Genomic DNA, 56357 nt, shown 5'->3' on the forward strand with positions numbered 1-56357 from the left:
GCCCAGCACCACGACGTGCGCGGCCGGCACGCCGGGCACGCCGGCCATCAGCACGCCGCGCCCGCCGCGCGGGCTTTCCAGATGCGTTGCCGCAACCTGGATCGACATGCGTCCGGCCACCTCGCTCATCGGCGCGAGCAGCGGCAGGCCGCCGCCGGGCCCCGTCACGGTTTCGTATGCGATGCAGACCGCGCCGGATTTCACGAGCGCGGCTGCCTGCTCCGGATCGGGGGCGAGGTGCAGGTACGTATAGAGGATCTGCCCGCGCCGCAGCATCGCGCATTCGGCCGGCTGCGGCTCCTTGACCTTGATGATCATGTCGGCGCGCGCGAATATTTCGCTCGCATCGTCGCACAGGGCCGCACCGGCGGCGGTGTAGTCGTCGTCGAGCAGGCCGATCGCGGTGCCCGCGCCGCGCTGCACCAGCACATGGTGGCCATGTCGCGTGAGCTCGCGTGCGCTGGCCGGGGTGAGGCCGACGCGATATTCGTGATTCTTGATCTCCTTCGGCACGCCGATCAGCATGAGTCGCCTCCATGAGTATTCGTCATCGTTGCCGTGCATGCGCATTGCCATCGGTCGACCGTGCATGTCGGCACGATGGCGGCGCTGGCGCATGCACGGATCGATTGCCGTGCTGGAATAAAAGGGTAGCGTTGCGCGGAGCGAAGTCAAGCGACGGCCCGACGCGATGGTCGCGCGCATTGCGTCGCACCCCACGTGGCATGGCGTATTGCGACCGGACGTCGCAATGCATGTCGCGTGGGGTTTGGGTATCGTCTTGTGTCGTGCGGAACGGGGCCGCACGCCGGCATTCGTCGACCACACCTCGGCCACACCTCGGCCACACCACGACCCGGCGACACAATGAGACAACGGACCTTACCGACATGATGGGCGCGTATTTCAGCGTGCCGACGCTTTGCGCGATCGCACTCGTTCACGTCTACTGGGCGTTCGGTGGGCGGCTCGGCAAGCGTGCGGCCGTTCCGGAGCAGGACGGCGTGCCGCTGCTGCGGCCGAGCATGGCCGGCACGCTCGCCGTCGCGGCGGCATTGCTGGCCGGCGCATGTGCGGTGGCGTCGCGCGCCGGCTGGCTGTGGCCGAACCTGTATCCCGGCGCGATCGCGTTCGCGGTCGTTGTGCTCGCACTGATCTTCGCGGTGCGCGCGGTCGGCGATTTTCGCTACGTCGGCTTCTTCAAGCGGATTCGCGGCTCGCGTTTCGCGCGGATGGACAGCCTCTGTTACTCGCCGCTGTGCGCGGCGCTCGCGTTGTCGATCGCCTCGATGCTGTGGCCGTGGTGAGCGGCCCGCGGATCGCGGTCGGCGTGTAACGCAACGGGGCGGCTCGGGAACGGGCATCGCGGTGCCGTGACGTGAAGCCGCGCGCGTCCGCGAAATAGCGCGGGGCCGCGAAACGGGCGCTCAATCGCCCGGCGTGCCCAATGCACCGTTCTTGTGCATTCCACAAATCACCTTTCCGATTGTTGCGATTTTCGATGTAATGAATTGCATCCAGCCCTTTGGAGCTGGAACCGGTTCCATTTATAATTCGCGGCACTCGTCGCCGGGCCCGAAATGAGGGTCGTGCACGTTGCGCTTGCCGTCGGCCCGCGCGGCGTCTAAGTTGAATCAGGGTCAGGCGGGCGGGCACGGGCCGACAGGCCGTATTTGTCCGCTCAGACCCGCGAAGAGGTCGATCCGCGCGGCGCTCCGAAACCGGCGCAGCGCGGTTGCATGACGGCTAGGCCGCGCAGCGCGCGGCCGGCGCCCGTATCGAGGTTGTTCGCAGCACAGCAAGAACAAGGACGGCCGGCCGCGTGCGGCATGGCTATCGTGGCGGGCACGCCGCATCCGGAATGCGCGGGCTCGAACGCTCCCCAACGATCAACATCCGACATGTCCACGCCACCAGACAAACCCAATTCGCGTCGCCGCTTCCTGCGCACGTCGGTCGCGCTCGTGCCGATCGCTTCGGTCGCCGGTTGCGACCTGCGCCCGTCGTCATCGTCCGCCACCACGGCGGACAACGCATCGGCTGCGGCGGCCGGCGCCGAGCGCGCTCCGTACAAGCCGACTTTCTTCGATGCGAAGGAGTGGGCGTTCGTCCAGGCCGCCGTCGACCGGCTGATCCCGGCCGATGCCGAAGGCCCCGGCGCACTCGAATCCGGCGTGCCCGAATTCATCGACCGCCAGATGGAAACCCCGTACGCGAACGGCGCGACCTGGTACATGCAGGGGCCGTTCCAGCAGGGCGTGCCCGAGCTCGGCTATCAGCTGAAGCTCGTGCCGCGCGACATCTATCGGCTCGGCATCGCGGCGGTCAACCGCTATAGCGAAAAGAACCACGGCAAGGCGTTCGCCGATCTCGACGCCGCGACCCGCGACACCGTGCTCGGCGAGCTGGAGAAGGGCAGCGCGCAGATCGACGACGTGCCGTCCGCCGTGTTCTTCGGCCAGTTGCTGCAGAACACGCGCGAAGGCTACTTCTGCGATCCGGTGCACGGCGGCAATCACGACATGGCCGCATGGAAGATGATCGGGTTCCCGGGCGCGCGCGCCGACTTCATGGATTTCGTCAACCAGAGTGGCAAGCCGTATCCGTACGGCCCGGTCTCGATCAACGGGGAGCGTACCTGATGGCCGCAGAAAAGAAGCCGCATGTCGATGCGGTGATCGTCGGCTTTGGCTGGACCGGCGCGATTCTCGCGAAGGAACTGACCGAAGCGGGCTTGAACGTCGTCGCGCTCGAGCGCGGCGAGTATCGCGACACCTATCCGGACGGCGCGTATCCGAACACGATCGACGAGCTGACCTACAACATCCGCAAGAAGCTGTTCCTCGACCTGTCGAAGACGACCGTGTCGATCCGCCACGGCGTGCAGGACACCGCGCTGCCGTACCGGCAGCTCGCGGCATTCCTGCCGGGCGAGGGCGTCGGCGGTGCCGGGCTGCACTGGTCGGGCGTGCACTTCCGGATCACGCCGGAGGAACTGCGCCTGCGCAGCCACTACGAAGAGCGCTACGGCAAGAAGTTCATCCCCGACGGGATGACGATCCAGGACACGGGCGTCAGCTACGACGAGCTCGAGCCGTATTTCGACTTTGCCGAGAAGGTGTTCGGCACGTCGGGCCAGGCATACAAGGTCGGCGGCAAGGTGGTCGGCGACGGCAACGTGTTCGAGGCGAACCGCAGCGACAACTTCCCGCTGCCCGCGCAGCTCAACACGTATTCGGCGCAGCGCTTCTTCGATGCCGCGCAATCGCTCGGGCTGCATCCGTACCGGCTGCCGTCGGCGAACACGTCGGGGCCGTACACGAACCCGTACGGCGTGCAGATGGGCCCGTGCAACTTCTGCGGCTACTGCAGCGGCTACGCGTGCTACATGTATTCGAAGGCATCGCCGAACCTGAACATCCTGCCCGCGCTGAAGCAGGTGCCGAACTTCGAATTGCGTTCGAAGTGCCACGTGCTGCGCGTCGATCTCGACGATACGAAGAAGCGCGCGACGGGCGTCACCTACGTCGACCCGGCCGGCCGTGAAGTGCATCAGCCGGCCGATCTCGTGATCGTCGCCGCGTTCCAGTATCACAACGTGCACCTGCTGCTGCTGTCGGGCATCGGCAAGCCGTACGACCCGATCTCGGGCGAAGGCGTGGTGGGCCGCAATTTCGCGTACCAGAACCTGTCGACGATCAAGGCGTTCTTCGACAAGGACACCTTCACGAACCCGTTCATCGGCGCGGGCGGCAACGGCGTCGCGGTGGACGACTTCAACGCCGACAACTTCGATCACGGCCCGCTCGGCTTCGTCGGCGGCTCGCCGCTGTGGGTGAACCAGGCCGGCGTGAAGCCGATCAGCGGCATCGCGACGCCGGCCGGCACGCCGCAGTGGGGTTCGGCGTGGAAGAAGGCCGTGAAGGACAACTACGCGCACACGATCTCGATGGACGCGCACGGCTCGAACATGTCGTACCGCGACGTGTACCTCGATCTCGATCCGACCTATCGCGACTCGTACGGCCAGCCGCTCTTGCGGATGACCTTCGACTGGAAGGACAACGACATCAAGATGGCGCAGTACGTGACGGGGCAGATGAAGAAGATCGCGGAGGCGATGGGGCCGAAGTCGATCGGCGTGTCGACGCGCGAGTTCGGCAAGCACTTCGATTCGCGCGCCTACCAGACGACTCACCTGGTCGGCGGCGCGATCATGGGCACCGATCCGAAGACGAGCGTGCTGAACCGCTACCTGCAATGCTGGGACGTGCACAACGTGTTCGTGATGGGCGCCTCGGCGCTGCCGCAGGGCATCGGCTACAACCCGACCGGGATCGTCGCGGCGCTGGCCTACTGGTCGGCCCGCGCGATTCGCGAGCAATACCTGAAAAATCCCGCCCCGCTGGTGACCGTATGAAGAGGACAGTGAACCACTATGCCGCGCGCCGCATTGCCCCGTTCGGGCGCGCGCTGGCGATCGGTGCGGCATGGGCCGCGTTCGGTTGCGCCGGTGGAGCGGCGTTCGCGCAACCGGCTTCGACGGCGGCGCCCGGCCCGGCGGCCGCACCGTCTGCGCCGGCCGCCCGGTCGGCCGACGCGGACCTCGTCAAGCGCGGCGAATATCTCGCCCGCGCGGGCGACTGCGTCGCGTGCCACACCGCGATCGGCGGCAAGCCGTTCGCGGGCGGACTGAAGTTCGATACGCCGATCGGCGCGATCTATTCGACCAACATCACGCCGGACCCGAAGACGGGCCTCGGCGGCTGGACGCTCGACGACTTCACCCGCGCGGTGCGCGAGGGCGTGCGCAAGAACGGCGACACGATGTACCCGGCAATGCCGTTCCCGTCCTATGCGCGCCTGTCCGACGACGACGTGAAGGCGCTGTACGCGTACTTCGTGCACGGCGTCGCGCCGGTCGAGCACGAGAACCGCAAGGTCGACATCGTGTGGCCGCTGTCGATGCGCTGGCCGCTCGCCTTCTGGCGCAAGCTATTCGCGCCGACGCCGACGCCGTTCGATGCGGCGCAGTACACCGACCCGGTGATCGCGCGCGGCGCGTATCTCGTGCAGGGTCTCGGCCATTGCGGCGCATGCCACACGCCGCGCGCGGTGACGATGCAGGAGCGCGCGCTGACGGACGCGGGCGGACTCGACTTCCTGGCGGGCGGCGCGGCGATCGACGGCTGGGTGCCGACGAGCCTGCGCGGCGAACAGCGCACGGGGCTCGGCACGTGGACGGAAACCGAGATCGTGCAGTTCCTGAAGACGGGCCGCACGTTGCGCACGGCCGCGTTCGGCGGGATGACCGACGTGGTCGGCCACAGCATGCAGCACATGAGCGACGAGGACCTGACCGCGATCGCGCGCTACCTGAAGACGCTGCCGCCGCGCGTGCAGGGCGAGCAGCCGCACGTGTACGACGCGGCCGCCGCGAAGGCGCTGCAAGGCGGCGACGCGAGCAAGCCGGGCGCGGCCGTCTATCGCGACAACTGCATGGCTTGCCACCGCAGCGACGGCCACGGCTACACGCGCGTGTTCCCGGCGCTCGCGGGCAATCCGGTCGTGCAGGGGGGCGATCCCACGTCGCTGATCCACGTCGTGCTGGAAGGCAGCGCGCTGGAGGGCACGCGAACGGCGCCGTCGACCTTCACGATGCCGCCGTTCGGCTGGCGCCTGTCGGACCAGGAAGTCGCCGACGTGTCGAACTTCGTGCGGACGAGCTGGGGCAACACGGGCGCGCCGGTCACGGCCGCGCAGGTCGCGAAGGTGCGCAAGAGCGTGCCGTCGACCCGGCCCGAGCCGCCGCCGGGTGCGCGGTTCCCGCAGGCGGCGCGCTAACGCCGCGCAGCGCTTCCCGTCCGGCCGGGGTTGCACCCCGCAATGGCGCGCCACCGCGTGAAATTTTCGCGGAGGCGCGCCATTTTTTCGTGTCATCCCTTATCCTTTGAGGCTTGAACCTTACTAAATAGTTACAAGAACCCGGGAGGGGGGATGCCTCATGACGTCAGCCTGATTGCACTGCTCGCGGCCGGTTTCGGTCTCGCGATGATTTTCGGTTACTTCGCTTCGCTGCTGAAGATGCCGCCGCTGGTCGGCTATCTGCTCGCCGGGATCGTGATCGGCCCCGGCACGCCCGGTTTCGTCGGCGATCTGTCGCTCGCGCAGCAGCTCGCGGAAGTCGGCGTGATGCTGCTGATGTTCGGCGTGGGCCTGCATTTCTCGCTCGGCGACCTGCTCGCCGTGCGCAAGATCGCGCTGCCCGGCGCCATCGTCCAGATTACCGTCGCGACGCTGCTCGGCGGCGGGCTGGCGCTCACCTGGGGCTGGAGCCTCGGTGCGGCGCTCGTGTTCGGGCTCGCGCTGTCGGTCGCGAGCACCGTCGTATTGTTGCGCGCGCTCGAAGGGCGCGGGCTCGTCGAGACGGTCAACGGCCGCATCGCGGTCGGCTGGCTCGTCGTCGAGGATCTCGTGATGGTGCTGGTGCTCGTGCTGCTGCCGCCCGTCGCGGGGCTGCTCGGCGGCACGCCGCCCGGCGACGTGCACGCGGCCGGCGGCAGCGTGTGGAGCACGCTCGGCATCACGATGCTGAAGGTCGCCGCGTTCATCGCGCTGATGCTCGTGGTCGGCAAGCGCGTGTTTCCTCGGATCCTGTGGCTCGTCGCGCGCACCGGCTCGCGCGAGCTGTTCACGCTGTGCATGATCGCGGCCGCGGTCGGCATCGCGTTCGGTGCGGCGAAATTGTTCGACGTGTCGTTCGCGCTCGGCGCGTTCTTCGCCGGGATGATGATGCGCGAGTCGGAGTTCAGCCGGCGCGCGGCCGACGAGACGCTGCCGCTGCGCGATGCGTTCTCGGTGCTGTTCTTCATTTCGGTCGGGATGCTGTTCGACCCGAAGGTGCTGCTCACCGAGCCGCTGCACGTGATCGAGGTCGCGGCGATCGTGCTGATCGGCAAGACGCTTGCGGCGGTCGCGCTCGTGATCGCGTTCCGTTACCCGCTGAACACCGCGCTGACGGTCGGCGCGGGCCTCGCGCAGATCGGCGAATTCTCGTTCATCCTCGCGGGGCTCGGCCGCGCGCTCGGGCTGCTGTCGGCCGAAGGGCAGAGCCTGATTCTCGCGGTCGCGCTGATTTCGATCGCGATGAACACGCTGCTGTTCGCGATGATCGACCCGGCGCTCGCCTGGATTCGCAAGCATTCGGCCTTTGCGCGCAAGCTCGAGGCGCGCGACGATCCGCTCGCCGCGCTGCCGATGTCCACGCCGCAGACCCACCTGACGGGGCAGGTCGTGATCGTCGGTTACGGGAAGGTCGGCACGCGGATCGCGCACGCGCTGGACGAGCGCGGGATCGCCTATGTCGTCGTCGAGCAGAATCGCGAACTCGTCGAGAAGCTGCGCGCGGACGGCGTCGCGGCCGTGTCGGGCGATGCGATCGAGCCGATCGTGCTGGTCCAGGCGCATATCGCGCGCGCCGGGATGCTGGTCGTCACGCTGCCGGATGTATTCGACGTGCGGCAGATCGTCGAGATCTCGCGCACGCTGAATCCGGCGCTCGAGGTCGTGCTGTGCACGAACAGCGGCGACGAGGCCGCGTTGCTGTCGAGCGAGGGCGTCGGTACCGTGTTCACGGGCGAGAGCGAACTCGCGCGCGGGATGACCGAGCACGTGCTCGGCAGGATGGCGAAACCGGTGGCGGCTGCGCACTGACAGGCGGGGCGGCCTTCCGGCCGTTGCCGCTGCCGACGGGCTGGCGACGGCACGCCCGGGACGGGCATGCGTCACTGAGGAAGGGCGGCGGCGCGGCGAACGCAGCATGCTTTCGCCGCGCACATGACGCGCATGGCGCAGCGCCGCCCGGTGGCGTCAGCTTGCCGCCGCCTTGGCCTGCACGGCCGCGCCGGATTGCGCGGCCGTCTTCATCGAAGCCGGCGCGTTCTGCGCGGCTGCCGTTTTCGGTTGCACGGCGGCCTTCGGCGCCGCGACCGTCTTGTGCGGCGCGGTTGCCTTGGCCTGTGCGTTCGGCTCGGGGTCGACCGGCGCATCGGGCGGCACGCCGAGCAACTGCAGCGAGCCGCTCGTGACCGACGAGAACACCGGGCCGGCCACCGTGCCGCCGTAGTAGCCCTTGCCGCGCGGCTCGTCGATCATCACCGCGACGATCAGGCGCGGATTGCTCATCGGCGCCATCCCCGCGAACAGCGCGCGGTACTTGCCCTTCGCATACGACGCGCCGACCTGCTTGCGCGCCGTCCCCGTCTTGCCGCCGATCCGGTAGCCGTCGACGCGCGCCCGGCGCCCGGTGCCGCCTTCGCCGACTGCCGACTCCAGCATCGTGCGGATCGCCGCCGCCGTTTGCGGCGAGGTTACGCGGTGGCCGCGATGCGCGTCGATCGACTGCTGATCGGTGCCGTTCTTCAGCAGCGACACGGGGTGCAGCGTGCCGTCGCCGGCGTACGCGGTGTAGGTCTGCGCGATCTGCAGCAGCGACATCGACAGGCCGTAGCCGTACGCCATCGTCGCCTGTTCGATCGGCCGCCAGCGCTTGTAGCCGCGCAGGCGGCCCGACGCGACGCCCGGGAACGTCAGCTCCGGCGCGCGGCCGATCCCGTATTCCTGATACTTGTTCCAGATGGTTTCGGCGGGCAGGTTCAGCGCGAGCTTCGCGAGCGCGACGTTGCTCGACTTCTGCAACGCCTGCGAGACGGTCAGCGCGCCGTGGTTCGACGTGTCGTGAATCACGGCCGGGCCGATCTTGTAGGTGCCCGGCGACGTGTTGATGATCGTGTTCGGCGTGACCTTGCGTTCGTCGATCGACAGCGCGACGACGAGCGGCTTGATCGTCGAGCCGGGCTCGAACGTGTCGATCACCGCGCGGTTGCGCAGTTGCTGGCCGGTGAGCCGGGCGCGGTCGTTCGGGTCGAAGGTCGGGTAGTTCGCGAGCGCGAGGATTTCGCCGTTCTGCGCGTCGAGCACCACGACGCTGCCGGCCACCGCGTTGTTCTCGATCACCGCGGCCTTCAACTGGCTGAACGCGAGCTGCTGGATGCGCCGGTCGATCGTCAGTTCGATCGTCGCGCCGTGCTGCGCGGGCACGAGCGGGCGCGTGTCCGACACGATGCGGCCGAGCCGGTCGCGGATCACCTCGCGCTGCCCGGCGGTGCCCAACAGCCGCGCATTCGCCGCGAGCTCGACGCCTTCCTGGCCCTTGTCCTCGACGTTCGTGAAGCCGACCACGTGCGCGGCCGATTCGCCTTCCGGATAAAAGCGCTTCGAATCGGCGATCTGCGTGATGCCGTCGATGTCGAGCTTGTCGAGCCGGCTCGCGGTCTCGGCGTCGATCTGCCGCTTGAGCAGCACGAACGTACGGTCGTTGCGCAGGCGGCGCTTCACTTCAGCGAGCGGCATGTCGAGCAGCTTCGAGATCTGCGGATAGTCGGTTTCGGCGACCTGTTTCGGGTTCGCCCAGATTTCATAGGTCGACAGGCTGACCGCGAGCATCGCGCCGTTGCGGTCGACGATGCGGCCGCGCATCGCGTCGAGCTCGATCGTGCGCTGGTAGCGCTTCTGGCCTTGCCCGACATAGAAATCCTGGTTCGCGACCTGCACCCAGAAGGCGCGTCCGATGAGCGCGGCGAAACCGAGCGACACCAGGATCACGACCAGCTTCGAGCGCCACATCGGCAGGCGCGACGCGAGCATCGGGTGTTTGGTCGCGGCTGCGTACGGATCGGCGGGGTGGGTCTTCTTTTTTACGCTCATGCAAGGGCCGGGTCGGGCCGCCAGGCGGCGGCTGGGTCAATCGGAATAATGCGATTGTAATAAATGAGTAAACATCATGTGGGGAAAGTGTGGGTCGGCGCGGGAAAAGACGGCGGTTTCACCGGGCGATGAGGGCAAACCGGGGGAAGGAGCGGGGCAAGTCGGCACAGCGCCGTTCGTGACGCGGGCCCGGGATCATGACGGACGGCGGATGCGGATACCGGCGGCGCGGGTGAATTAACCCGGCCCCGATTGTTTTTTTGAAGTCCGCAATAAAAAAGCGCCACGAATCGAGGCGCTGTTATTGTTGAATATCGAAATGAATATCGTTGAAACTGGAATAAACCCGAAAACCGCAGAGGATTGCCGTCGCGAATACCTATCGTGCGACGGAAATAAATTCGTGGTATTCGGGTTCGACCTTGCAATGATCGACCGCCTGCAGTCGCCATGCACCGTCCGGGTGCTCGCCGGCGAGTACGGCGGGGCCCTGTTCGCGCTGTGTCGCATCGAACGACAGGCCCTTCAACTGGCACACGGCGCTGCCGCCGTCGGCCGCGCAGAGCGCCATTGCGCCTTCGACGTCCCGGACTTTGCCCCAGGTCGGAAGGTCGATGCCCTGATGTGCTTCGCGCGACCACAGCCCCTCGTCGGTATCGACCCACAGCACCGCGAATGCATGTCGGGTTGCCGATTCACTGCCATTAATCCGAATGGTGAGGCGCATTGGATCGTCTCCTGAGAAAATGACACATTCGACCGTTTTGGTTTGAACAGTCTAGATAGACTGTCACGAAACGCAAGCGATAATCCGCAATAAATCCGAATGAAGTCTATTGTCGTTTCGTATGAAACGACGTCTGACGATTCCGGTCGATTCCGTCGCCGCGCGCAAACGCAGACGGCACCGTGCCGGGCGTGCGACAAGCCGCCGCTGAAGCAACCACGACATGCGATGACCGGCCGAAGGGCGCGTCGATCTGTCGCGCCGCGATGGCGGCCGACGTGATGGTGTGGCGGCGGGTCCGGCGGCGCCGCAAACCCGGCCCGGCGGCCGCCGGATCGGACGTTTCGTCGATGTGACGGCATGGCCCGCGCGACACACTCAGACATTCGCGCACAAATCCACACACTTTCACGAAACTTTCGGGACAGACTTGCATGCGTTCGGGCCCCACACTGGGACTTTCCCGATCTGCGCCATGGACGCCCGTCCGTGGCGGGCTGTCGCCGCCTCGTGCCAGAGGCGCGATCGATGCGGTCGCGGGCCACACGCCCGATCGGGACGGCCGGGGCGGGCATCGGCCCTGGCCCGGCCCACGGCAGTGCGCGGCCCCGAGCGGGGCAGCTTGCCGTCCGGCCGACCCTTCGAAGGAGACTATCGTGCTGATCTGGAAAACCGCGTTGTCGCTCAACTGGCGGACCAGCCTCGTGTCGCCGGCCAGCGCACCGGTCGCGGCGGCCAACGTCAGCCGGCTGGTGCTGACCGGCGCCACCGGCTTCATCGGCAGTACCGTGCTGACGGCGCTCGTCAACGCGGGGTTGCTCGACCGTATCGTGTGCGTCGTGCGCGCGGAGAACCGCGGCCATGCGGTCGCGCGGCTGCGTGAAGCGGCGCTGCGCGCGGGGCTCGCGCCGTACTGGGCATCGCGCCTGGGCGATGCGAACGTGATCGTCGGCGCGCTCGGCGACGTGTGGCAGGGCGCGGATGCGTCGCGTCTTGCCGGCACGACGCACGTGATTCACTGCGCGGGCCATGCATCGCCGGCCGACGGCGCGCACCTGCAGGCGGACATCGCCGATTCGCTGTCCTTCGCCGCCCGTTTCGCGCGCGCGCCGCGGCTGCGGCGTTTCGTGTACGTTGGCACGGCCTATGCGCATGCGGGCCGTGGCGGGATCGTGCAGGAGGACGTCGCGACCGACGCGGCGCCCGACGACGAAGCGCTGCCCGGCGCGGTATTGGCGGCCGACTACCTGCATGCGAAGGCGCAAACCGAGCAACGCCTGCGCGAGCTCGGGCTGCCGCTCGTCGTCGTGCGTCCGTCGCACGTCGTCGGACACACGGTGCTCGGCACGCGGCCCGCGCCGAATTCGTTCTGGATGTTCCGCGTCGCGCATGCGGCGCGCCGCTTCACGGCCCGCCCGATGACGCGCATCGACATCGTGTCGGTCGACGACGTCGCGCGCGCGACGATGCTGCTCGCCGTGAAGCCGACGCTGATGCACGACGTGTATCACGTGTCGGCGGGCGACGAGGCGCCGCAGGTCGCGCAGATCGTTCGCGCGATGGACGACGCGGCGGGCATGACGGGCGCGCCGCGCTACGCGGCCTGTGCGCCGGCCGAGTTGCCGCTCGTGGTGCGTGACGTGCTGGGGCGGCCCGATCCGGCGCTCGAGCGCGTGATCGGCCGGGCGCTGCAGCGTTGCGCGGAATTCGCGACGGTCGATCGCGTGTTCGACAACCGTCGCGTGCGCGACGAAATCGATTTCGAACCGTTGCCGTTCATCGATTACGTCGAGGAGTGCATGCGGACGTCACGCGGCGTCGCGGTGACCGAGCTGATGCGCGGCGCGCTGCAATGAGCCGGGGCGAGTCAGGTCACGCGCACGGCCGGCATGCGCCCCGAACCGGCGCCGCCGGTTCCGGTTCGCCGCCGTCCGGCGCCGCCTAGGGCGCGTTGCCGAGCTCGATCAGCCGGTCGAGCGCGCGATAGATGTCGTCGAGGCCGTCCGCGCCGAAGCGCGCTTCGAGCTGCCGATACTGCTCGTCGATGCGCGGACCGATTTCGGTCACCAGATTCCTGCTTTGCGGCGTCAGGCTCACCAGCAGCCGGCGCTGATCTTCCTGCGCGCGCGTGCGGGTAATCAGCCCGTCCCGTTCCATGCGTTCCAGCACGCCGGTGAGGCTCGGGCTGAGGATGCAGCAGCGGCGCGCGATCTGGCCGGCTTCGAGCGCGTGCGCCGGTTCGCCGTCGAGCACGCGGATGATCCGCCATTGCTGTTCGGTCAGCGCAAATTCCTTGAGAATGGGGCGGAACAGGCCCATCAGCGTTTCGCGGGCCTCGAGCAGCAGCATGGCCAGATTACGATGGTCGAGCGTACGGTTCATCGGGTCGGAAGTAGGCGGGGGACGCATCAATCTTAACAGCCGGCGGTGATGAATTTCATGTCTCAGGGTAATCGAGGTTGCTGGCGTGCGATTGTTTACTTCATATATTAACCACAGGCGACCGCCGCGAACGGGTTATGACCGGCTTTCGCCATTCCCGGCTTCGCCTCTCGCAGGCGCCAGATATTTCCCCGGCGTGGTGCCCATCGCGCGCCGGAACATGTCGATGAACGCACTGACGTTGTCGTAGCCGAGATCGAGGGCGATCGTCGTGACCGGCACGCCGTCCGCGATTCTCTCGAGCGCGCGCAGCAGCCTCGCCTGCTGACGCCACTGCGCGAACGTCAGCCCCGTCTCGGCGACGAAGCGGCGGCTCATCGTCCGTGCGCCGATGCCCGCCCATTCGGCCCATTCTTCCAGCCGCCGGTTGTCCGCGAGGTTCGTGGCCAGCGCGTCGGCAATACGCATGAGCCGCGGGTCCCGCGGCCGCACCAGCCCCAGCGACTCGACTTCCGCGACGGCGATTTCATCGAGGATCACCTCGGCGATCCGCGTTCGAGCCGCATCGAGTTCCGAACCGCCCCAGCTTGCCGCGCGCTGTACGGCCGCGTGCAGCAGCGGCGTCGTGCGGATCGCTCGCGGCGTGTCCGGCAGCGTCGCGCAGCGTGCCTCGGCGACGAACGCCGACCAGCCTGAAATCGGCCCGAACGAGCGCAGCGAATGCCGGCAATGCGGTGGAATCCAGATTGCGTGGATCGCCGGCACGACCCAGTCCTGATCGTCGAGACCGATCGTGAGCAACCCGCTCAAGGCGCCGACCAACTGGCCGCGCGCATGCGCGTGCGGCGCGGTCACGCGCGGGTCGCGTTGCGACAGGACGGCCGCGACGACGAACGGGCCGTCGTCGGATGCGACGAAGCGGGCGGGCAGGAGGGGATCTGACATGGCCGGATATCGGTATCGAATGGCTGTTATACCGGAGATCGGCCGGTGATGCGCGCCTACACTGCGTCCATCGATGACAACCGGAGTGCGACACCATGCGAGCCGAACAGATGCTTCCCGACCATGCCGACCGGATCGAAGTCGGTGGAACGACGATCCGCAAAGGTACCGTCGGTGCGTTCCTGGTCAACGCGCGCGTGCTGACCGATCCGAACGCGGCGCCCGCCGAACGGGCGCGCGCCGAGGCCGATGCGGCCGCTGCGCTGCCCGCGCTGCGGGCGCTCGGCCTGTTCGACGTGCTGGAAGTACGCGATCCCGCGCTGCGCGCGTGGCTCGATGCCCGCTAAAGGCCGACCGTCCGAGTCGAAGGAGCCACCATGAAAGCTGCAGTCGTGAAGGGGGCCGGCGAGCGTCCCGTCCATATGGAATTCGAACCGCCGCGCGCGATGCCGGATCATTGCCTGATCGACGTGACGGCATCCGCGCTGAGCCGGCTCGCACAGGCGCGTGCGTCGGGCACCCATTATTCGTCGGGCGGGCGTTATCCGTTCGTCGTGGGTGTCGACGGTGTCGGCCGCCGCGACGACGGCCAACGCGTCTATTTTTTCGGCCCGCCCGCGCCGTTCGGCGCGATGGCCGAGCGTACGATCGCACCCGACGCGCATTGCGTGCCGCTGCCGGACGCGCTCGACGACGTCACGGCCGCGGCGATCGCGATTCCCGCGATGTCATCGTGGGCGGCGCTGACCGAGCGTGCGCGCCTGGCTCCCGGCGAGACGGTGCTGGTCAACGGCGCGACGGGCGCGTCGGGACGGCTCGCCGTGCGGATCGCGAAGCACCTCGGCGCCGCGAAGGTCGTCGCGACAAGCCGCAATGCGGGCGCCCTGGAGGCATTGCAGCACGCGGGCGCGGATGCGGTCGTCTCGCTGCGGCAGGACGACGCGCATCTGGCGCGTGCGTTCGAACCGCATTTTCGTGCGGGCGTCGACGTCGTGCTCGACTATCTGTGGGGCGCCAGCGCACAGGCGTTGCTGATTGCCGCGGCAAAGGCGACGCCCGCCGGCCGCCGGTTGCGTTTCGTGCAGATCGGATCGATCGGCGGCGCGGACGTGCTGCTGCCGGGCGCCGTCCTGCGTGCGACGGCGATCGAACTGATGGGCAGCGGCCTCGGCAGCGTGTCGCTGCCGCGGTTGCTGGTCGCCGTGCGCGGCGTGTTCGGCGCGGCCGACGCGGCGGGCCTCGCGATCGACACGCGTGCGGTGCCGCTGTCGGCTGTCGACGAGCACTGGGCGGATGCAGACAGTCAGGTGCGGCCGGTGTTTACGATGCGCGGCGGGGGAGCGTGGTGAACATTCACCGGCGCGCAGAGCCGCACCGGCCCTCGACCGCGCCGCCCCGCCCGCCGGCGGAGGGCGGAAGGGCGGCAATCGCACGTCGCCGCCCGTTGCGTCAAACTCAGAACCGCTGCTGAATCCCGGCCGTCACGCCGACCTGCGTCGTCCCGTATCCGTCAAAGTCGCGCGACACGCCGACCTTCTCCCCATGCTGCGCGATCGCGAACGCGCCGGCCGCGTACAGCACCGTGCGCTTCGACAATGCATATTGCGCGCGCACCGACACCAGCGTCGGGTCCGCATCGCTGCCGCCCTTGATGTTCTGATGATAGACGGCCGCGATCAGCGAGAACGTCGGCGTGAACCGGTACGACCCGCCCAGCCAATACATGTCGCTCAACTGATTCGCCGCGCTCGTGTGATACGTGCGCCGATAGTTGCGATAGCCGGCCATCGTCTTCAGGTTGCCGAAGTCGTAGCTCAGGCCCGCATGGATGCCCTGGATAGTGTTGACGGTATCGGCCGGCGTGACGCTGTCGGCCGCGCCGTTCTGCCGGTCGAACGTGACGACCGCGGCGAACGGGCCCGTCTCGTAGCCGAGCGCGAAGTCGTACTTCGAGCTGGTCTTCACGCTGCCGGGCACGTTGCCGAAGCCGTACAGCGCGCCGAACTTGAAGCCGCCGAATTCGCCGTCGTAGCGCACGGCGTTCGACGAGCGCGTGAAGAGGCCGTCCTTGCGGCCGCCGGTCGCCATCGACGACGTCGCCCACGAGTAGTTCTGCGCATACCCCATCGGGTCGAACGGCAGCATGTAGTCGTAGGTGACGGTGAAGTTGCGGCCGAGCGAGAGTTCGCCCCATTTGCCTTTCAGGCCGACCGTCGCGCGGCGCGCGAAGATCGAATCGGCGCCGTCGTCGAACGTGCCGTTCGCGAGGTCGATCCCGCTTTCGAGGCGGAACACGGCCTTCAGCCCGCCGCCGAGATCCTCGACGCCGCGCAGGCCCCAGCGCGACGTGTTCTTGTTGCCGGATTTCAGCTTGAACGAATTGCCGCCGTCGGGCGCCGCGTGATTCGCGTATTCGATGCCGGCATCCATGATCCCGTACAGCGTGACCGACGACTGCGCATGCGCGGCGCTTGCCGCGAAGCCGGCGGCGACGGCCGAGCCGGTCAGGACGGCGGTGCGAAGGGAACGTTCTGCGCGTGACTTCATTGACGGTGTCTCCTTGGTTTCTTGTGGGTCGGGGTAAAACGGGTACGCGGCGCGCAGCCGTCCGCGGCGGACGCAGGGAAGCGTCCGCCGATCGCGTGTGTCGGGACGGGATGCGCGCTGGCATGCATGCGCGGCGGCGCGCGCGGGCCGCCGCGCCGGGGTCAGCCCGCTTTCGCGAACGCCCAGCAGTCGTTGGCCGGGAATTCGATCCAGTGCTTGCCGGCCGCGCGCGGCACGTGGCCGAATGCGCGCAGGCGCATCTCGCCGCAATGGAACAGGTATTCCCAGCGGTCGCCGAGATACATCGACGTGACGAGATCGGCCTGCAGCCGGTTCGCGCCCGGGCCGTCGGCGACCTGCACGCGCTCGAGGCGGATCACGGCCTGCGCGTCCTGGCCCGGCGCGAACGTGTCGCGGGCGAGCGCCTGCAGCTCCCAGCCGTCGCCGGCGAGGGTCACGCGCTCGCCGTCGACGGCCGCGACGCGCGCGTCGATCCGGTTGTTGCTGCCCATGAATTCGGCGGTGTACAGCGAGCGCGGCGCACCGTACAGCTCGGCCGGCGTGCCTTCCTGTTCGATGCGGCCGTTGCGCAGCAGCAGGATGCGATCGGACATCGCCATCGCTTCGGTCTGGTCGTGCGTCACGCAGAGCGCCGACAGCCCGAGCGACACGATCAGCTCGCGCAGCCACGCACGCGCTTCCTCGCGCAGCTTCGCATCGAGGTTCGACAGCGGCTCGTCGAGCAGGATCACCGGCGGGTTGTAGACGAGCGCGCGCGCGATCGCGACGCGCTGCTGCTGGCCGCCCGACAACTGGTGCGGAAAGCGTTCGGCGAGATGGCCGAGGCCGAGCTGGTCGAGCGCGGTCTGCACGCGGCGCTTCTGTTCGGCCGGCGCGACGCGGCGCAGCTTGAGTCCGTAACCGACGTTGTCGGCGACGGTGCGGTGCGGCCACAGCGCGTACGACTGGAACACGAGGCCGAGCGAGCGCTGTTCGACGGGCAGGTCGACACGCTGCGCGCCGTCGAAGAACACTCGCTCGTCGAGCTGGATGCGCCCGTCGGACGGCTGTTCGAGGCCGGCCACCGCGCGCAGCAGCGTGGTCTTGCCGCTGCCCGACGCGCCGAGCAGGCACACGACTTCGCCGGCCTTCAGTTCGAACGACACGCCCTTGAGGATCGGGTTGGCGCCGTAGCTGAGGTGCAGGTCGTCGACGATGAGCTTATCCATGAAGTTTCACTCCGAAACGCAGGGCCACGCCGAGACCGGCGCCGACCATCGCGATGTTGATGACAGAGAGCGCGGCGACCTGGTCGACGGCGCCGGTCGCCCACAGCGACACGAGCAGCGCGCCGATCACTTCGGTGCCGGGCGACAGCAGATAGACGGCGGTCGAGTATTCGCGCTCGAAGATCATGAAGATCAGCAGCCACGCGGCGAGCAGGCCGAACCGCACGAGCGGCAGCGTGACGTCGAGCGACACGCGGCTGCGCGTCGCGCCGACGCTGCGGCCGGCTTCCTCGAGCTCGGGGCCGACCTGCAGCAGCGCGCTCTGGATGAGCCGCATCCCGTATGCGAGCCACACGACCGTGTACGCGATCCAGATGCTCCACATCGAGTTCTTGAGCTCGCGCAGGCCGGGGACGAACAGGAAGATCCACAGGAACGCGAGACCGGCGAGCAGGCCCGGCACCGCGCGCGGCAGCAGCACGAGGTAGTCGAGCAGCTTGGTCGCCCAGTCGTGGCGGCGGTGGCCGGCGAACGCGACGAGCGAGTAGAAGCCGACCGCGAGCGCGCCGCCGATCACGCCGATGCCGAGCGTGTTGACGATCGCGCGCACCAGGTTGTCCTGCTCGAACAGCTCGGTGAAGTTCGACAGCGTCAGCACTTCGGCGAGCGCGACGCCTTCGCCCCAGTTGGTCACGAACGCGCGCAGCACGATGCCGGAGATCGGCACGATCACGGTCAGCATCAGCCACAGTGCGACGATCGCGAGCGCGACCCAGCGCCAGACGCCGAGCGGCAGCACCGTCGCGCGGCCGGCCTTGCCCTTGACGGTCACGAAGCGGTTGGCCGTCTTCAGCAGGCGGCGCTGCAGCAGCACGAGCGGGAACGTGATCGCGACGATGCACACCGCGACCGCGGCCATCAGGTGATACGACGGCACGCCGAGCTTGTTGGTCAGCTTGTACAGGTAGGTCGCGAGCACGAGGTGGCCTTCCGGATCGCCGAGCACGAGCGGCAGCCCGAACACCTCGAAGCCGAGGAAGAACACGAGCACGCCGGCGAACAGCAGCGCGGGCATCGTCATCGGCAGGCTCACGTCGAGCGCGACGCGGAACGGGCGGGCGCCCGTCACGCGCGCGGCTTCCTCGACGTCCGAGCCGAGGTTGCGCAGCGCGGCCGACGAATACAGATACACGTGCGGCACGTGCGTGAGGCCGACGATCACCGTGATCGCGAAAATCGAATACACGTTCCAGGGCACGTTCTGCACCCCGAACAGTTCCTTGAACCACACCGAGTAGAAGCCGACCGGGCCGGCCGCGACCACGTAGCCGAACGCGAGCACCATCGGCGACACGAACACGGGCGTGAGCAGCAGCGGTTCGAGCCAGCGGCGGCCGGGCAGGTCGGTGCGCACCATCAGGAACGCGAGAATGCCGCCGAGCGGGATCGAGATGAACAGCATCCCGCCGGCGATGATGAACGAGTTCTTCACGGCCGACCAGAAGTCGGGGTCGGTGAAGATGAAGCGGAAGCCTTCGATGCCGAGCGTCTTGTTCGCGTCGAAGAACGGCGCGGACAGGAAGCTCTGGAACAGGATGAAGCCGAGCGGCAGCGCGACCGCGATGGTGAGCACCGCGACGACGATCCAGCGCAGCATGCCGGCGAGCGGCTGCAGGCTGTTGGCCGGCAGCGCGGGGATCGCGCCGCCGTGGCCGGTGGAGGGCGGTGCGGCCGGCGCCGTTGCCCGTGTGCTGGTTGAAAGCATGAGTTCACCCCTGCGGCCATCCGGATGGCCGCCTCTAGGAAGTCGGTAAGGGGAAGGGGCCGCCGCGCGCGAAGTGCGGCGGCGGCGCGTGGCCGGCCGAAGCCGGTCAACCGGTCAGCGCTTGATCGCCTGCTGCCATTGCTTCAGGAACGCGAGGCGCTTCGACTGGTCGAGATAGACGAGCAGGCCGGTGCCGATCTGGATCGGCTTCAGCGAGTCGCCGAGTTCCTTCGTGAGGCTCGCGGCCGACGTTTCGCCGCTCACGTCCGTGCGGATCGCGTACAGGTTCGCCTGGTTCGCGATCAGCGTCTGGCCGCGCTTCGACAGCAGGTAGTCGACCCACAGCTTCGCGGCGTTCGGGTTCTTCGCCTTCTTCGAGATCGTCGCGAGGCGGCTCACGACCTGCGTGTAGTCCTTCGGAAACACGTAGCCGATCGACTTGTCCTTCTTCGCCTTCGCATAGGCATACGAGCCGATGATGTTGTAGCCGATCAGGTTCTCGCCCGACGAGATCCGCTCCATCATCGCGCCGGTGCTCGACTGCAGCTTCGGGCCGGTCGCGCCGATCGCCTTCACGAGCTCCCACGTGACCTTCTCGTTCACGTGCGCGTCCTGCGTCAGGTAGTTGAAGCCGACGCCCGATTTCTCGATGTCGTAGGTCGTGACCTTGCCCTTGAACTTGTCGGCCTGCGTGGCGAGCAGCTTGATGAGATCGGCGCGGGTCTTCGGCACTTCGTTCTCGGGGATCAGGCGCTTGTTGTAGACGATCGCGAGCGGCTCGAACGTCGTGCCGTACGCCTGCTTCTGGTACTGCGCCCATTGCGGCACGTTCGGGCTTTCGGGCGAATCGTACGACGCCATCAGCCCGTCGTTGACGAGCTTGACCTGCAGGTCCATCGCCGAGCTCCACAGCACGTCGGCGCTGGTGCTGCTCGCCGCGTTCTCGCTGATGTAGCGGTTGTACAGTTCGGTGCTGTTCATGTCGTTGTACTCGACCTTCACGCCGTACAGGCTTTCGAAGTCCTTGATCAGCGGGCGGACGAGGCCCGTGTCGGTCGTCGAGTAGACGATCAGCTTGCCTTCCTTCTTCGCGGCGTCGACCACACCCTGGTAGTTACCCGGATACCCGGCCGGAACCTGCGCGGCGGCGCCACCGGCGGCGGTGCCCAGGACGATCGCCAGCGCGGCGGCGAGGTGCTTCGGTGCAAACGGCATGTCTTCCTCCAGTTACCTGTGTGTTGTTCGAGTGCTGCGGATGTTAATTGCGACGCACTTTCAGCCCGCTTTCATTTCGGTTCACAATAGCGGCCTTTGAGTCATGGATTTCCCGAGGTCCCCATGCGTGTGCTGCTCGTCGAAGACAACCCGAACCTGGCGCAATCGCTGAACGACGCGCTGAGCGCCGCGCGTTTCGCGGTCGATCACATGGCGGACGGGGAGGCGGCGGATCACGTGCTGCGCACGCAGGATTACGCGCTGGTGATCCTCGATCTCGGGCTGCCGAAGCTCGACGGGCTCGAGGTGCTGCGGCGGCTGCGCGCGCGCCGCAATCCGGTGCCGGTGCTGATCCTCACCGCGCACGGCTCGGTCGAGGACCGCGTGAAGGGGCTCGACCTCGGGGCCGACGATTATCTCGCGAAGCCGTTCGAATTGACCGAACTGGAGGCGCGCGCCCGCGCGCTGATCCGGCGCAGCCTCGGCCACGAGCATTCGCAGGTCGAATGCGGGACGCTGTCGTACGACAGCGTCGATCGCAGTTTCCGCCTCGCCGGCGAACCCTTGTCGCTCACGCCGCGCGAGCGCTCGGTGCTGGAGGTGCTGATCCTGCGCAACGGCCGCGCGATCAACAAGGAAACGCTGTCGGAGAAGATCTTCGGGCTCGACGAGTCGGTCAACGCGGATGCGATCGAGATCTACGTGTACCGGCTGCGCAAGAAGCTCGAGAACACCGGCATCGCGATCGTCACGCTGCGCGGGCTCGGATATCTGCTCGAAGCGAAGGCGGCGGAATGAACCGCCTCCGCGCCCGCGCTCGGCCCGTCGCCGCTGCGGCCCGGCGGCACGCATGATGCGTCGTCCGAACCTGCGCACGCAGGTCGCGCTGTGGCTGCTGCTGCCGCTGCTCGGGCTGCTCGCGCTCGACTCGTGGCTCACGTACCAGCGCGCGATGAGCGCCGCGCACGTCGCGTTCGACCGCACGCTGTCGTCGTCGCTGAAGTCGATTCGCGAAGGCGTGCGGCTCAACGAGGGCGAGATCGAGGTCGACCTGCCGTATCTCGCGCTCGAGATGTTCGAGTCGGGCGACGGCGGCAAGATCTACTACCTGATCCGCGAAGACAACGGCCGCACGATCACCGGCTATCCGGATCTGCCGCTGCCGCAGGGCGACGGCGCGCTGTTCGCGACGCGCTACTACGACGTCGTCTATCGCGGCGAGCAGTTGCGCATGGCCGCGCTGCGCGTGCCGGTGCACGACGTGCCGACCGCGCAGACGCGCATCGTCTGGGTGATGGTCGGCGAGACGATCGAGGCGCGCCAGGCGCTCGCGCGCGAGATCCTGATGGGCTCGCTGCTGCAGGAGGGGCTGCTCGTCGTGCTCGCGCTCGGGATCGTGTGGCTCGGCGTCGGGCGCGGGTTGCGGCCGCTGAACCGGCTGTCGGCGACGGTCGCCGCGCGCAGCGACGCCGATCCGACGCCGCTCGACACCGGCGGCATGCCGAGCGAGCTCGCGCCGCTCGTCGAGTCGATCAACCAGTACATCGGCCGCACGCAGCGGATGCAGGTCGCGCGCCGGCGTTTCTTCGCCGATGCGGCCCATCAGCTGAAAACGCCGCTCGCGGCCGTGCAGGCCGGCGTCGAGCTGGCGTTGCGGCCCGACGAGCAGCCGCGCGTGAACGTGCATCTGCGGCGCGTGAACGGCGCGGTGCGGCAGGCCGCGAAGATCGTCCAGCAACTGCTGTCGCTGTCGCGGCTGGATTCGGACAGCGGCCAGGCCGTCGCGCACCAGCGGCTCGCGCTGCACCGGCTCGCGCGCAGCGTGACGCTCGACTGGTCGCCGGTTGCCCGCTCGCGCGACATCGACCTGGGGTTCGAGCACGAGGCCGATGTCGACGTGCTCGGGCAGCCGGACCTGCTCGGCGAAATGATCGGCAACCTGGTCGACAACGCGATCCGCTACGCGGGCGATCGCGCGGTGATCACGGTGCGCGTGTCGCGTGACGGCGAGCATGCGCGGCTCGACGTGATCGACAACGGGCCGGGTATTCCGGCCGGCGAGCGCGACGCGGTGTTCGAGCGCTTCCATCGCGGCAGCAAGACGCAGACGGTCGAAGGCACGGGGCTCGGGCTGTCGATCGTGCGGGAGATCGCGCGCGTGCATCAGGGCAGCGTGACGCTGGCGGATGCGGTGGGCGGCGGGTTGGTCGTGACGATCCTGCTGCCGCTGGCGCAAGCCGACGGGCGTGTGCCGCAAGGAGGGCGCGTGACGGACGGCCCGGCACGCGCGCCGATGCGCGCGTCGACCTCGGCGATCCGTTCAGCGGCTACGACGGGGCGAGCATTGCGGCCGCGCGTGCCGCAGCGAGCGGGCGGGGAACGGGACGTGATCGTCGGCGCGAGGTTCGACCGGTCTACCGGCTATTCGGGCGACGGCGATACGGTTCCATGAGCGCCGCTCAATCGCCGAAGCCGATCTCCGCCTCGACTGCCTGTCCGACCTCGAGCCATGCGCCCGCGCCTTCGACGACGATCGCGTTGATGCCGAACGTCAGCGCGTCTTCGTAGTTCGGGTTCGCGCGATAGGTCTGCATCGTGTCGGTCGGCTCGTGCGGCCACGCCGGGTTCGGTGCGCCGGTTGCCTGGTCGATCGTCGGCATCGGGCAGCGTGTGCACAGCTTCACGAGGCGCAGCCGCACGGGCGTCGCGCCGTCGGCGTCGAGATGTTCGACGAAATCCTCTTCGTATGCATCGAGATCCGACACGACGATGTTCGGACGGAAACGGTTCATCGGAATCGCCGGCGCGCCTTTCGCGGCGAGCTTCGCGTTCAGGTCGTCGAGCGACGACTGGCCGATCACGAGCAGCGGATAGCCGTCCGCGAACTGCGTGTGCGTATCGATGTCGCCGGTCCATTTGCGGTTGCAGCCGCGGCGTGCGTCGGCGCCGAAGCGCGCGAGCTTCAGCGGCACGCCGAGGAATTCGGTGAGCCACGCGGCCGTTTCGGCGCCGGTGTCGATCGCGTCGACGGTGTCGCGCCAGACGGTCGCGGCCATCTTCGGCGTCGCGGGCGTCGCATCGCCGTCGAGCGGCGTGCGGATCTCCGGCATGCCCGGCGCGTTCAGCACCAGCGCATCGCTTTCGAGCGCGGTGCGGATCAGCGCGAGGCGCGGGTGCGTGCGTTGCGTGATCATCATCCCGTCCGGGGTCGTGATCAGCCAGTGGCGATCGTATGCGAGGCCCGTTTCGAGCAGCTGCGAGCGCGACAGCGCGATGCCGGCACAGGATTTGATCGGGTAGACGAAGAGTTCGGAGATGGCTGGCATGACGCTGGCGGACAGGCGAGGTGGGTCGAATCGCGATTGTGCCAGATCGTGCGAAAGCCGTTCGGGCGGTTGCGCACCGCCGCGCCGCCGCTCACGCCAGCGGAAAGCCGAGGTCGAACGTCGTGCGCACGTCGAGCGGCTGGCGCAGCAGCCCGGCCTTCAGGTAGAAGTCGGCCGTGCGCTGCTGCTCGGCGATCACCGTCGCGTCGATCGCCTGCCAGCGTGTGTTGCGGCGCTCGAACTGCAGTTTCGCGGCGGCCGGCGGGATGCCGATGATGCGGGCAAGCGCCGCGGAATACGCGTCGACGTGGCGGTACGACCAGACCTGCGCGCGGACGACGCGTTGCACGAAATCGCGCAGCACGTCGCGCTTCGACGCGATCGCCGCGTCGGTGGCCGCGACGTAGCTGAGGCCCGACCACAGCCCGCGGCCGCTGACCAGCACGCGCGCGCGGCCGCTCGTTTCGGCCAGCGCGGTGTACGGCTCCCACGTCGCCCACGCGTCGATCGATCCGGTTGCGAGCGCAAGCATCGTGTCGGCCGGCGACAGGAAGCGGAACGACACGGCGTCGGGCGGCAGCCCGGCTGCGTCGAGCGCCTTCAGCGTGACGAAATGGCCGATCGAGCCGCGCGTGGTGCCGATGCGCTTGCCTTTGAGGTCGGCCGCGCCTTTGAGCGTTGCGTCCGGTCGCACGAGCACGGCGGTGCCGTACGGGTCGGAACGGTTCGCGCCGATCACCTTGATGCGCGCGCCGGACGCGAGCGCGAAGATCACCGGTGCATCGCCGATCGGCCCGCAGTCGACGGCCGCCGCGTTCAGCGCTTCGGCCAGCGGCGCGGCGGCCGGGAATTCGGTCCACGCGATGTCGTAGGCGAGACCGTTCAGTTCGCCGGCCGCTTCGAGCAGCGCGCGCAGCCCGCCTTTCTGGTCGCCGGCGCGTAGCAGCGGCCGGGCGCCCGATTGCGCGTGCAGTGCGGCCGGAGCCAGGGCGACGGTGGCGAGGGCGCTTGCCTGGGCGAGGAACTGGCGTCGGGTCGGATTCATCGTGAAGTTCGGTCGTGGAAATGATTCGGAAGCGGTTCAGGGATTCAATGCGGAAGGCCGGCCTGCACGTCGCGCACCGGTTCGGCATCCACGCGCAGCAGCAGTGCAGTCAGCGGATCGGCGTTCGTGGCGACGGTCGACGGCCGTGCGGTCGCATCCGAGCGGCACAGCAGGTCGTCGGCCGACCAGCCCGCGCTGCCCGGCAACGCACGCGCGCGCAGCCAGCCGCGCCGGTCGGCGAGCAACTGCGTGCCGCCTAGCGTATCGGGCGCCACGCCCGCGATCGTCGCGAACGCTTGCCATGCGCCGGGCGTCGACGCGACGCAGCTCGCACGCGAGCCGCCGGCCAATGGCGCGGGCGTCGCGCCGTCGGTGACGAGCAACGTCTGCCAGCGCGGGTCTTCCGCCGGCGGCGTGCCGCCCGGCGCGAGCGCGACGATGCGCACACGCTGGCCTTCGCGCCAGCGGTCGAGCGGTTGCGGCGCGGCGTTGCCGCAGCGCACGTCGAGCACCGGCAGCGGGACGGGCACGGGCCACGCACCTTCGGCCTGCGCGCCGCTGCCGGCCGACAGCGCTTTCAGGTAGTCGAGCACGGCCCAGGTGTCGGCGGGGTCGAGCGTCGCGGCAAAGCCGGGCATCGACGGCGCGCCGTGTCCGTCGTGCGTGCCATGCCGCACGCGCCAGTACAGTTCGCCGTCGAGCCGGCGCGCGAGCAGCGTGCCGGCGAAGGTCGGCGGCCAGTGCGCGAGCGTTGCCGCGAGCGGTCCTTCGCCGCGGCCGTCCGCGCCGTGGCAGGCCGCGCAGTGTTGCGCATACAGATGTGCGCCGTGCATCACGTGTTCCACGGAAAAGGGCGCGGGATTGCGCTGGAAGCTCGTGGGCACGGCGGGTGCGAGCCACAGCGACGACGGCGGCCACGGCGCGAACCACGCGACGGCCAGCGCGGCGATGGCCGACGCCACACGCCACCTGCGCGACGCGATCGCGACGCCCCCAAGCGCGACGGCGAGCGCGGTCGCCGCAACGGCGAACGCGAGCTGCCGCGTGAGCCCCGTGTCGATGCGCAGCGTTTCCAGCGCGATCCGGTGCGCCCACGGCCACGCGGCTTGCCCGTCGGCGTCGCCGGTCAGCCCGGCCGCATGCAGCGCCTGAGATAGCACGGTCTGCACGCGATACAGCAGTTGCAGGAAGACGAGCGCCCAGTCGGCGAATGGCGGCGCGCTCATCGGCGCGGCCCGTGCCGCCGCGAACCGGCCAGCCGGCGAACGACACCGCGCATCTACCAGCTCGCATCGAGTCCGAGATGCCGCAGCGCTTCGTGGCGCAGTTCGGCAAGGCGCGGGTCGCCGCGATGGCGCGGATAGGGCAGGTCGACGCGCAGTTCCGCGACGATCCGGGCGGGACGCGGCCCGAACACGATCACGCGTTGCGCGAGGAACAGCGCTTCCTCGACGTCGTGCGTGACGAGCAGCGCGGAAAATCCGTCGCGTTGCCACAGCGCGGTGAGTTCGGCCTGCATCGTGAGCCGCGTCAGCGAGTCGAGCTTGCCGAGCGGCTCGTCGAGAATCAGCAGCCGCGGATCGTTGACGAGCGCCCGCGCGAGCGCGACGCGCTGCGCCATCCCGCCCGACAGCTGATGCGGAAACACGTTCGAGAATTCCTGCAGCCCGACGCGCGCGAGCGCATCGTCGACGCGATGCTGCGCGGTGCGCGCCACGCCGCGCGCTTCGAGGCCGAGCGCGACGTTCGCGCGCACGCGGCGCCACGGGTACAGCGTCGGATCCTGGAACACGACGATGCGCGACGGATCGGGCTGCTCGATCGGCGCGCCGTCCTGCGCGATCGTGCCTTGCCGTGCGGCGTCGAGGCCCGCGACGAGCCGCAGCAGCGTCGATTTCCCGCAGCCGCTCGGGCCGAGCAGCGCGACGAATTCGCCGGCCGCGACCGACAACGTGACGTCGTCGAGCACCGGCAGCGGGCCGCCGGGGCCGTCGAACGCATGGCTCACGTGGCGGATGTCGATGCGCGCGCCGCGCGGCGCTGCCGCGGCGGGCGCCGCTGAAACGGACGATTCGAGAACGGCGGCGCTTACCATTTGACGGTTCCTTTCTGCCACGCGAGCACACGGTCGCGCACCGCGAACAGCAATGCGATCAGCCCGGAAAACAGCAGCGCCATCACGATCAGCGCCGCATACATGTTCACGTACGATGCCCAGCCCTGCGCCCAGCTCAGGTACCAGCCGAGCCCCGACTTGACGCCCATCATCTCGGCGACGACCAGCACCGTGAACGACGCGCTCAGCCCCATGAAGATGCCGACGAACACGTGCGGCAGCGCGGCCGGAATCGCGACGCGCAGCACCAGGAAGCGCGCGTTCGCCCCGAGCGTGCGCGCGACGTCGTAGTACTGCCGGTTCACGCTCGCGACGCCCGACCATGTCAGCACCGCGACCGGGAAGCCGGTCGCCAGCGCGATCAGGAACGCGGCGGCCGAATAGCTGGTCGGGAAGAAGTAGAACGTGAGCGGCAGCAGTGCGGTGGCCGGCACGGGGCCGAGCACGCGCAGCACCGGATGGACCCAGTAGCCGATGCGGCGCGACCAGCCGATCGACACGCCGACGGCGAACCCGACCGCGACGCCGTACGCAAAGCCGAGCGCGAGCAGCTTCAGCGTATTGCCGGCGCTGCCGGCGAGGCGCGGCCAGTCGTCGACGTACACCTCGATCAGCGCCTGCGGCGGCGCGAAGAACGGCGTCGGCAGCCAGCCGGTTTTCGCGGTGACGATTTCCCACGCGGCGAGCACGAGCGGCAGCGCGACGAGCCACGGGCCGGCCGCACGCACGCGGGCGAGCCGTGCGCGCGTGGCCGGCACGCGATGGCCGAGCGTCGCGGCGACGAGCAGCAGCGCGGCGATCACCCACGCGGCGGTGCCGAACGTGTCGGTGTACGCCCAGTCGGTGAAGCCGACGACGCGGTTCGGCCACAGCTGAGTGAGCGCGCCGAGCACGGCCCACGCGAGCGCCGCGACGATGCCGGTCGGCCAGGTGCGCGCCCGGCGGGCTTCGGCCGCGAGCGTCGCGTCGCAGGCCGTGCACGCGGCACGGGGCGGCGTAGCGGTGGCGGCGCCGGCCGGTGCCGACGCGGAGCGTGTGGTGGAGGCGTGTTCGATCGTCGACATCGCGTCACCCCAGCACGTTCGCATAGACCTGCTGCGCGAAGCGCTGCGGGTCCGTACTCTTCTTCAGCACGTTGATGCGGCGGAAATCGTCCGCATAGAACGCGATTTCCTGCTGCAGGTCGACGTTGGTCGGGTGGTGCGTATAGGTCAGCGTCGCGTACAGCTTGCGCAGGTCGTCCGGGTTGATCTTCGGCGAATACTTCGCGAACGCCTTCGCGGCTTCGTTCGGGTTGTCGTGCGTGTATTCGGTGGCCTGCACGATCGAGCGCGCGAGCGCGGCAGCGGTCGGCCGGTCGTTGCGCACGAGGTCGCCGCGCGCGCCGATCACGCAGCACACCTTGCGCGCGTATTCGCCGGACAGGTTCGTCGCGAGTTCCGCATACGCGCCGTTGCTGCGCTTCTCGAGCAGATAGAGGTTCGGGTCGCCGTCGGCGATCGCCTGGATCTCGCCCTTGTCGACCGCCACGCCGAGCAGGTCGGCCGGATACTGCCGCCACGTGATGTCGCGCTCGGGATCGATGCCGTTCTTCGCGAGCAGGATCGAGAAGAAGTGCTTGCCGGGCGCGGCGAGATCGCTGACGCCGACGGTCTTGCCCTTCAGCGCCTGCAGCGTCGTGACGCCGGCCGTCTTCGAACCGAGCAGCCGCACGCAGCCGCCGTGCGAGCTGCCGATGATCTTCACGTCGAAACCGGCTTCGAGCGGCTTGAGCCAGCGGTGGATCATCCCGACCGCCGCGTCGGCCTTGCCGGTCGCGATCGATTCGAGCAGCTGGTCGGTCGACCCGCTGTAGTTGATCAGCTCGACCTTCAGCCCGTTCTTCTCGAAGAAGCCGTTCTCTTGCGCGACGACGATCGGCGTCAGGCAGAACGCGTTCTGGTTCCACGCGAACGTGAGCTTCTTCAGCGGCGGCGCGGACCACGCCTTGCGGCCGAGCGTGATCGCCGGCGCGGCGAGCGCGGCCGCGCCAGCCGCGCGCAGCAGCCGGCGGCGTTTGTCGTCGTGCGCGCCGGGCGGCGCGGATGCGGGAGTATCGGTCATGGTGTGGTCTCCGGTTGCGGTTCCGGTTTCGTGCGAGGGTGGTCAGTCGAGCAGGTCGGGTTCGTCGGCGACGACGCGCGCGAACAGGCTGTCGAACGCATGCAGCGCGCCGTCGGGGCCGCCGATCTGGCCATGCGTGTGCTGCGCGGTGGCGTGGTCGATCGGTTGCGGCGTGCCGGCCGCTTCGGCGAGCAGCTGCGTATGTGCGGCGTTGTCGAGCGCGATGTACCACCACGCGGCGGCTTCCACGGTCGGGCCGGCCGTCAGGATCCCGTGGTTTTTCAGGATCGCGCCCTTGTGCGTCGTGCCGTCGGGTTTCGCGAGTGCGTCGGCGATCCGCGCGCCTTCGCTCGTATCGACCACCATCCCCGTGAAGTCGTCGAACAGCGCGTGGTCCTCGTAGAACACGCATGCGTCCTGCGTCAGCGGGTCGAGCGTGCGGCCGAGGGTCGACCACGCCTTGCCGTAGGTCGAATGCGTGTGCGCGGCCGCGACGATGTGCGGGTGCGCGTCGTGGATCGCCGCATGGATCGCGAACGCGGCCTTGTTCAGCGGCCGGTTGCCGATCGCGGTTTCGCCGCGCGCATTGACGAGCAGGAGGTCCGACACCTTGATCTGCGAGAAATGCACGCCGAGCGGATTCACCCAGAAGTGGTCGGGCAATTCCGGATCGCGCGCGGTGATGTGGCCGGCGAGCCCCGATGCGAAGCCGAAGCGTGCGAACAGGCGGAATGCGGCCGCGAGCCGCTCCTGCCGATGGCGGCGCTCGGCGGCGACGTCGACGCGCGGCGCGGACGGTTCGAACCAGAAATGCTGGCGCGGCGTGTCGGCGAGCACGAGGCCCGACGCGGTGCGCACGGGCGGGGAAGAGGACAGGACGGCGGACATGGCGGGCGTCTCCGGTTGCGTCAGGCGGCGCGACGCGCGGCGTCGCGTGCGGCAACGGCGCTGCGCACGCGCGGAATCAGCTCGCGGCCGAAGTCGATCGCATCGTCGAGCGGGTCGAAGCCGCGGATCAGGAACGTCGTCACGCCGAGGTCGTAGTAGTCGAGCAGCGCATCGGCGACCTGTTCGGGCGTGCCGACCAGCGCGGTCGAATTCGAGCGCGCGCCGGTGAGCTTCGCGATCTCGGTCCACAGCCGCTTGTCGACGCGCGCGCCGCGATCGGCCGCGGCGAGCAGGCGGCGCGCGCCTTCGCTCTGCTGCGGGCCGCCCGCGCCGAGCCCGGCCGCTTCGCGCAGCCGGCGCGTTTCGTCGAGGATGCGATGCGCGCGCGCCCACGCTTCGTCTTCGGTCGCCGCGAGAATCGGGCGGAACGACACGGAGAAGCGCACCTGTCGGCCGTGCTTCGCGGCTTCGGCGCGCACGCGGGTCGTCAGGTCGCGCACCTGGTCGAGCGATTCGCCCCACAGCGCATAGACGTCCGCGTGCTTGCCGGCCACGTCGAGCGCCGCTTCCGACGCGCCGCCGAAGTAGATCGGCACGTGCGGTTGCTGGAACGGCTTCACGTCCGAAAAGCCCTGCGTGAAGCGGTAATGCGCGCCGTCGTGATCGAACGGCTTCGTTTCGGTCCAGATGCGCCGCAGGATGCCGAGATATTCGTCGGTGCGCGCATAGCGCGCGTCGTGATCGAGGAAATCGCCGTCGCGCTGCTGTTCGCTGTCCGAGCCGCCGGAAATGAAGTGCACGGCGAGCCGGCCGCGGCTGAACTGGTCGAGCGTCGCGATCTGCCGCGCGGCGAGCGTCGGCGCGGTGAAGCCCGGGCGATGCGCGAGCATGAAATGGATGCGCTCGGTCGCGGCGGCCGCGAACGCGATCGTCAGCGTGGCCGACGGGCCGGTCGAGTGGTGCGGAACGAGGATCCGGTCGAAACCGGCCGTTTCGTGGGCGCGGGCGAACGCGCGGACATAGTCGGGGTCGACGACAGGGCCGGACGGCGGATGGATTTCCGACTGCTTCTGGCTCTGGATCATGCCGATGAATTCGACGCTCATCTGGGTCTCCGGTGCTGGGACGGCCCGGCACGGCCAGCGGCGGCTGTCCGGGGCGGGAATGGAGCGCAGATTACCGCCGCGATCATGCGAAATGGAAATAATCAATCCCGATTTGAATATCAGATTTGCATGGTTTGGGCGCTTGCGCGTTGCGCATACGCTGTGGGTTCGCGATCGAATCGGGAGGGTGGCGGCTGCGTGTCGCGGAAGGCCGCGGCGCGGGTATGCGCGGGATCGGGATGCCGCGCGAGGTGCGCGGTCCGTCGCGGTCCGCCTCCGAACGCCGGGGCATCGGCGACGCCGGGTCGAAGAGGACCCGCGGCCGAGCCCGCCGCGCCACCCGCCTGTCGATCTCCGCCGTTGCGTAATCCAGTCGATTACGCCTTACGCCGTTACCGAGGGAATCCGTACCGATGTCCGCCAGCCTTGCTGCCTCCTCGCCACCTTCGCAGCAGTCGTCGCTGCGCCACCTGCCTGCCGACGATGCGCGCGTCGCCGCGCTGCTCGAACGTCTTTCGTCCGAACTCGCCGCGGACGCGGCCCGCAACGACACCGAACGACGTTTCCCGCACGAGAACTTCGCGCGGCTGCATCGCGCTGGGCTGATCGCCCAGGTCGTGCCGCGCGAGCATGGCGGCGCCGGCGCGACGCTCGCGCAGGCGAGCCGGATCGTGGCTGCCGTCGGGCGTGCCGATCCCGCCACCGCATTGGTGCTGACGATGACGTATCTGCAGCATCGCGCGCTCGGCCGGGCCGATAACCGCTGGCCCGCGCGCCTGCGAGCGGCGGTGTTCGATAGCGCGGTCGACGAAGGCGCGCTGATCAACGCATTGCGCGTCGAGCCGGCGCTCGGCTCGCCATCGCGCGGCGGCTTGCCGGAAACGATCGCGCGCCGCGACGGCGACGGCTGGCGGTTGTCCGGCCACAAGCTGTACAGCACCGGCATTCCGGCGCTGCGCTGGCTGGCCGTGTGGGCGCGCACCGACGAACCCGAGCCGCGCGTCGGCGTGTTCCTCGTGCCGCGCGAGCGCGGCGCGGACGACGCGCGGATCCGCGTGATCGAAAGCTGGGATCACCTCGGCCTGCGCGCATCGGGCAGCCACGAGGCGGTGTTCGACGACGTGCCGCTCCCCGCCGATCATGCGGTGGACGTGCGCGCGCCGGATGCCTGGGCCGTGTCGGCCGCGAGTCACGCGGATGCCGACGCGCAGACCGACCAGCAGGCGTGGATGGTCGCGCTGCTCGGCAGTCTTTACGACGCGGTGGCGCGCGCGGCGCGCGACTGGCTGCTCGATTTCGCGACGACCCGCGCGCCGAGCGGGCTCGGTGCGCCGCTCGCGACGCTGCCGCGCGTGCAGGAAGCCGTCGGCGAGATCGAAGGCTGGCTGCATGCGAACCGCGTGCTGCTCGACGATCACATCGCGCGCACCGATGCGGGCGACGCGCCGTCGGTGACGACGAGCGGGCTCGTCAAGCGGACCGTGACGGAACAGGCGATCCGCGTCGTCGAGCACGCGTTGAAGCTGTCGGGCAATCACGGGCTGAGCCGCCACAATCCGCTCGAACGCCACTATCGCGACGTGCTGTGCAGCCGCGTGCATACGCCGCAGGATGATGCGATCGCGGTTGCCGCGGGGCGCGCCGCGCTCGATGCGGCGGCGCGGCGTGCAGCGACGAACGCTAAGGCCGAAGCGTCGTCCCGCCACGCGCCTGCGTCCGGTCGAAACGATGCGTGAGCGGGGCGGTGTTGCAGTCGGCGGAACCCGGACGACGCCGTGCCGGCGCCGCCGGTTCGGCTCAGGCGGCTTCGTCGTGTTCGGCCGCATCCGCGGGCAGTGCGAACGCCGTGCGCGCATGCGCGGCCACGGCCGCGAGCGGCGCCGCGAAGCGCGCGGCGTCCTGCCGGTGCAGCAGCCACAGGTCGATCTGCGGTTTGAAATCGGCGAGCGGCACGATGTCGAGCGCATCGCGCAGCGGGCTGCCTTCGACGAGCGGCAGCGGCATCAGCCCGATGCCGAACCCGTTCGCGACGCTCTGCAGTTGCAGGTCGCGGCCATAGGTATCGAGCGTGACCGGCATCGGCAGCCCCTGCGCGTCGAGCGCGCGGCGCAGGCCGGCACGAAAGCCGCAGCCGTCGGGATTGAGTACCCAGCCGCGCGCATGGCAATCCGCGAGCCGGTAGCTGCGGCGCGGCCAGTCGCCCTTGCGGCCGACCGCGACGAGCCGCGTGGCCAGCAGCCGAACGCCTTCGACCTGCGGCGGCAGCACCATCTCGCGCGCGAGGAATACCAGCGCCGCGTCGAGTTCGCGGCGCGCGACGCGCTCGACGAGCATGCCGCCCCACGCGGTCGTGACCTGCGTCGCGAGCGCGGGCCAGGGTTCGGCGAGCTGCGCGATCAGGCCGGGCAGCATCAGCTCGCCGAGCCCCTGCGTGAGGCCGACGCGGAACTCGCCGGCGGGCGGCCGCTGGCCGGCCGTCAGTTCGCGCAGCGCATCGACTTCGCGCAGGATCGTGCGGCACTGCGCGAACACCTGCAGCCCGATGTCGGTCGGGCGCGGCGGCTTCGTGTTGCGGTCGAGCAGCGTCACGCCGAGCGCTTCCTCGAGATTCTGCACGCGCCGCGTGATCGCCGGCTGCGTCATGCCGAGTTCGGCCGCGGCCTGGCTCAGGGTCTGACAGCGCACGACCGCTGCAAAAGCATCGATATCGCTAATTTTCATGTTTGTTCTGCATGGTCTTTCAGGTGCATCATGACGATCCATCATATTCGGCATCATATTCGAGGAGGCAGCCGATGAGTACGCTTTCGTTGCATCAGACGCCGCTGCGTCCGTTCGTCGACGGGCTGGGCGCGTTGCTCGCGTCCGGCGCGAACGAGGCGCGCATCCTCGACGAGGGCGGTGCGCTGCTCGGCGCGCTCGTCGCGCACGACGACTGGCTGCCCGACGCGTTCGCGCAACCGGACCCTGAACGCTACCGCCAGTACCTGCTGCATCTCGATCCCGACGAGCGGTTCTCCGTCGTCAGCTTCGTGTGGGGGCCCGGCCAGACGACGCCGATCCACAACCACACGGTGTGGGGGTTGATCGGGATGCTGCGCGGCGGCGAGTTTTCGCAGCCGTACCGGTTCGACGCGACCGGCAAGCCGGTGCCGGCGGGCAATGCGGTGCGGCTCCGGCCCGGCGAGGTCGAGGCCGTGTCGCCGCGCATCGGCGACGTGCATCGCGTGACCAACGCGTTTGCCGACCAGGTGTCGATCAGCATCCACGTGTACGGTGCGAACATCGGCAAGGTCGAGCGCGCGGTGTTCCTCGACGACGGCACCGTGAAGCCGTTCGTGTCCGGCTATTCGAATGCCTGACGCGCATGCGTGCAGCCGGATGCGCGTGAGCGGCCCGTTGCACGCGCGCGCCGGCAGCCGCAAGATTCATCCGTTTTCGTTCGTTTTCGTGCGTTTTCTTCACCGACTTCAACAGCATTCAACAGAGACATCGTGACGCAATCCGCTGATTCCACTTTCCGTTTTCCCGCCGCGTCGTACCAGGACGTACGCGCGCGCCTGCTGGCCCGCGACGAGATCGCGCTGATCGACGTGCGCGAGGAAGACCCGTACGCGCAGGGCCATCCGCTGTGGGCCGCGAACTTTCCGCTGTCGAAGCTCGAACTCGACGCGTGGACGCGCATTCCGCGCCGCGACACGCCGATCGTCGTCTACGGCGAAGCCGGCGGCGAGGATCTCGCGCCGCGCGCGGCCGCGAAGCTCGTACAGCTCGGCTATACCGACGTGCGCGTGCTCGAGGGCGGCCTTGCGGGCTGGCTCGCCGCGGGCGGCGAACTGTTCATCGACGTGAACGTGCCGAGCAAGTCGTTCGGCGAATGGGTCGAGGCCGAGCGCCACACGCCGTCGCTGTCGGCGCAGGAAGTGCAGGCGCTGATCGACGCGAAGGCCGACGTCGTGATCGTCGATGCGCGCCGCTTCGACGAATACCAGACGATGAACATTCCGACGTCGACGAGCGTGCCGGGCGCGGAACTGGTGCTGCGCGTGCGGGCGCTCGCGCCGGACCCGCGGACGCAGGTCGTGGTGAACTGCGCGGGCCGCACGCGCAGCATCATCGGCACGCAGTCGCTGATCAACGCGGGATTGCCGAACCCGATCGCGGCGCTGCGCAACGGCACGATCGGCTGGACGCTGGCCGGCCAGACGCTCGAACGCGGCGCCGCGCGACGCTTTCCGGACGACATCGATGCCACGCAGCGCGCCGAAGCCCGCCGCGCCGCGCGCGCGGTGGCCGAACGCGCCGGCGTGCCGCGCATCGCGCTCGCGGACGTCGCCGCGCTCGACGAGCCGGGCCGCACGCTGTACCGCTTCGACGTGCGCACGCCGGAGGAATACGAGGCAGGTCATCTGCCGGGCTTTCTCGGCACGCCGGGCGGCCAGCTCGTGCAGGAGACCGACCACCACGCGGCGGTGCGCGGCGCGCGGATCGTGCTCGCCGACGACGACGGCGTGCGCGCGGACATGAGCGCATCGTGGCTCGCGCAGATGGGCTGGGACGTGCGCGTCGTCGAACCGGCCGGTACGGCGGCGTTCGTCGAGCGCGGCCAGCCGCCGCGCGACGTGCCGGCGACGCCGCGGGCCACCGAGGTGTCGCCCGCGACGCTCGCGGGCTGGCTGAAGGAGGGGGCCGAAGGCGAGATCGCGATCGTCGACGTGACGACCAGCGCGAACTACGTGAAGCGCCATATCCCCGGCGCATGGTTCGTCGTGCGCGCGCAGTTGCGCGACGCGCTCGCCGCGATTCCGCCGGCGCAGCGCTACGTGTTCACATGCGGCTCGAGCCTGCTCGCGCGGTTCGCGGCGGACGACGCGCGCGCACTGCTGCCGGCTTCCGCCGAAATCGCGGTGCTGACGGGCGGCACGGCCGCGTGGATCGACGCGGGGCTGCCGCTCGAACACGGCGAGACGCGCCTGGCATCGCCGCGCGTCGACCGCTACCGGCGCCCGTACGAAGGCACCAACAACGCGGCGGCCGCGATGCAGGCGTATCTCGACTGGGAATACGGGCTCGTCGATCAGTTGAAGCGGGACGGCACGCATCATTTCGGCGTGATCTGAGTGCGGAGCGGCAACCGGCGCGCGACATGACGTTCGCCGCGCCCGGTCGCCGCATATCCGGCAGCGCATCGCAGCGTGCTGCATCGCATGGACGGACGACGGCGGGCGAATCGGGCGCATTCCCGCCCGCCTCAGGGCAGGCGGCGGGCCGGATGCACTAAACTTGCGGGACTTTTGCATCGCCGCGCCGGGCCGACCCCCGCCCGCGCACGGCGATGCGGCGACTCGCGGGCCGGCGCGGGCGCCCGGCGCCCACGGGCGTTCGGGGCCCGCGCCGGCCGATTTTTACCGATCCATGACGACTCATACCGATCCCGCCTACCTGCTCGGCGACCTGCTGAAGAACGTTTCCCGCTCCTTCTACCTGACACTGCGCGTGCTGCCGGACGGCATGCGCGACCCGGTCGGCCTGGCCTATCTGCTGGCGCGCGCGGCCGACACGATCGCCGATACGGCGCTCGTCGCGCCCGATCGCCGCGCGGCGCTGCTCACCGAGTTGCGCGACGAGGTCGAGCGGCTCGGCGACGGCGTGGCGCTGTCGCGCTCGCTCGAGGACGTGACGCGGATGCAGACGGATTCGCACGAGCACGTGCTGCTCGGGTCGATGCAGCCGATGCTCGGATTGCTGCGCGCGCAGCCGGCCGCGGACAGCGTTTCGATCCGCAAGGTCGTCGCGACGCTGACGTCGGGGATGGAGTTCGACCTGCGCACGTTCCCCGACGAGCAGTCGGGGCAGGTCGCGTCGCTGCCCACCCGCGACCTGCTCGACCGCTACACGTATCTGGTCGCCGGCTGCGTCGGCGAATTCTGGACCGACATGACCGGCGCGCACACGCAGGCCGCGCGCGGCTGGGACTTGCCGGACATGCGCGAGAAGGGCATCCGTTTCGGCAAGGCGCTGCAGATGACCAACATCCTGCGCGACTGCGCGAAGGACTTGCGCATCGGCCGCTGCTACCTGCCGGACGACGTGCTGGCCGCGCACGGGTTGAGCGTCGCCGGCCTGATGTCGCCCGCCGCGTCGGCGCGCGCGCGCGGCGTGCTGTTCGACCTGCTGCGCGTGACGCTCGCGCAGTATCGCGACGCGTGCCTGTATACGCTCGCGATTCCGCGCCGCTTCGTGCGGCTGCGGCTTGCCTGCCTGTGGCCGATCATGATCGGCCTCGAAACGCTCGAACTGCTGGCCGCGCACGATGCGTGGCTCGATCCGGCCAGCCCGGCGAAGGTGCCGAGAAAGCGGATCTACCGGATCATGGCGTCGTCGCTCGCGCTCGTCGGTTCGAACACGGCGATCCGCGCACGGATGAACGCGCTGATCGATGCGGTCGACGCACGGATCGCGCAATCCGCGTCACGTTGAATGCCGCCGGCGCGCCGCGCCGGCATCCTCTTTCGGCCCGCGTTCGCCGGGCCGCTCCCGCCCGATCTCCCGCGCCGGCTGAAACGTTTTCATGATTTCACGTTCCGAAATGTGGGTGTCATGAACGTCAGCGATCCTGCCCGCCGGCGTGAATCGCGGCGTCAGCCGCGGTTGCGCATTTGTAAGATGGTTTTCACCGGAAGGCGTCTGACGACATCGGACGGTCGCGTGACACCCGTCAAAATGTAAAGCTAGGGTTTTCACCGTCAAATGCCGGGGAGGCCCGCCGCATAAGCGTTTCAAGGTGTTGTGTAACTGTTTGGTGAACCCGCGCGTTGCGTCGATCATACGATGACCGACTGTGCGTATTGGGAAACGATTGGTAATCCGTCAGAATTGCGCCGGCATGTACTCGCACATGTGCATAAAACCACACCAGAAAAGAAATCATTCTTTGAGGACGGAGAATCAATGAAAAAGCGCGTCGCTTTCGCCATGACGGCAGTGGGTCTCGCAGCCGCTACCGCAGCCCACGCCCAGAGCAGCGTGACCCTGTACGGTATCGTCGATAACGCTATCGCTTACCAGAACAACTCGTCGGCAACCGGCGCGACCTCCGGCGGTCACTCGAAGGTGCAGATGGCCACCGGCATTTGGGCCGGCAGCCGCTTCGGCCTGAAGGGCAGCGAAGACCTCGGCGGCGGCACGAAGGCGATTTTCCAGCTGGAAGCCGGCTTCAACGGGAATAACGGCGCGTCGCAATGGTCGGGCGGCATCTTCACGCGTCAGGCATGGGTCGGCATGACCAACCCGACGTACGGTACGCTGACGGCAGGCCGCCAGTACACCGCGTACTACACGCTGCTGTCGCCGTACAGCCCGACGACCTGGCTGACCGGCTACTACGGCGCGCACCCGGGCGATATCGACTCGCTGGATACCAGCTACCGCGCGAACAACTCGCTCGTCTACATGTCGCCGAAGTTCTACGGCTTCACGGTCGGCGGTTCGTACTCGTTCGGCGGCGTTGCAGGCAGCACGAACCGCGGCTCGACGTGGAGTGCGGCGATCCAGTACCTGAACGGCCCGGCAGGCATCGCGGTCGGCTACCAGAAGATCAACAACTCGACGCTCGGCGGCGGCGCGTGGGGCGCGAACTCGACGACCCAGAACGGCCTCGACAGCAGCGGCAACGGCGCGCAACCGGCTGTCTCGTCGATCAACAACGGCTACGCGACGGCGCAATCGCAGCAACGCATTGCCGTGACGGCTGGCTATCAGTTCACGCCGGCATGGGACATTTCGGCGTCGTACTCGAACGTCAAGTACACCCCGGGCACCGGTTCGTCGTTCCGCAACACCGCGATCTTCAACACGGCAGGCGCCGTGCTGCACTGGAAGGCGTCGGCTCAGTGGGACTTCGCGGCAGGCTACTCGTACACGGCGGCAACGCAGTCGAACGGCATCACGAGCGCAGCCAAGTACCATCAGGTCACGCTGTCGCAGTACTACAGCCTGTCCAAGCGTACGGGTCTGTACGCGCTTGAGGCTTACCAGCACTCGAGCGGCAACACGTGGAACCCGACGCTCGGCGTCGTTGCGGCGACGACGTCGATCGGCGACGGCGTGGGCGCAGGTTCGAAGCAGAACCAGATCGCTGCCGGCGTCGGCATGATCCACCGCTTCTGATGTCGCGCGGCGCGCGAGCGCCGCTCACGGCATGCGGTATGAAAAAACCGGCCTTCGGGCCGGTTTTTTCATGGGTACGGTCGTGCGGGCCGCGTAGCGCGGGTGCGGTTGCCGGTCACGCGCGTTCGACGACGCGTGCTCGCGCCATCCGGCGATCAGTGATGCGAATCATCCGCCCACGTTCCCGCCAGCGCCTGGAACAGCGCCGCCGTATCGGCAAGCCGGTCGGCTTGCGCGCGTGTCCGGTCGAGCGCGGTCTGCAGTGCCTGCCGCTGCGTGTCGAGCAGGTCGACCCGGCTGATTCCGCCCGCCGCGTAGCGATCGCCGGCAATCGCATTGCCCGCCGCTGCCTGTTGCGCAGCGGTGTTCCTCGCCTGCAATTCGGCGGCATCGTGTTCGACCGCGCGCATCGCGTCGGCGACCTGCTGAAGCGCCAGCAGCACGGTTTCCCGATAGCTCGCGAATGCGGCGTCGTACGCCGCTTCGGCCGCGCGTTTTCTCGCGCGCAGTTCGCCGCCGTGAAAGAGCGGCTGCGTCAGGCCCAGGCCGACGTTCCACACATTGAGCCCGCTCACGATATCCACGATGCGCGAGCGCTCCGACCCGACCCCTGCCGAAATCGAAAAACGCGGATACAGGTTCGCCGTGGCCACGCCGACGTTCGCGCTCGCCTGGTGCAGCACGGCCTCCGCCGCGCGGATGTCGGGCCGTTCGCGCGCGAGCGTCGACGGCAGCGCGACCGGCAGCGTGCGCGGCAGCGCGAGTGCGTCGAGCGCGAGGTCGGGCAGCACGGCGCCGGACGGCGGCGCGCCCAGCAGGATCGCGAGGCGGTGGCCGGCCTGCGCGTAGCGCGCCGCGAGCGGCGGCAGCGATGCCAGTGTCTGCGCGAGCAGCGCACGCTGGGCATGCACGTCGGCCCGCGACACGCCACCCGCCGCGAAGCGCGCTTCGACGATGCGCAATTGCCGCGCCTGCGCGTCGACGAGCTGCCGCGTGAGCGCGACCTGCTGCGCGAGCGATGCGCGCAGGATCGCGGTCGCGACGACGTTGCCCGCGAGTGTCAGGCGGGCGGCATCGAGCGTGTACGCCTGATAGTCGACCTGGGCACGCAGCGCTTCGAGCGCGCGTCGGTCGCCGCCGAACACGTCGAGTGTGTACGACACGTTCACCGACGCGTCATACAGCGTGAACGGCCCGGGATTCGGCACGCTGGCGGGCAGCCCGAACGAGGCGATGTCGACCTGCTCGCGCGTGGCGGACAGGTTTGCGTCGATGCGCGGCAGCATCGTCGCGCCGGCCTGGGCCGCATGGTTCTGCCGCGCTTCGTCGAGCCGCGCGTGGGCCTCGGCGAGCGTCGGGCTGTTGTGCCATGCGGTATCGACGAGGCGGTCGAGTGGATCGGAGCCGAACGTCGTCCACCAGCGTTGCAGCGTGTGTGCGGACGGCTCGAACGTCTGCGCGCCGCCGGCCGGGCCGCCGGTGGCCGCCGTGGTCGTGGGCGCCGCATCGTGCGTGTACCGTGGCGTGGCCGGCGGGTCCGGCGCGCGGAAATCCGGCCCGACCGCGCATCCGGCGAGCAGTGCGACGGCGGCCAGCACGCTGCCGTGGGCAGCGAGGGAGGCGCGACGCGAAGGCGGTTTCATCGCGCGGCCCCTAATCGAGCGTGCGCCGGTAGAAGCGCAGCGCGACACCCATCACGACGACGGTGAACAGTGCGACGGGCCACACGGACGGCCACAGGTCGGTCCAGTCGTTGCCTTTCAGCAGGATGCCGCGCACCAGGCGGTTGAAGTAGGTGAGCGGCAGCAGGTTGCCGATGAACTGCGCCCACTTCGGCATCCCGGCGAACGGGAACATGAAGCCCGACAGCAGGATGTTCGGCAGGAAGTAGAACACCGCGAGCTGCATCGCCTGCAACTGGTTCTGCGCGAGCGACGACAGCGTGATGCCGACCGTCAGGTTCGCGGCAATGAAGAGCAGCGCGGCCAGGTAGATCGCGAATACGCCGCCGACGAACGGCACCTCGAACACGTACCGCGCGGCGGCGAGAATGATCGACACCTGGATCAGCCCGATGAACACGTACGGGACGATCTTGCCCGTCATCACCTCGATCGGCCGTACGGGTGTCGCGAGCAGGTTTTCCATCGTGCCGCGCTCGCGTTCGCGGGTGATCGCGAGGCCCGTCATCATCACCATCGTCATCGTCAGGATCACGCCCATCAGGCCGGGCACGACGTTGTACTGCGTGATGCCTTCGGGGTTGTACAGGCGATGCAGCACAACGTCGAACGCGGGCGGGCGGCCGTTCAGGCGCGCGAGGGGGCCCGTCAGGTCCTTGTCCGCGACGGGCTGCACGAGGCCCGGCAGCGCGCTGATCGCCGACGCGGTCGCGACGGGATCGGTCGCGTCCGCCTCGACGAGCAGCGACGGATGCTCGCCGCGCAGCAGCCGTTTCGAGAAATCGGCCGGCACGCTCAGCACGAACTGCACGTCGCCGCGCGCGAGCGCATGCCGGCCGGCCGCTTCGTCGGGCAGCGCCGCGACGATGTCGAAATACGCGGAATTGCGCATCGCGGCGATGAAGCTGCGTGCGAAGGGGCTCGGATCGGCGACGATCACCGCGGTCGGCAGATGCTTCGGATCGGTGTTGATCGCGAAGCCGAACAGCGCGAGCTGGATGATCGGCACGCCGACGATCATCGCGAACGTCACGCGATCGCGGCGCAACTGCAGGAATTCCTTCATCACGATGCTCCACCAGCGCGCGACCGAGAACGACTCGCGCAGGCCCGTCCATGCGTTCATGACGATGCTCCGCCGGGCGGCCCGGATGCACGGCCCATCATGTAGATGAAGACATCTTCGAGCCCGGTGTCGATCGGCGCGACCTGCAGCGATGCACGGCCGCCCGCCTGCGCGGCGGCCTGTGCCGCGACCTGCGCGAGCGTGGCGTCGAGCAGCGCACGGTCGCGGCCGCTCACGTGCAGCGCGGAGCCGAACACGACGGTCTGGTCGACCCCCGGCATCGTGCGCAGCTGCGCGGACAGTTCGGCCAGGTGCCCGCCCGTGATCGTGCGGGTCGACAGGTGCTGCGACGCGGCGATTTCCGTCGACGTGCCTTGCGCGAGCAGTTCGCCGGACGCGATGTACGCGAGCTTGTGGCAGCGCTCGGCTTCGTCCATGTAGTGCGTGCTGACGAGCACCGAGATCCCTTGCGCGGCCAGCCGGTGCAGTTCTTCCCAGAAGTCGCGGCGCGCGGCGGGATCGACGCCGGCGGTCGGTTCGTCGAGCAGCAGCAGTTCCGGTTCGTGCAGCATGCACGCGGCGAGCGCGAGGCGCTGTTTCCAGCCGCCGGACAGCGCGCCCGTGAGCTGGTCCGCCCGGCTTGCGAGGCCGAGCCCGTCGAGCGCGCGCGCGACGGCCGCGCGGCGATCGGGCATCCCGTACACGCGCGCGACGAAATCGAGGTTCTCGCGAATCGACAGGTCTTCCCAGTACGAGAAGCGCTGCGTCATGTAGCCGACGCGCCGCTTGATCTGCGCGCTGTCGCGCACGATGTCGTAGCCGAGGCAGGTGCCGCTGCCCGAGTCGGGCGTGAGCAGGCCGCACATCATCCGGATCGACGTGGTCTTGCCGCTGCCGTTCGGTCCGAGAAAGCCGAAGATCTCGCCGCGCGCGACGCGCAGCGATACGTCCTTCACGACGTGCTTGTCGCCAAATCGCTTGTTCAGGCGGTCGACGTCGATCGCGTACGGAGCGGAAGGCACGTTCATCGCACCCTCACGGCGACGGGCTGGCCCGGATGCAGCTTCGGCGCGTCGGCGAGCGCCGGGCGCGCCTCGACCATGAACACGAGCTTGGTCCGGCTCGCGTTGCTGTAGATCACGGGCGGCGTGTACTCGGCCTCGCTCGACACGTAGGTGATGCGCGCGGGCAAGTCGGCCGGGCAGCCGTCGCAGTGGACCGAGACTGTCTTCCCCGGGGCGAGCGACACAATGGCGGCCTCCGGCACGAAGAAGCGCACCTTCAGGTTCTGCGGCGGCAGCATCTGCACGACCGGATTGCCGGCCTGCACCCATTCGCCGACGCGGTACAGCGTGTCGTACACGCGCCCGGCGGCGGGCGCGGCGACGCGCTTCTGGTCGAGCTTCCATTGCGCTTCGGTCACCGCCGCCTGCGCGGCGTCGACTTGCGCGGCCTGGGCGGCGACCTGCTGCTCGCGGCCCGGCAACCGCGCGACTTCGACCTGGTTCTGCAACTCGCGCATCTGCGCGGCAGTGGTCTGCGCGGCGGTGCGCGTATCGTCGAGCTGCTGCTGCGACAGGCCGCCGGCCGCGTACTGGCGTTCGTCGCGCACGCGTTGCGCGGCGGCCCGCGCCGCTTGTGCGGTGGCCTGCGCGAGCTGGGCACGCGTGACCGCGATCTCCGGAGGACGCTTGCCGGTCTGCAGATCGGCAAGCTGCGCGCGTGCGGCCGCGAGCTGATGTTGCGCCTGCCGCAGCGCGGCCGTTTCGCTGACGGCTTCGAGCGAGAACACCGGCGTACCGGCCGCGACGGCCTGGCCGCGCTCGACCGACAACTGGGTCAGCGTGCCTGCTTGCGACGACGACAGGTACACGAATTCGCCTTCGACATAGCCCTGGTAGGTCGTGCCGGTGTCTGCCGAGCGTCCGCAACCGGTGAGCAGCGCGGTAGCGGCCAGCGCGAGCGGCAGCGCGCGGGCGGTGCTCACGACGGCCTCCGTGGCGTGCGCGAGCGCGCATCCGGCGCGGTGGCGGGCGCCTGCATGCCGGAGTCGAGCAGCGCGCGGACATGGCGATGCAGCACGTCGCGATCGATCGGCGGCAGGCCGCGCGCGCTTTGCCACAGCTTCGCGGTCGCGAGCGGCAGCATCACGAGCGCGATGATCGAATGGAACAGGAATGCGGGTTCGAGCGACGGGTTCAGCGTGCCGGCCTGCTGCGCGGCGCGGATGCGTTCGGCAAAACGCCCGACATGCTCGAGCGGAATGCGGCGGACCATCCGCTCGCGCAGCAGGCCGCCTTCGTGGACGATCTCGCGTAGCCAGATCGACGGCAGCCACGGCATGCGATGCGTGACGTCGAAGAAGCGGTCGACGAGTTCGGCGACGAGCGCGAACGGATCGTTTTCGATCTGCGGCGCGGTCGGTCGCCACACGAACGCGATGACCTGCGCGAGCCGCTCCTCGACGATCGCGTCGAGCAGGTGCTCGCGACTCGTGAAGTAGTAGTGGACCATCGCCGACGTGACGCCGGCGGCCGCGGCGATCTGCGCAACCGTCGTCGCGGCGATGCCGCGCTCGGCGAACAGCTGGATCGCAACGTCGAGCATGTGGTCGCGCAGGTCGAAGTCTTCCGCCGACGGGCGGCGCCCGCGCGGCTTGGCGACGGTGGATTTCGCGTTCATGAAATCGACGCTAATTGATGAGTTAGTTAATTTCAAGGAAGGGTTTTCGCCCGCGTTGATCGAGATCAGGCGTGCGCCGAATGGCGGTGCGGACGTGCGCGGAGGTGGCTCGACGGAGGGCCGTGCGCGGGTGGCGGCGTGTAGGAAGCGGTTAATGAGGAAGCGGCGGAGGGGAGATGGCCGAAACCGGTGAGGCATCGGCGCGGATCCGGCATGGCGCCGGCAGGGCGGCCGGTCGTGAAGCAGGCGCGCGCGTGCGCCGCGGCACGCGCGCCTGAAACGTCGTCACTGATCGATCGGCGACGTCAGCGGATCGTGCTCGCCGGTCAGCCCGAACACGACGAGTTGTGCGGGTTCGGTGGCGCTCGCATTGCGCGATACCTGATGGCGCGAACCGGGCGGCTCGTACCAGCCTTCGCCGGCGCGATAGCGGCGCACCGGGCCGCCGTTCACCTGCGACAGCACTTCGCCTTTCGACACGACGGCGAACACCGAGCCGAGGTGCCGGTGCGGTTCCGACGCCTGGCCGGGCGCATAATCGACGGTCGCGACGACCGCGAGCTTGCCGGGCGCTTCGGGCACGGCCTGGCGCATGATCGCGTGCACGTTGTCGCCTGCGTCGTGCGCATGGACGGCGGCCGGCAGCGCGGCGCCGAGCGCGAGCGACGCGCACAGAAACGTATGACGGAGAGTCGAACGCATCATCGTCGTCTCCTTATTCGGGCATCTTGCGGAACGCGATCGCGAAGCGGTTCCACGCGTTGATCGTCGTGATCAGCAGCGACAGTTCGAACAGCTCCGCGTCGCTGAAATGCGGCTTCACGGCTTCCCAGACGGAATCGGGCACGTGGTTGTCGGCGACCAGCGTCAGCGCTTCGGTCCATTCGAGCGCCGCGCGTTCGCGCTCGGTGAAGAACGGCGTTTCGCGCCACACGACGACGGTCGCCAGGCGGCGCTCGGTTTCGCCGCCCTTGCGCGCGTCCGTCGTGTGCATGTCGACGCAGAACGCGCAGCCGTTGATTTGCGAGGCGCGCAGCCGGACGAGTTCGGCGAGCGGTTTTTCGATGGTGCTCTTCGCGAGGAATTCCTCGGCGTTGCGCATCACCTTGATGGCGTTCGGGCTGGCGGCGTAGAAGTTCAGGCGCGGTTGCATGGCGGGTCCTGGGGGTTGATGCGCACGGTGGCGCGACAGGACCTACTGTATGCCGCTCACTGGTTCGCTTGAATGTCCAATTTCCGGAAAATTCAGGTAACCAGTGGCGTGTGGCCGGTGCCGCCCGAATCCAGCAGCGCGGCCAGCTTCGCGAGCGCCGTGTCGATACGCAGCGCGTCGATCCCGCCATAGCCGAACAGCAAGCCCGCGCGGACCGGCGCGCCGACATGGAATGCCGAGATCCCGTACAGGCCGATGCCGTCGGCGCGGGCGGCCCGCACCAGCGCGGTTTCGTCGAGCTCGGGTTTCAGTAGCGCGGCCAGGTGAATGCCGGCGGTCGGCGCGATCGCGTCGAACCACGGCGCGAGGCCGCCGCGCAGGTGCGCGATCAGCATCGTGCGGCGCGCGTCGTAGTGCTTCTGCACGCGCCGCAGGTGCCGCGCGAAGTCGCCTTCGAGCATGAAGCGCGCGAGCGCGGCCTGCGTCAGCGAGCAGGTATGCCAGTCGACGATCTGCTTGGCCTTGGACAGCGCGCCGCGCAGCGCGCGCGGCGGTATCGCGTAGCCGATCCGCAGTTCCGGGAAGATCGTCTTCGAGAACGTGCCGACGTAGGCGACGAGGCCGGTGCGGTCGAGGCTTTTCAGCGATTCCACCGGGCGGCCTTCGAAGCGGAACTCGCCATCGTAGTCGTCCTCGATGATCACCGCGCGGCGGCGCTGCGCCCATTCGAGCAGCGCGACGCGCCGGTCCAGCGTCATCGGCATGCCGAGCGGAAACTGGTGCGACGGCGTCACGTAGACGAGGCGCGCGTCGTCGGGCAGCCGCTCGGTGACGATGCCGTGCGCATCGACCGGCACGCCGATCACCGTCGCGCCGAGCGACGCGAACGCCGCGCGTGCCGGCGGATAGCCGGGATTCTCGACCGCGACGACGTCGCCCGGCCGGACGACCACGCGCGCGATCAGGTCGAGCGCCTGTTGCGCGCCCTGCGTGACGAGCACGTCGTCCCAGCCGCACGCGACCGCGCGGCTGAACCCGACGTAGCGCGCGATCGCGCCGCGCAACTGCGGATCGCCGGCCGGGTCGTGATACTGGCCGGGGCCGCGCGCCTGCTGGCGCAGCGCGTGGTGCAGGCAGCGGCGCCACGCGTCGAACGGGAACAGCGTTTTGTCGGTCACGCCGCCGCGAAAGTCGAAGGCGGGCGAGTCCTGCGGCGTGGGCATCGCGAGCGCGTCGGGCAGGTCGTCCCACAGTTCGCGCGCATCGACGGCATGAACCGGCGGCGTGGCTTCGACGAGCGACGGCGTTGCCGCGGCCGCCGCATGCGGCACCCGCGCGAGGCCGTCGGCGACGAACGTGCCGTCGCCGGCGCGCGTGTTCAGGTAGCCCTCGGCGACGAGGCGCTCGAACGCATCGAGCGTCGTCTTGCGCGATACGCCGAGCTGCTTCGCGAGGTCGCGCGTCGACGGCAGGCGGGTGCCGCCTTCGAGCCGCCCGTCGACGATCGCGGTGCGCAGTTGGCGGAAGATCTGCCCGGTCAGGTCGTGGCGGCCTTCGATGCGGATCGCGATGTCCATCGCAGTGGTTACCTCGGATACTGGAATTCGGTGTTTGTCAGCATACCGGAAGTTCATGGCCGGACTGGCGCTCGGGAGGGCGGCATGTGCGGCTTCGTGCGTCCGGGGGAATGAGCGTGCTTGTGGTCGTGCCTGTCCGGATGCCCGAAGGGATCGCCCCCCGTCGGGAGGGTTGGCCTGCATCCGCCGCACACCGGGCGCAGCGCCATTCGATTGGACCGCCGCCCGCCGCTGCCTTACGATCCACGACACCCCCCGACCGGAGTGCCGCTCATGTTGTCCGAAGACGAACTCGCGCTGCTCGATGCGATCCGCGCCACCGGCAGCCTGTCGCGGGCGGCCGCGCGGCTCGGCAAGGCGCCGTCGACGGTGTCGCACGCCGCGCGGCAGCTCGAAACGCGCTTCGACGCGCTGTTGTTCGACCGGCGCGGCTACCGGCTGCAGCTCACGCCGGCCGGCCAGTTGCTGACCGACGAGGCATCGCGCCTCGCGCTGGACGTCGCGCGGCTCACGCAGCGCGTGCGGCAGGTCGCGAGCGGCTGGGAGGACCGGCTGTGGATCGTCAGCGACGAGGTGCTGGAGTTCGATACGCTGCTGCCGGTCGTGCGTGCGTTCGACGCGCTCGATTCGGGCGTGTCGCTGCGCTTCACGCACGAAGTCCTCGGCGGCACCTGGGAGGCGCTGCGCGACGGTCGCGCCGATCTGGTCGTCGGCGCGACCAACGAGCCGCCGGCAATCCCGGGTTTCAAGTGGTTCGAGCTCGGCGCGATGGAATGGGTGTTCGCGGTATCGCCGCGCCATCCGCTTGCGGCGTCGAGCGAGCGGCTCACGCGGGATGCGATCGGCGCGCACCGCGCGGTCGTCGTCGCCGATTCGTCGCGGCGCTCGGTCGGCCGGGCGTACGGGCTGCTCGGCGGGCAGGCGGTGCTCGCGGTGCCGTCGATGCGCGCGAAGATCCTTGCGCAGCGCGACGCGCTCGGCGTCGGCTGGGTGCCGCGCCGGCGGGTCGCGTCGCTGCTGGCGCGCGGCGAGCTGGTGGAGAAGGAAACGGCCGATCCGCGCGAACCGAACGTGTTGTATGTCGCGTGGCGCGGCGATCGCGACGGCCGCGCGCTGCAATGGTGGCTCGAGCAATTGCGGGAACCGCGGCTCGCGCAGCGGCTGCTCGACGGGATCGACGTGGCGGGTTGAGCGCGCCGTCCGGGCGAGCCTCCGCAAACATGTTCGAAGATTTCGAACGTGTCCGCCGCGCCCGTCGTACGGCAACCCCGGGCGCCGCGCGCATCCTGTGTTCACGGTCAACTCACCGGTTCACAGGAGAACATCATGCAACGCTTCGAAGGAAAAACGGTACTCGTCACGGGCGGCAACAGCGGCATCGGCCTGGCGGCCGCACGGGCATTCGCGGCCGAAGGCGCGCGGGTCATCATCACCGGTCGCGACGAGCAGACGCTCGCCGCCGCGCGCGAGACGCTCGGCGACGGCGCGCTCGCGATCCGCAACGAGGCCGGCAGCGTCGCGTCGGCGCGGGCGCTGGCGGATGCGATCGCGGCATCCGGCGCGCGGCTCGACGCCGTGTTCATCAACGCGGGCGTCGCGAAACTCGCGCCGTTCGCGGATATCGACGAAGCGTTGTGGGACCTCGTGTTCAACACGAACGTGAAGGGTGCGTATTTCCAGATCCAGGCGCTCGTCCCGCTGCTGAACCGCGGCGCGTCGATCGTGATCAACGGGTCGATCAACGCGCACATCGGGATGCCGGGTTCGTCCGTGTACGCGGCAAGCAAGGCGGCGGTCAATTCGTTCGCGAAGACGCTGTCGACGGAATTGCTGCCGCACGGCGCGCGCGTGAACGTGGTGAGCCCCGGGCCGGTCGAGACGCCGTTGTACGGCAAGCTCGGGCTCGATGCGGCGACGCTCGACGAGACCGCGGAAAAGATCAAGGGGCTCGTGCCGATCGGCCGGTTCGGCACGCCGGACGAAATCGCGTCGACGGTGCTGCACCTGAGCGCACCCGAGTCAGCGTTCATCGTCGGCGCGGAAATCATCGCGTCGGGCGGGATGGGCTTGCTCTGAGCGTGAAACCGGCCGGGCTGCACCGCTTGATGCGACGTCGAGCGGCGCAGCCCGGCCGGCCAGTCGAATCGCTGGCGCGACGTCGTCGGGCGCCGTGTGGCGCGCGTCGAGTTGCATCACCGTCGGCCCCGGAAACGTCACGCGGCCCTGCTCGGCGAATACGGCGCCACGATCCGCATCGCGCGGCGGAAATATCAGGCCCGTTACCGCCACGCGGCCGCCGTTCGCGAACCCGTCGACCGAACCGCGCTCGATGACGATTTCCAGCCCTGCGGGCGGCCGTGCTCGCGCGGCAGATCGGCGATATGTTCGCGGCTGAACGTGCTCGCGAAAGCCGCAGCACCGGACCGGAAAGGGGGCGCGATCGGCAACGGCTGTTGCCGGATGCGCTCCGTTGCAAAAGCCATGACGATGGCAGGGCCGAATCCCGGATCGCTAGACGACCGGTCTAATCCAGGGCTATCATCCAGCCTGCTGAATGCGACGCCGTTCCTGACGCATCGCGCAGACGCGAAAATGCCATATCGCGCTGCGATGCTGCTCGTGCAGGAGAGGTCGTCGTTTTTTTCGATGCTCCGACTAGACGACTGGTCTAATAGCATCGGGCAACGAACATTTTCGATGCGCGACCGGCACGTCGGCGCCCGCCAGCGGACTAACCGGCAGGCGCGCGTCGTTCGCGGCACGCGGCGTGCGCCATGCTGGCCGCCGCGCGACGCGGCCCCGTTCCCCCATTTCGAAGGAGTGTCCGATCATGAAGATTCTGGTTGTCCTGACCTCGCACGACACGCTCGGCGACACCGGCAAGAAGACCGGCTTCTGGCTCGAGGAACTGGCCGCGCCGTATTACGCGTTCAAGGATGCCGGCGTCGAACTGACGCTCGCGTCGCCGAAGGGCGGCCAGCCGCCGCTCGACCCGAAAAGCAGCGATCCGGCTGCGCAAACCGACGCCACGCGCCGTTTCGACGCGGATGCGGCGGCCAGGGCCGAACTCGCGGCGACGCGCGAGCTGGCCGACGTGTCGGTCGACGATTACGACGCGGTGTTCTATCCGGGCGGCCACGGCCCGCTGTGGGATCTCGCCGAGGATCTGCATTCGATCGGCCTGATCGAGCGCGCGTTGTCGGCCGGCAAGCCGGTCGCGGCCGTGTGCCACGCGCCGGGCGTGCTGCGCCACGTGAAGGATCCGAACACCGGCGAGTCGGTCGTGCGCGGCAAGCGTGCGACGGGCTTCACCAACAGCGAGGAGGCGGCCGTCGAGCTGACGGAAGTGGTGCCGTTCCTCGTCGAGGACATGCTGAAGACCAACGGCGCGCAGTTCGAGCGCAGCGCCGACTGGGCGCCGCACGTCGTCACCGACGGGCTGCTGATTACGGGGCAGAACCCCGCGTCGTCGGCGCCGGCGGCCGAGGCGCTGCTCGCGCAACTCGGCCGTCGATGAAAGTTTGCCCGGCGCCGGCATGACCGGTGCCGCGCCGTTTCCGTCGCCGGGCACAGCCGGCCCGACGACGGCCCGAATCGTTCTGCCGCGCACTCCCGTGCGGTGGATCGTCCAGCCGTTTCGCAGAACCAAGCAAAGGAGTGGTGGATGTCTGCCCTGTTCGAACCGTTCAAACTCAAGGATGTCACGCTGCGCAACCGCATCGCGGTGCCGCCGATGTGCCAGTACGTCGCCGAAGACGGCGTCGTCAACGACTGGCATCACGTGCATCTGGCCGGCATCGCACGCGGCGGCGCGGGCCTCGTGATCGCGGAGGCGACGGCCGTGTCGCCGGAAGGCCGTATCACGCCGGGCTGTGCCGGGCTGTGGACCGATGCGCAGGCCGAGGCGTTCGCGCCGTCGGTCGCGGCAATCAAGGCGGCGGGCGCGGTGCCCGGCATCCAGATCGCGCATGCGGGCCGCAAGGCGAGCGCGAACCGTCCGTGGGAAGGCGACGATCACATCGCCGACGGCGATCCGCGCGGCTGGCAGACCATCGCCCCGTCGGCCGTTCCGTTCGGCGCGCATCTGCCGAAGACGCCGCGCGCGATGACGCACGACGACATCGCGCGCGTGCAGGCCGACTTCGTCGCATCGGCGAAGCGCGCACGCGACCTCGGCTTCGAATGGCTCGAACTGCACTTCGCGCACGGCTATCTCGGCCAGAGCTTCTTCTCGGTGCATTCGAACCGGCGCGACGACGAATACGGCGGTTCGGCGGAAAACCGCGGCCGCTTCCTCGTCGATACGCTGAAGGCGGTGCGCCAGGTATGGCCGGAGCACCTGCCGCTGACCGCGCGCCTCGGCGTGATCGAATACGACGGCCGCGACGAAGAGACGCTCGCCGAATCGATCGCGCTCACGCAGCGGATGAAGCAGGAAGGGCTCGACATGCTGAGCGTGTCGGTCGGCTTCTCGACGCCCGACGCGCAGATTCCGTGGGGCCCGGCGTTCCTCGCGCCGATCGCCGAACGCGTGCGCCGCGAAGCCGGCCTGCCGGTGTCGTCGGCGTGGGGCATCGACACGCCGCAGCTGGCGAACCGTGTCGTCGCCGAGCAGCAGCTCGACCTCGTGATGATCGGCCGCGCGCATCTTGCCGATCCGCACTGGCCGTACTACGCGGCCAAGCAGCTCGGCGTCGAGCGTCCGTCGTGGACGCTGCCCGCGCCGTATGCGCACTGGCTGGAGCGCTATCGCGTTGCCGACAAGGTGGCCTGAGCACGCGTCCGGTCGCGCGACGGCGCGGCGTTCGCCGCGGCCCGCGGTTGACGACGTGGCGCGCGACGTCGGCGTGCCGTCGCGGCAACGATGGATAGAATGGCGGTTCGCCCGGGTTTTCGGCCCGGGCGAACCGCCATTTTTTCATTTCGACAGAGGTGCCATGCGCGCACATGTCCCGCCCTCCCAGGATGCCGCCGTGCGCCCGCGCGTGCAGCAGATTGCCCGCGCCGTGCTGTATGCGGTGTTGCTGGTGCTCGCGCTGTGGGTGATCCGCGATTTCATTCCCGCCATTGCATGGGCATGCGTGATCGCGATCGCGCTGTGGCCGTTGCTGAAACGCTTCGAGTCGGACCGGTGGTTTCGCGACCGGCCGACCCTGACCGCGACGGTGATCACCGCCGGGATTTCGCTGCTCGTCGTGCTGCCGGTGGCGCTCGCGCTGGGGCAGGCGTTCGCGCAGGAGCACGACTTGCGCATGTGGCTGCACTCGATCCAGGACAACGGCATTCCGCTGCCGGACGTGGTCGGGCGGCTGCCTTACGGGTCCGCGCAGATCACCCAATGGTGGCAGGCCAATCTCGGTCATCCGCTGCATGCCGACTCGGCGATGCACGGTGCGAGCGGCGCGAAATTCATCGCTTTCGGGCGGCAGTTCGGCACGAAGCTCGCGCACGGGCTGTTCGAATTCGGCTTCATGCTGGTTACGCTGTTCGTGATCCTGCGTGCCGGCCACAAGTTGTCGGGTGCGCTGCTGCAGGGCGCGCGGCGTGCGTTCGGGCGCGGCGGCGCGGATCTGATCGAACGGATGGTCGCGGCCGTGTACGGCACGGTGACGGGGCTGGTCGTCGTCGGGCTGGGCGAGGGCGCCATTCTCGGCGTTGCGTATGCGCTCGCGGGCGTCCCGCACTCGGCGCTGCTCGGCCTCGTGACGGCCATTGCCGCGATGCTGCCGTTCTGCGCGCCGATCGTGTTCTGCGGCGCGGCGCTGTGGCTGTTCGTGCAGGGGGCGACCGTGTGGGCGATCGTGGTGCTGGCGGTCGGCTTCGTGGTCGTGTTCGTCGCCGAGCATTTCGTGCGGCCGGTGCTGATCGGCAGCTCGACGCGCCTGCCGTTCCTGCTCGTGCTGTTCGGCATTCTCGGCGGCGCCGAGACGTTCGGCCTGATCGGGCTGTTCGTCGGCCCCGCGCTGATGACGGTGCTGACGATGCTGTGGGCCGAATGGGTCGCATGACGGTGCCGGCCGCTGCGCCGGTCCGTCGCATCGGCGTAACGGTGAGCGGTGCACCGGCAAGGGCGGGTGACGGCCCGTCCGGCGCCGCTGCGCGTCACCGCGATCCGGTTTGCGCGCGGCGTGCATGATCCGCGCCGCCGGACACCGATTTCAACATTTCTTTTCGATCCGAACCCCAAGGTCTAGTAGCATGGGGCTTTCGATCGCGCCGGCACGGCGCAGCAGATTCCTCCAAGCATGCGATTGATTCCGATGTCCCGTCCCGCAGCGACGCTGTCCCTGGCGGCCAGTTGCCTGATGTTGCACGGCTGTGCGTGGTTCGATTCGTGGCTGCCGTTCTCGTATTCGCGTACCCCGCTGGCGAGGGCCGCGTCGCGGCATGGCGCGATGCGCACCGACGTCGTCCGCGCGGGCGGCAATCCGCGCAGCGTGTGGATGGTCCGCAACGGCAACGGCGTCTGCTACAACTACGTCATCGAGCACGGCAACGATCATCGGCCTTACTTCGTCGTGTTCGACAAGGCCGGCGCCGTCACGCAACGCGGCTTCGATACCTGCATGGACGCCGACCGCAAGGGCGCGCTGCAGCCGGGCAAGGCCGCTTCCCGATAGCGCGGCGGCCGTCCGCCGCGCCTGCCGTCCCGGTCTTGTCGGCCGGGTTTGCCGTTACGCGATCGTGTCGACCACGCCGCCGTCGACGCGCAACGCCGCGCCCGTGGTTGCCGATGCCTGTGGCGAGCACACGTACACGACAAGGTTCGCGACTTCCTCCGTCGTCGCCGGCCGCTGGATGATCGAGCTTGCCCGCTCGCTGCGCACGAAATCCACGGCAACATCGTCGATGCTGCGGCCCGTTTCGTCGGCCGTCGCCTTCAGCATCGCCCGCACGCCTTCGGACATCGTCGGCCCCGGCAGCACCGAATTGACCGTCACGTTCGTGCCGGCCGCGAGTTTCGCGAGGCCGCGCGAGATCGCCAGTTGCGCGGTTTTCGTGAATCCGTAGTGAATCATGTCGACCGGGATGTTCAGGCCCGATTCCGACGAGATGAACACGATGCGGCCGGTGTTGCGCGCGAGCATCCCCTTCAGGTAATGCCGCGCGAGACGCACGCCGGACATCACGTTGGTCTGGAAGTAATGCTCCCATTCGCCGTCGTCGATGTCGAAGAACGCCTTCAGCCCGTAGATGCCCGCATTGTTGACGAGGATGTCGGCCTCCGGCGTGTGCTGCGTGATGCGCGCGACGCCGTCTGCGCCGGACAGGTCGGCGGCGACGCCGTCGACGTCCGCGCCGGGCACCGCGGTGCGCAGCAGCGCGAGCGCGGCGTCGACCGACTTGTCGCTGCGGCCGTTGACCACGACGCGCGCGCCGGCGTGCGCGAGCCCTTCGGCGATTGCCAGCCCGATGCCGGCGGTGGAGGCGGTGACGACCGCGGTCTTGCCTTTCAGATCGATGTGCATGAACGTACCGGTTTGAAGAGGGAACGGAACCCGCCGCGTGCGCCGCGGCGGCCGGAATTCAAAGCTTAGGCGATCCGGCCGCGACGCGTCGGCTTGCGGTTGCGTCGCGTCGCACAGTCTTGTACGGTGTGCGTTCGCCATCCGATCCGGGAGCCTGTCGCGTGAGCCGTTCCGCCAACCCCCTCGCCGTGCCGTCGCCATTCTGGCGCGACGCCGCGCTGCCGTTCATCGAGGCGCGCACCGTCGACGACGGGCGGACGATCTGCTACGCGAAACACACGCACGACACGTTTTCGCTCGGCGCGATCGTCGGCGGCACGAGCACCTACCTGAACGGCCCGACGAAAGAGCACGTCGGGCGCGGCGTGCTCGTGATCATCGATCCGGAACAGGTGCATGCATGCAACCCGTACGGCCCCGACGCGTGGGCATACCGGATGGTCTACGTCGACGTGCCGTGGCTCACGCGTCTGCAGCATTCGCTGGGGCGCGATCCGAATGGCGATTTTCAGGGTTTTTCGCCGAAGTTGACGCAACGGCGCGACCTGTTCGCGCAATTCGGCGGGTTCTACCGCACGCTCGTGTCGCCCGGCGTCGATCCGCTCGGCAAGGAAAGCGCGGCGGTCGAATTCTTCACGCGACTGCACGGCGCGCTCGATCGCGACCTGCCTGCGCACGCCGCGCGCGGCGCCGACAACGCGAAGCTCGCGCGCGCGGCCGACTACATCGCCGCGCATTGCCGGCAGGCCGTCACGCTCGATGCGATCTGCGCGGCCGCCGATCTGTCGCCGTCCTATCTGATCCGCGCGTTCAACGCCCGTTACGGCATGACGCCGCATGCGTTCCTGATCGATCGTCGCGTGCAGTACGGCCGCACCGAGCTGCGCCGCGGCCGGCCGATCGCCGACGTCGCGCTCGATGCGGGCTTCGCCGACCAGGCGCATTTCCAGCGCGCGTTCCGCCGCATCGCAGCCGCGACGCCGGGACAATATCGAAGCGCCGCGAGCTGAGCGGCGGAGCGGGCAACGCCGGATCGCTGCGGCGCCGTACGGCGGCAGGCCGCCATCGGCTCGCGACGCCGGTCGAATACGCCATTCGGCGTAACGCGCGTATCGCGGAACGACCGCGCTAGAGGTCGAGCAGATAGAGCGCGCTGCCCGCGAGCAACAACGCCATCGCGCGGTTGAACAGCCGCATCCGCCGCGCGTTCGCGAGCCGGTGCCGCAGCGATGCGCCCGCATACGCCCAGCACGCGATCGACGCAAAACAGATCACCAGATATAGCGCGGCGAATTGCCAGACCTGCGTGCGGTCGCCGTCGGCCGCATACGCGCCCATCGCGGCCACGCACGCAAGCCACGCTTTCGGATTGAGCCACTGCATCGCCGCGCCGGCTGCTG

The 56357-nt window shown here is 69.0% G+C and carries 50 protein-coding genes and 2 pseudogenes (2 of these 52 cut by a window edge); 22 read left to right on the forward strand and 30 right to left on the reverse strand.

What is annotated here, in order from left to right; all coding sequences use genetic code 11:
* Positions 1–525, reverse strand: the start of a protein-coding gene (gene ald, locus DCN14_RS06575; protein ID WP_096499315.1) for an alanine dehydrogenase. 591 nt of this gene lie to the left of the window's left edge; 525 of the gene's 1116 nt are visible here — the first part of the coding sequence; the start codon lies at positions 523–525; the stop codon falls past the left edge of the window.
* Positions 526–890: 365 nt separating this feature from the next.
* On the opposite strand from ald, the gene DCN14_RS06580 reads away from it, so the two are divergent.
* The 5 genes from DCN14_RS06580 to DCN14_RS06605 all read left to right on the forward strand — a co-directional run bounded on the left by DCN14_RS06580 (position 891) and on the right by DCN14_RS06605 (position 7713).
* Complete coding sequence (locus DCN14_RS06580) at positions 891–1307, forward strand: DUF3995 domain-containing protein (protein ID WP_096498928.1); 417 nt, start codon at positions 891–893, stop codon at positions 1305–1307.
* A 594-nt stretch (positions 1308–1901) separates the two neighbouring features.
* Positions 1902–2642, forward strand: a complete 741-nt coding sequence (locus DCN14_RS06590; protein WP_096498926.1) for a gluconate 2-dehydrogenase subunit 3 family protein — start codon at positions 1902–1904, stop codon at positions 2640–2642.
* Positions 2642–4420, forward strand: a complete 1779-nt coding sequence (locus DCN14_RS06595) for a GMC family oxidoreductase (protein WP_096498924.1) — start codon at positions 2642–2644, stop codon at positions 4418–4420. Before DCN14_RS06590 ends, DCN14_RS06595 begins: the two co-directional genes overlap by 1 nt.
* A complete protein-coding gene (locus tag DCN14_RS06600; protein ID WP_096498922.1) occupies positions 4417–5844 on the forward strand; it encodes a cytochrome c in 1428 nt (475 codons plus the stop codon). Before DCN14_RS06595 ends, DCN14_RS06600 begins: the two co-directional genes overlap by 4 nt.
* A 153-nt stretch (positions 5845–5997) precedes the next feature.
* Positions 5998–7713, forward strand: coding sequence for a cation:proton antiporter (locus DCN14_RS06605; protein WP_096498920.1), 1716 nt, complete (start codon positions 5998–6000; stop codon positions 7711–7713).
* Between the two features lie 156 nt (positions 7714–7869).
* Here DCN14_RS06605 and DCN14_RS06610 read toward each other — a convergent pair whose 3' ends face one another.
* Both DCN14_RS06610 and DCN14_RS06615 read right to left on the reverse strand, forming a co-directional pair.
* Positions 7870–9765 carry a penicillin-binding protein 2 gene (locus tag DCN14_RS06610; RefSeq protein ID WP_096498918.1) on the reverse strand — a complete coding sequence of 632 codons (1896 nt, stop codon included), beginning with the start codon at positions 9763–9765 and terminating at the stop codon, positions 7870–7872.
* Positions 9766–10144: 379 nt separating this feature from the next.
* Positions 10145–10492, reverse strand: coding sequence for a DUF3564 family protein (locus DCN14_RS06615; RefSeq protein ID WP_096498916.1), 348 nt, complete (start codon positions 10490–10492; stop codon positions 10145–10147).
* 656 nt (positions 10493–11148) lie between these two features.
* On the opposite strand from DCN14_RS06615, the gene DCN14_RS06620 reads away from it, so the two are divergent.
* Entirely contained in the window at positions 11149–12348 is a 1200-nt protein-coding gene (locus DCN14_RS06620) for an SDR family oxidoreductase (RefSeq protein WP_096498913.1), read from the forward strand.
* Between the two features lie 85 nt (positions 12349–12433).
* Here DCN14_RS06620 and hpaR read toward each other — a convergent pair whose 3' ends face one another.
* Entirely contained in the window at positions 12434–12874 is a 441-nt protein-coding gene (gene hpaR, locus DCN14_RS06625; RefSeq protein WP_096498911.1) for a homoprotocatechuate degradation operon regulator HpaR, read from the reverse strand.
* A 135-nt stretch (positions 12875–13009) separates the two neighbouring features.
* Positions 13010–13819: a helix-turn-helix transcriptional regulator gene (locus DCN14_RS06630; protein WP_096498909.1), complete on the reverse strand. Its 810-nt coding sequence runs from the start codon at positions 13817–13819 to the stop codon at positions 13010–13012.
* 95 nt (positions 13820–13914) lie between these two features.
* Here DCN14_RS06630 and DCN14_RS06635 point away from each other — a divergent pair, with 95 nt between their 5' ends.
* Both DCN14_RS06635 and DCN14_RS06640 read left to right on the forward strand, forming a co-directional pair.
* On the forward strand, positions 13915–14166 hold the full coding sequence (locus tag DCN14_RS06635) for a hypothetical protein (RefSeq protein ID WP_096498907.1): 252 nt from the start codon (positions 13915–13917) through the stop codon (positions 14164–14166).
* Between the two features lie 30 nt (positions 14167–14196).
* Entirely contained in the window at positions 14197–15168 is a 972-nt protein-coding gene (locus tag DCN14_RS06640; RefSeq protein ID WP_096498905.1) for a zinc-binding alcohol dehydrogenase family protein, read from the forward strand.
* A gap of 106 nt (positions 15169–15274) precedes the next feature.
* Here DCN14_RS06640 and DCN14_RS06645 read toward each other — a convergent pair whose 3' ends face one another.
* From DCN14_RS06645 to DCN14_RS06660, 4 genes are all read right to left on the reverse strand, one after another.
* Entirely contained in the window at positions 15275–16366 is a 1092-nt protein-coding gene (locus DCN14_RS06645; RefSeq protein ID WP_096498903.1) for a porin, read from the reverse strand.
* Between the two features lie 161 nt (positions 16367–16527).
* The gene (locus DCN14_RS06650; protein WP_096498901.1) at positions 16528–17595 is read right to left on the reverse strand and encodes an ABC transporter ATP-binding protein; all 1068 of its coding nucleotides are present in this window, start codon (positions 17593–17595) and stop codon (positions 16528–16530) included.
* Positions 17588–19360: an iron ABC transporter permease gene (locus DCN14_RS06655; protein ID WP_096498899.1), complete on the reverse strand. Its 1773-nt coding sequence runs from the start codon at positions 19358–19360 to the stop codon at positions 17588–17590. The genes DCN14_RS06650 and DCN14_RS06655 overlap by 8 nt, the downstream gene beginning before the upstream one ends.
* Before the next feature lie 114 nt (positions 19361–19474).
* On the reverse strand, positions 19475–20575 hold the full coding sequence (locus DCN14_RS06660; protein ID WP_096498897.1) for an ABC transporter substrate-binding protein: 1101 nt from the start codon (positions 20573–20575) through the stop codon (positions 19475–19477).
* A gap of 123 nt (positions 20576–20698) precedes the next feature.
* On the opposite strand from DCN14_RS06660, the gene DCN14_RS06665 reads away from it, so the two are divergent.
* Positions 20699–21373: a response regulator gene (locus DCN14_RS06665; RefSeq protein WP_096498895.1), complete on the forward strand. Its 675-nt coding sequence runs from the start codon at positions 20699–20701 to the stop codon at positions 21371–21373.
* Between the two features lie 55 nt (positions 21374–21428).
* Positions 21429–22778 (forward strand): annotated as a pseudogene (locus DCN14_RS06670) (sensor histidine kinase N-terminal domain-containing protein); the annotation flags it as partial.
* A 256-nt stretch (positions 22779–23034) separates the two neighbouring features.
* Here the strand turns inward: DCN14_RS06670 and DCN14_RS06675 are convergent.
* The 8 genes from DCN14_RS06675 to DCN14_RS06710 all read right to left on the reverse strand — a co-directional run bounded on the left by DCN14_RS06675 (position 23035) and on the right by DCN14_RS06710 (position 31159).
* Positions 23035–23901, reverse strand: a complete 867-nt coding sequence (locus DCN14_RS06675) for an MOSC N-terminal beta barrel domain-containing protein (protein WP_096498893.1) — start codon at positions 23899–23901, stop codon at positions 23035–23037.
* Positions 23902–23992: 91 nt separating this feature from the next.
* Positions 23993–24946 (reverse strand): ABC transporter substrate-binding protein, encoded by a 954-nt coding sequence (locus DCN14_RS06680; RefSeq protein WP_096498891.1) that lies wholly within the window; start codon positions 24944–24946, stop codon positions 23993–23995.
* A gap of 44 nt (positions 24947–24990) precedes the next feature.
* Positions 24991–26172, reverse strand: coding sequence for a cytochrome c (locus tag DCN14_RS06685; protein WP_096498889.1), 1182 nt, complete (start codon positions 26170–26172; stop codon positions 24991–24993).
* Positions 26173–26225: 53 nt separating this feature from the next.
* The gene (locus DCN14_RS06690) at positions 26226–27041 is read right to left on the reverse strand and encodes an ABC transporter ATP-binding protein (protein ID WP_096498887.1); all 816 of its coding nucleotides are present in this window, start codon (positions 27039–27041) and stop codon (positions 26226–26228) included.
* Complete coding sequence (locus DCN14_RS06695; RefSeq protein ID WP_096498885.1) at positions 27035–28126, reverse strand: ABC transporter permease subunit; 1092 nt, start codon at positions 28124–28126, stop codon at positions 27035–27037. Before DCN14_RS06695 ends, DCN14_RS06690 begins: the two co-directional genes overlap by 7 nt.
* A gap of 4 nt (positions 28127–28130) precedes the next feature.
* On the reverse strand, positions 28131–29165 hold the full coding sequence (locus tag DCN14_RS06700; protein WP_096498883.1) for an ABC transporter substrate-binding protein: 1035 nt from the start codon (positions 29163–29165) through the stop codon (positions 28131–28133).
* A gap of 42 nt (positions 29166–29207) precedes the next feature.
* A complete protein-coding gene (locus tag DCN14_RS06705; RefSeq protein WP_096498881.1) occupies positions 29208–30053 on the reverse strand; it encodes a class II aldolase/adducin family protein in 846 nt (281 codons plus the stop codon).
* Between the two features lie 20 nt (positions 30054–30073).
* Positions 30074–31159, reverse strand: coding sequence for an LLM class flavin-dependent oxidoreductase (locus tag DCN14_RS06710; RefSeq protein WP_096498878.1), 1086 nt, complete (start codon positions 31157–31159; stop codon positions 30074–30076).
* A gap of 413 nt (positions 31160–31572) precedes the next feature.
* Between DCN14_RS06710 and DCN14_RS06715 the strand changes: the two genes are divergently transcribed.
* The gene (locus DCN14_RS06715) at positions 31573–32895 is read left to right on the forward strand and encodes an acyl-CoA dehydrogenase family protein (protein ID WP_096498876.1); all 1323 of its coding nucleotides are present in this window, start codon (positions 31573–31575) and stop codon (positions 32893–32895) included.
* 61 nt (positions 32896–32956) lie between these two features.
* Here the strand turns inward: DCN14_RS06715 and DCN14_RS06720 are convergent, their stop codons facing one another.
* On the reverse strand, positions 32957–33880 hold the full coding sequence (locus DCN14_RS06720) for a LysR family transcriptional regulator (protein ID WP_096498874.1): 924 nt from the start codon (positions 33878–33880) through the stop codon (positions 32957–32959).
* A gap of 74 nt (positions 33881–33954) precedes the next feature.
* On the opposite strand from DCN14_RS06720, the gene DCN14_RS06725 reads away from it, so the two are divergent.
* The 3 genes from DCN14_RS06725 (at position 33955) to DCN14_RS06735 (ending at position 37639) form a co-directional block, all read left to right on the forward strand.
* Positions 33955–34521, forward strand: coding sequence for a cysteine dioxygenase (locus DCN14_RS06725; RefSeq protein ID WP_096498872.1), 567 nt, complete (start codon positions 33955–33957; stop codon positions 34519–34521).
* A 132-nt stretch (positions 34522–34653) separates the two neighbouring features.
* The gene (locus DCN14_RS06730; protein WP_096498870.1) at positions 34654–36279 is read left to right on the forward strand and encodes a rhodanese-related sulfurtransferase; all 1626 of its coding nucleotides are present in this window, start codon (positions 34654–34656) and stop codon (positions 36277–36279) included.
* Between the two features lie 295 nt (positions 36280–36574).
* Complete coding sequence (locus tag DCN14_RS06735; RefSeq protein ID WP_096498868.1) at positions 36575–37639, forward strand: phytoene/squalene synthase family protein; 1065 nt, start codon at positions 36575–36577, stop codon at positions 37637–37639.
* On the opposite strand, the gene DCN14_RS37870 is transcribed toward DCN14_RS06735, so the two are convergent.
* Positions 37631–37987, reverse strand: a complete 357-nt coding sequence (locus tag DCN14_RS37870) for a hypothetical protein (protein ID WP_143331620.1) — start codon at positions 37985–37987, stop codon at positions 37631–37633. The genes DCN14_RS06735 and DCN14_RS37870 overlap by 9 nt on opposite strands.
* Before the next feature lie 123 nt (positions 37988–38110).
* Between DCN14_RS37870 and DCN14_RS06740 the strand changes: the two genes are divergently transcribed.
* Positions 38111–39328, forward strand: coding sequence for a porin (locus tag DCN14_RS06740; protein ID WP_096498866.1), 1218 nt, complete (start codon positions 38111–38113; stop codon positions 39326–39328).
* Between the two features lie 155 nt (positions 39329–39483).
* Here DCN14_RS06740 and DCN14_RS06745 read toward each other — a convergent pair whose 3' ends face one another.
* From DCN14_RS06745 to DCN14_RS06780, 8 genes are all read right to left on the reverse strand, one after another.
* On the reverse strand, positions 39484–40971 hold the full coding sequence (locus tag DCN14_RS06745; protein WP_096498864.1) for an efflux transporter outer membrane subunit: 1488 nt from the start codon (positions 40969–40971) through the stop codon (positions 39484–39486).
* Between the two features lie 10 nt (positions 40972–40981).
* Positions 40982–42136: an ABC transporter permease gene (locus DCN14_RS06750; protein ID WP_096498862.1), complete on the reverse strand. Its 1155-nt coding sequence runs from the start codon at positions 42134–42136 to the stop codon at positions 40982–40984.
* A complete protein-coding gene (locus tag DCN14_RS06755; RefSeq protein WP_096498860.1) occupies positions 42133–43104 on the reverse strand; it encodes an ABC transporter ATP-binding protein in 972 nt (323 codons plus the stop codon). Before DCN14_RS06755 ends, DCN14_RS06750 begins: the two co-directional genes overlap by 4 nt.
* On the reverse strand, positions 43101–44063 hold the full coding sequence (locus tag DCN14_RS06760) for an HlyD family efflux transporter periplasmic adaptor subunit (RefSeq protein WP_096498858.1): 963 nt from the start codon (positions 44061–44063) through the stop codon (positions 43101–43103). The genes DCN14_RS06755 and DCN14_RS06760 overlap by 4 nt, the downstream gene beginning before the upstream one ends.
* Positions 44060–44758 carry a TetR/AcrR family transcriptional regulator gene (locus DCN14_RS06765; protein WP_096498856.1) on the reverse strand — a complete coding sequence of 233 codons (699 nt, stop codon included), beginning with the start codon at positions 44756–44758 and terminating at the stop codon, positions 44060–44062. The genes DCN14_RS06760 and DCN14_RS06765 overlap by 4 nt, the downstream gene beginning before the upstream one ends.
* 285 nt (positions 44759–45043) lie before the next feature.
* Complete coding sequence (locus DCN14_RS06770) at positions 45044–45463, reverse strand: cupin domain-containing protein (protein WP_096498854.1); 420 nt, start codon at positions 45461–45463, stop codon at positions 45044–45046.
* A 10-nt stretch (positions 45464–45473) separates the two neighbouring features.
* Entirely contained in the window at positions 45474–45911 is a 438-nt protein-coding gene (locus DCN14_RS06775) for a carboxymuconolactone decarboxylase family protein (protein ID WP_096498852.1), read from the reverse strand.
* Between the two features lie 92 nt (positions 45912–46003).
* Positions 46004–47488, reverse strand: coding sequence for a PLP-dependent aminotransferase family protein (locus DCN14_RS06780; protein WP_096498850.1), 1485 nt, complete (start codon positions 47486–47488; stop codon positions 46004–46006).
* A 273-nt stretch (positions 47489–47761) separates the two neighbouring features.
* Between DCN14_RS06780 and DCN14_RS06785 the strand changes: the two genes are divergently transcribed.
* Both DCN14_RS06785 and DCN14_RS06790 read left to right on the forward strand, forming a co-directional pair.
* Positions 47762–48679, forward strand: coding sequence for a LysR family transcriptional regulator (locus tag DCN14_RS06785; protein WP_096498848.1), 918 nt, complete (start codon positions 47762–47764; stop codon positions 48677–48679).
* Positions 48680–48814: 135 nt separating this feature from the next.
* On the forward strand, positions 48815–49564 hold the full coding sequence (locus tag DCN14_RS06790; protein ID WP_096498846.1) for an SDR family oxidoreductase: 750 nt from the start codon (positions 48815–48817) through the stop codon (positions 49562–49564).
* Between the two features lie 108 nt (positions 49565–49672).
* Here the strand turns inward: DCN14_RS06790 and DCN14_RS38605 are convergent.
* Positions 49673–49914, reverse strand: a pseudogene (locus tag DCN14_RS38605) (GH32 C-terminal domain-containing protein); the annotation flags it as partial.
* Positions 49915–50318: 404 nt separating this feature from the next.
* Here DCN14_RS38605 and DCN14_RS06800 point away from each other — a divergent pair.
* From DCN14_RS06800 to DCN14_RS06815, 4 genes are all read left to right on the forward strand, one after another.
* Entirely contained in the window at positions 50319–51005 is a 687-nt protein-coding gene (locus DCN14_RS06800; RefSeq protein ID WP_096498844.1) for a type 1 glutamine amidotransferase domain-containing protein, read from the forward strand.
* Positions 51006–51152: 147 nt separating this feature from the next.
* A complete protein-coding gene (locus DCN14_RS06805; protein WP_096498842.1) occupies positions 51153–52262 on the forward strand; it encodes an NADH:flavin oxidoreductase/NADH oxidase in 1110 nt (369 codons plus the stop codon).
* Between the two features lie 163 nt (positions 52263–52425).
* Positions 52426–53496, forward strand: coding sequence for an AI-2E family transporter (locus tag DCN14_RS06810; protein WP_096498840.1), 1071 nt, complete (start codon positions 52426–52428; stop codon positions 53494–53496).
* A 237-nt stretch (positions 53497–53733) separates the two neighbouring features.
* A complete protein-coding gene (locus DCN14_RS06815) occupies positions 53734–54108 on the forward strand; it encodes a hypothetical protein (protein WP_096498838.1) in 375 nt (124 codons plus the stop codon).
* 54 nt (positions 54109–54162) lie between these two features.
* Here the strand turns inward: DCN14_RS06815 and DCN14_RS06820 are convergent, their stop codons facing one another.
* Positions 54163–54957 (reverse strand): SDR family NAD(P)-dependent oxidoreductase, encoded by a 795-nt coding sequence (locus DCN14_RS06820; RefSeq protein ID WP_096498836.1) that lies wholly within the window; start codon positions 54955–54957, stop codon positions 54163–54165.
* A gap of 161 nt (positions 54958–55118) precedes the next feature.
* Here DCN14_RS06820 and DCN14_RS06825 point away from each other — a divergent pair, with 161 nt between their 5' ends.
* Positions 55119–55967, forward strand: a complete 849-nt coding sequence (locus tag DCN14_RS06825; RefSeq protein ID WP_096498834.1) for an AraC family transcriptional regulator — start codon at positions 55119–55121, stop codon at positions 55965–55967.
* Positions 55968–56085: 118 nt separating this feature from the next.
* Here DCN14_RS06825 and DCN14_RS06830 read toward each other — a convergent pair whose 3' ends face one another.
* Positions 56086–56357, reverse strand: the end of a protein-coding gene (locus tag DCN14_RS06830) for a LysE family translocator (protein ID WP_096498832.1). It continues 334 nt past the right edge of the window; 272 of the gene's 606 nt are visible here — the last part of the coding sequence; its start codon lies off the right edge, out of view; the stop codon is at positions 56086–56088.

The sequence above is a fragment of the Burkholderia sp. IDO3 genome, assembly GCF_003366075.1.
Lineage (GTDB): Bacteria > Pseudomonadota > Gammaproteobacteria > Burkholderiales > Burkholderiaceae > Burkholderia > Burkholderia anthina.

Coding starts and splice junctions, on each gene's coding strand:
- DCN14_RS06700 (WP_096498883.1), bottom strand. CDS start 29,165: ATGACCGATACTCCCGCATCCGCGCCGCCCGGCGCGCACGACGACAAA.
- DCN14_RS06645 (WP_096498903.1), bottom strand. CDS start 16,366: ATGAAGTCACGCGCAGAACGTTCCCTTCGCACCGCCGTCCTGACCGGC.
- DCN14_RS06660 (WP_096498897.1), bottom strand. CDS start 20,575: ATGCCGTTTGCACCGAAGCACCTCGCCGCCGCGCTGGCGATCGTCCTG.
- DCN14_RS06590 (WP_096498926.1), top strand. CDS start 1,902: ATGTCCACGCCACCAGACAAACCCAATTCGCGTCGCCGCTTCCTGCGC.
- DCN14_RS06705 (WP_096498881.1), bottom strand. CDS start 30,053: ATGTCCGCCGTCCTGTCCTCTTCCCCGCCCGTGCGCACCGCGTCGGGC.
- DCN14_RS06720 (WP_096498874.1), bottom strand. CDS start 33,880: ATGAAAATTAGCGATATCGATGCTTTTGCAGCGGTCGTGCGCTGTCAG.
- DCN14_RS06680 (WP_096498891.1), bottom strand. CDS start 24,946: ATGAATCCGACCCGACGCCAGTTCCTCGCCCAGGCAAGCGCCCTCGCC.
- DCN14_RS06695 (WP_096498885.1), bottom strand. CDS start 28,126: ATGTCGACGATCGAACACGCCTCCACCACACGCTCCGCGTCGGCACCG.
- DCN14_RS06710 (WP_096498878.1), bottom strand. CDS start 31,159: ATGAGCGTCGAATTCATCGGCATGATCCAGAGCCAGAAGCAGTCGGAA.
- DCN14_RS06600 (WP_096498922.1), top strand. CDS start 4,417: ATGAAGAGGACAGTGAACCACTATGCCGCGCGCCGCATTGCCCCGTTC.
- DCN14_RS06655 (WP_096498899.1), bottom strand. CDS start 19,360: ATGCTTTCAACCAGCACACGGGCAACGGCGCCGGCCGCACCGCCCTCC.
- DCN14_RS06615 (WP_096498916.1), bottom strand. CDS start 10,492: ATGCGCCTCACCATTCGGATTAATGGCAGTGAATCGGCAACCCGACAT.
- DCN14_RS06580 (WP_096498928.1), top strand. CDS start 891: ATGATGGGCGCGTATTTCAGCGTGCCGACGCTTTGCGCGATCGCACTC.
- DCN14_RS06800 (WP_096498844.1), top strand. CDS start 50,319: ATGAAGATTCTGGTTGTCCTGACCTCGCACGACACGCTCGGCGACACC.
- DCN14_RS06780 (WP_096498850.1), bottom strand. CDS start 47,488: ATGGACATCGCGATCCGCATCGAAGGCCGCCACGACCTGACCGGGCAG.
- DCN14_RS06630 (WP_096498909.1), bottom strand. CDS start 13,819: ATGTCAGATCCCCTCCTGCCCGCCCGCTTCGTCGCATCCGACGACGGC.
- hpaR (WP_096498911.1), bottom strand. CDS start 12,874: ATGAACCGTACGCTCGACCATCGTAATCTGGCCATGCTGCTGCTCGAG.
- DCN14_RS06605 (WP_096498920.1), top strand. CDS start 5,998: ATGCCTCATGACGTCAGCCTGATTGCACTGCTCGCGGCCGGTTTCGGT.
- DCN14_RS06610 (WP_096498918.1), bottom strand. CDS start 9,765: ATGAGCGTAAAAAAGAAGACCCACCCCGCCGATCCGTACGCAGCCGCG.
- DCN14_RS06765 (WP_096498856.1), bottom strand. CDS start 44,758: ATGAACGCGAAATCCACCGTCGCCAAGCCGCGCGGGCGCCGCCCGTCG.
- DCN14_RS06785 (WP_096498848.1), top strand. CDS start 47,762: ATGTTGTCCGAAGACGAACTCGCGCTGCTCGATGCGATCCGCGCCACC.
- DCN14_RS06690 (WP_096498887.1), bottom strand. CDS start 27,041: ATGGTAAGCGCCGCCGTTCTCGAATCGTCCGTTTCAGCGGCGCCCGCC.
- DCN14_RS06740 (WP_096498866.1), top strand. CDS start 38,111: ATGAAAAAGCGCGTCGCTTTCGCCATGACGGCAGTGGGTCTCGCAGCC.
- DCN14_RS06735 (WP_096498868.1), top strand. CDS start 36,575: ATGACGACTCATACCGATCCCGCCTACCTGCTCGGCGACCTGCTGAAG.
- DCN14_RS06650 (WP_096498901.1), bottom strand. CDS start 17,595: ATGGATAAGCTCATCGTCGACGACCTGCACCTCAGCTACGGCGCCAAC.
- DCN14_RS06640 (WP_096498905.1), top strand. CDS start 14,197: ATGAAAGCTGCAGTCGTGAAGGGGGCCGGCGAGCGTCCCGTCCATATG.
- DCN14_RS37870 (WP_143331620.1), bottom strand. CDS start 37,987: ATGATCGACGCAACGCGCGGGTTCACCAAACAGTTACACAACACCTTG.
- DCN14_RS06750 (WP_096498862.1), bottom strand. CDS start 42,136: ATGAACGCATGGACGGGCCTGCGCGAGTCGTTCTCGGTCGCGCGCTGG.
- DCN14_RS06725 (WP_096498872.1), top strand. CDS start 33,955: ATGAGTACGCTTTCGTTGCATCAGACGCCGCTGCGTCCGTTCGTCGAC.
- DCN14_RS06815 (WP_096498838.1), top strand. CDS start 53,734: ATGCGATTGATTCCGATGTCCCGTCCCGCAGCGACGCTGTCCCTGGCG.
- DCN14_RS06820 (WP_096498836.1), bottom strand. CDS start 54,957: ATGCACATCGATCTGAAAGGCAAGACCGCGGTCGTCACCGCCTCCACC.
- DCN14_RS06790 (WP_096498846.1), top strand. CDS start 48,815: ATGCAACGCTTCGAAGGAAAAACGGTACTCGTCACGGGCGGCAACAGC.
- DCN14_RS06745 (WP_096498864.1), bottom strand. CDS start 40,971: ATGAAACCGCCTTCGCGTCGCGCCTCCCTCGCTGCCCACGGCAGCGTG.
- DCN14_RS06595 (WP_096498924.1), top strand. CDS start 2,642: ATGGCCGCAGAAAAGAAGCCGCATGTCGATGCGGTGATCGTCGGCTTT.
- DCN14_RS06775 (WP_096498852.1), bottom strand. CDS start 45,911: ATGCAACCGCGCCTGAACTTCTACGCCGCCAGCCCGAACGCCATCAAG.
- DCN14_RS06635 (WP_096498907.1), top strand. CDS start 13,915: ATGCGAGCCGAACAGATGCTTCCCGACCATGCCGACCGGATCGAAGTC.
- DCN14_RS06805 (WP_096498842.1), top strand. CDS start 51,153: ATGTCTGCCCTGTTCGAACCGTTCAAACTCAAGGATGTCACGCTGCGC.
- DCN14_RS06675 (WP_096498893.1), bottom strand. CDS start 23,901: ATGCCAGCCATCTCCGAACTCTTCGTCTACCCGATCAAATCCTGTGCC.
- DCN14_RS06665 (WP_096498895.1), top strand. CDS start 20,699: ATGCGTGTGCTGCTCGTCGAAGACAACCCGAACCTGGCGCAATCGCTG.
- DCN14_RS06755 (WP_096498860.1), bottom strand. CDS start 43,104: ATGAACGTGCCTTCCGCTCCGTACGCGATCGACGTCGACCGCCTGAAC.
- DCN14_RS06770 (WP_096498854.1), bottom strand. CDS start 45,463: ATGATGCGTTCGACTCTCCGTCATACGTTTCTGTGCGCGTCGCTCGCG.
- DCN14_RS06810 (WP_096498840.1), top strand. CDS start 52,426: ATGCGCGCACATGTCCCGCCCTCCCAGGATGCCGCCGTGCGCCCGCGC.
- DCN14_RS06715 (WP_096498876.1), top strand. CDS start 31,573: ATGTCCGCCAGCCTTGCTGCCTCCTCGCCACCTTCGCAGCAGTCGTCG.
- DCN14_RS06685 (WP_096498889.1), bottom strand. CDS start 26,172: ATGAGCGCGCCGCCATTCGCCGACTGGGCGCTCGTCTTCCTGCAACTG.